Genomic DNA, 55,771 nt, shown 5'->3' with positions numbered 1-55,771 from the left:
GTCCCCGGCAGTCGCGGCCGCGCACCGCCCGGGCCGTGGCCCGCAGCATGGCGGCACCGAGGCTGTCGGCGCAGACCACCCGGGTGGCGGCGGGCGCACCCGCGTCCTTGAAGTCCGTCACGGCAGCACGCCTACCCGGGGCCGATCGGCGCCAACCCTGCCGGATTCGCCACCCGTCGGGACTTCGGGAGCCACGGATTCCCTCCCCCGGAGCTTGACAACCGGTCCCAGAAGGACGCCACCGTGCGGGCTGCCGCCGCCGTTGCCCCTCCGGCCGGCGGGCGAACCGGAGCCGTCCCGCATCGCCGCGGCGCGGCCCGCCGGCTACCGTCGCCGGGCCGCGCCGCTCCGGGTCACGCGCGCTCCCCGGTGATGTAGCCGCTGAGCGCCGTCGTCTGCACCTCCAGCTCGGTGATCCGCTTCTTCACCACGTCGCCGATGCTGACGATGCCGGCCAGCCGCCCGTCCGCCACCACCGGCACGTGCCGGAAGCGGTGCTCGGTCATCAGCCGCTCCACCTCGGCCACGTCGGCCTCGGGCCCGACGGTGCGCACCTCGGCCGTGTGGATGGCGGAGACGGCCTCGGCGAGCACGGCGGCTCCGCGCGCGGCCAGGCTGCGGACGATGTCGCGCTCGCTGACGATGCCCTCGACCGTCGCGCCGTCGGCGGACACGACCGCGGCGCCGATCCGGTGCCGGGCGAGGGTGGCGAGCAGTTCCTGGACGGTGTGGTCGGGGGTCACGGTCACGACTCGGTCGCCCTTGTCGCGCAGTACGTCGCTGATACGCATGTGTTCTCCCGGGTCCAGCGGAAGTTCCGGATGCACCACCCTAGAACGGGAGAACGCTCTCGTCCGAGCCTTTGACCCCACCGGGTTCGCAGAGATCAACATTCATCTGTACGGTCGCAGGCGGTGACGGGGCCGCCCGGCGGCGCTAAGTTGCTTCGATGAGCGACTCCCCGAGGAGGCCGGATGAGCCGGGGCGACGGATCAACGGACGGGTCCAGAACGGTCACGACACGGTTCGTGTGGGTGCCGCACGGCCCCGCCGCGGGCTGGTTGCTGCTGCACCGCACGGTCGCCGACCACGGCGCGGGTGACACCACCGACGAGTTCTGGCGCTCGGAGGAGATCTCGCCGGAGGCGGCCACCGCGGGCGCGTTCCAGGACGCCGACGCCGAGTGGCGCCGCATCGTCACCGGCGAACCCGTGCCGTTCCTGCTGTGGCCGTTCTTCCTGGCCGCCGTCACCGACCGCGAGCTGCCCGCGGTCCGCGAACAGATCCTCCGCTCCCTGATCCGCCCGCTCGCCGACATCAGCGCCGAGCTGGTGGCGGGGCCCGGCGGCCCCGCGGTGATCACGCCCCGCGTCACCCTCGCGGGTGACCCGTTCGGCCCGGCCGCCGCCGACCTCGACCTCGGCGACGACTGGGAGACGTCGTCGCTCGATCCGGAAGGCCGCCGGGCGGACCTGCTCACGGCCGTGGACCGCAGGATCAGGGTCGCCGGCGTACGGGCACCGGCCACGCCGGACACCGTCACGATCAACCGCTTCGTGGCCCGCCCCGGCATGTCGCGCACCGGCCTCGACGAGGTCCTGGCCCGGCAGGACCTCCGCCAGGCGCTGGCCGACCTGCTGGCGGCCCCCGCCGACCAGGCCCTGCGCGAGGCCCTGACCGCGGACCTGCGCAGCCACGGCTTCCCGTTCGCCGCCGAGCCCCTGCACCTCACGGGCCTGCCCCGCGCGGGCCTCCTCGGCCGCCTCGTGCTCCTGTGCCACGCCGACGCCCCGGTCAACCGCATCGCCACCCTCCCGGCCTGCGACGACGCCCTCCGCCGCACAGCCGGCCTGACCGCGGCCCTCGCGGCGTACGTGACCCCCCTCGACCCGGCCACCCGCACCGACGAACCGGCCCGCGAGGCCCTGCGCGCGGCGCTGTCGGAGCTCCCGGACGAGTGGGACCCCCCGTACGAGCAGGGCGCGGGCCTCGCCCCACCGGCCTGGGACGAGATCACCGTCCTGACCGCCCCCGACGGCGTCCCGGCGGGCGGCGTCCCGGCCCCGCGGCGAGCGGTGGAGATCAGCCACGTGGAACTCGTGGACAGCACGGGCGTCCAGAGCTGGCGGATCGACCTGTCCGCGCCGTCCGGCTACCGCACCGACACCGACTGACCCCCGTCCCGGGCCCCACCGTCCCGGGCCCCACCGTCCCGGGCCCCACCGTCCCAGCCCCGCCGTCCCGGGCCCCGCCGCCCAGCCCCACCGGCCCGGCCCCACCGGCCCGGCCCAGCTCCGATCCGCGGGGACCGACCGCCGGGACCGGTCCCCCTGACCGGCCTCCCGCCCCGCCCCCGACAATCGCCCCGCCACGGCCGGGCCACCCGGCTCAGCCCACGACAACCGCCCACCGGGCCACCCCGCTCCGCCCACGACAACCGCCCCACCGCGGTCGAGCCGTCCCGCTCCGCCCACGACAACCGCCACCGCCAGCCAGCCATGACCAGCTTCGGCGCGCCGGGGGTCAGTTCGCGGGGTCGAGTTCCCTGCGGGCCATCCGGCTGCGGCGGCGGCCGTACCCGGCATAGATCGCGAGCCCGGCCGCCATCCAGGCGAGGAAACGCAACCAGGTCTCCACCGACAGGTTGGTCATGAGGTAGAGGCAGGCCAGCGCCGACAACGCCGGCACCACCGGCGAGAACGGCACCCGGAACGGCCGTTCCATCCCGGGCCGCGTGCGCCGCAGAATCGGTACGGCGACCGACACGATCACGAACGCGAACAACGTGCCGATGCTGACCAGGTTGGCGAGCGAGGACAGCGGCACGAACCCGGCAAGCAGCGCGACCCCGAGGGTCACGGCGAGCGTGGTCCGGTACGGCGTACCCCAGCGGGGGTGCACGGCGCCCGCCTTCGCCGGCAGCAGGCCGTCGCGCGACATGGCGAACCCGATCCGCCCGATGGCGACGATGTCGACCAGGATCACGCTGGTGAGGCCGGCGACCGCGGCGATCGAGACGAGCGAGGAGGCCCACCCGGCCCCGACGGCCGAGAACGCCGACGCGATCGGCGCCCCCGGATCGATCTCCCGGTAGTCGACCATGCCGACGACCACGAACGAGACGAGCACGTAGAGCAGGGCGGACACCGCCAGCGTCCCGAAGAGGCCCAACGGCAGATCCCGTCGTGGCCGCCGCGTCTCCTCCCCCAGGTTGGCGACGGCCTCGAACCCGGTGTACGCGAAGAACACGACCGCGGCGGCGGTCAGCACCCCCGCCACGCCGAACGCCGACGGCTCGAGCCCGAAGAGCACCTGCGACAGCGGCCGGGTCAGCCCGGCCTCCCCGCCCTCGACGGGCTGCGCGGGCGGCACGAACGGCGTCAGGTTCGCCGCCTTGAGGAAGAACGCCCCGGCCACCACGACGAACAGACAGATGGCGATCTTGACGACGACGAGCACATTGGTGACCCGCGACGACTGCCGGATCCCTGCGGTGGCCACGCCCCCGAGCACCAACGTGATCACGGTGGCGCCGACGTTGACGGTGCTGCCCTCGCCGAAGACCGCCCCCGGCAGGTCGAACAACTCGGCGAGATACCCGGACCACCCCCGCGCCACCACGGCAGCCCCGAGCGCGAACTCGAGCACCAGATCCCACCCGATGATCCAGGCGATGATCTCACCCATGGTCGCGTACGCGTACGTGTAGGCACTGCCGGCGGTGGGCACGCTGGAGGCCAGCTCCGCGTAGCAGAGGGCGGCCAGCAGGCTGGCGACCCCGGCGAGCGCGAACGAGACGATGACGGCGGGCCCGGCATGATCGCGAGCCTCGATGCCGGTCAGCGTGAAGATCCCCGTACCGATGACGATCCCGATCCCGAAACCCATGAGGTCGAGCGGACCCAGCCGGCGCCGCAGCCCCCGGCCGCCATCATCGTCATCCCCTTGAGCAATGACATCCTCAAGGGGCTTGGTCCGCATGACCGACACGCCGGCACTCCTCACCACGACACTGATGCGTGCCCGGTGTACCCGGACGAGCCCCGCCGTAACTCACCCGGCCCCTCAGCGATCACGGCCCGAGCGTCAGCGCCCGAAAGCGAACCGGCGGCGCTTCTTCTGCCGCCCGAACTGCCCCTGCAGCGTGTCGGCCCCCTTGCGCAGCATCCGCGTGCCACGACTCGGACCGCGCTTGGCCTCGACCACATCGCTCAGCTTCCGGGCGCCGGCGGCGGCCAGCGGAACGGCGATAGCCATCAGAACGTACCGGCGAACAAGTGCGAACAGCATTGTCTGATCTCCCTGTGAGCTGGCTTGTGCCCTTGCCCATACCCCGCTGACGGCACCCTCATCCCCACCCGGCCCCGCTCCTTGTGGACCGGCCGACCACCGCGGCCCCGGAGCCGACGAGGTCGACACCTCGCTCAGGCGACTCGCCGGGGCCGCCGCCGAGGTACGCCGGCACTGAGCGCCGGATGAGCAAGGCCCCCCTTACCGCACGCCCGCACATCCCGTGTTGCAGAATACTGGCAATAGCAAAAGAGCGGCGACTGGAAGGATGGTCATGGCCATCTACACGCTTCCCGACATGCCCTACGACTACGGCGCGCTCGAGCCCGCCATGAGTGGGCAGATCCTCGAGCTGCACCATTCCAAGCACCACGCCGCGTACGTCAAGGGCAGCAACGACACCCTCGACCAGCTCGCCGAGGCTCGCGAGAAGGGCGACTACCACGCCCTGGTCGGCCTGGAGAAGACCCTGGCGTTCAACCTGTCCGGGCACGTGCTGCACTCGATCTTCTGGAACAACCTGCGCCCCGGTACCGGCGCCGACCGCCCCGAGGGCGACCTCGACGCCGCGATCGTCGAGCACTTCGGCTCCTTCGAGGCGTTCTCCGCCCAGCTGTCCACCGCGACCAAGGGGGTGCAGGGCTCCGGCTGGGGTGTGCTCGCCTGGGAACCGCTGTCACAGCGCCTGATCGTCGAGCAGGTCTACGACCACCACGGCAACGTCGGGCAGGGGTCCACGCCGATCCTGGTCTTCGACGCCTGGGAGCACGCCTACTACCTGCAGTACAAGAACGTGCGGCCGGACTACGTGGACCGGCTGTGGAACCTGGTCAACTGGGCCGACGTCACCAAGCGGTTCGACGCCGCCCGCGCCGCCGGCAACCCGATCATCGTCGCGCCCTGAACGATGAGCGATGCCGGTGCGCAGTCGGTCTTCCAGGCTGCGCAACGCGCCGCCGGGGTCATCGCGGCCAAACACCGCGGTGACCTCACGGGCGCGCAAGCCCTGCTGGAGGCGTTCCCCGACGAGGCCTGCCGCACCCGGGGCTTCCAGTTCCTCGCCGAGCTTGCTCTGACGATCCTGCGCTCCCAGACCGGCGAGAGCATGGAGGAACTGGTCCAGCAGCTGACCCTGCACATCGCTGCCGCAGCCGAGACCGGCCCGCCCACGTGACGCCATGGCCCACGCCGTGATGCGGGGAACACCACGATGTCGTTGCCGGCCCGCGCGCCCGGGCCGGCTCCGGGCCGGCCCGGGCGGCGGTGGACCGCCACGGTGCATCAAGGGTCGACGGCTGCCAGGTCGCCCAGATCGAGACAACGGTCGGCCCACCGGGTCATCAGCGCGGGGTCGTGGGTGACGATCAGGACGCCCGCGTTGTGCCGTTGCTGGTAATCGGTGATGACGGCGGCGATCAGGGCCTGGGTGGCGGCGTCGAGCATGGTGGTGGCCTCGTCGCACAGCAGATAGTCCGGGGTGTGGGCGAAGGCGCGGGCGAGGCAGGCGCGTTGCAGCTGCCCGTCGCTGACCGCGTGCGGGCGGCGGATCAGCAGGTCGGCGGTCAGCCCGACGACGTCGGCGAGTTCGGCGACGCGCCCGGTGACGGTCGCGCGCGGGAGCCGGGCGACGCGCAGGGGTTCGGCGATGAGGTCGGCCAGGGACAGTCGTGGGTCGGCGGCGGCGCGAGGGCTCTGGAAGAGCACGCCGATGCGGGTCCGGACGGCGGGCGGCACCGCGTACCGGATGCCGGTGATCGCCGTGCCGTCGATACTGACCGTGCCGGCCACCGGGCGGTGCAGCAGGGCCAGGACCCGCAGCAGGGTGGACTTGCCCGCGCCGGACGGGCCGCGCAACCCGACCGTCTCTCCCCGTGCGACGCTCAGCGACACCCCGTCGAGGACCCGGTGGCGGCCGTAGGCGACGGTGATGCCGTCGGCGGTGATCACGGGTGGCTTCCGATCGGGCGGTGACAGGCCACGCGCCCCGGCCCGTCGGGGGCGAGGCCGGGCCGGCTGCCACACTCGTCAGCCGCGCGGGGGCAGCGAGGCGCGAAGGCGCAGCCGGCCGGCAGTTCGGTCAGCATCGGTGGGTGGCCGGGGATCGGCGCAAAGGCACGGTCGGGAAGGGCCTCGAGCAGGGCGTGGGCGTACGGGTGCCGAGGTCCGGCGAAGAACCCGGCCGCGGGGCGGTGTTCCACGATGCGGCTCGCGTACATGACCGCGACCGTGTCGGCGACGCGTTGCGCGGCGGCGAGGTCGTGGGTGATCAGGATGACCGTGGCGCCGTTGTCGCAGCGCTGCCGGAGCAGGTCGAGGGTGGCATCGACCAGGAGCCGGTCGAGGCCGGAGGTGGGCTCGTCGGCCAGCAGGAGCGGCGGGTCCGGTGCCAGCGCCAGGGCGGTGGCGAGTCGCTGGGCCATGCCGCCGGACAGTTCGTGGGGGTAGAGGTCGAGGTCGGCCGGGGCGAGCCCGGCATCGGCGGCCACCGCTTCGGCGTCGCCGCGGGCCCGGCCGTGCACGCGCAGGGTTTCGGCCAGCAGGTGGCGGCCGGTGCGGACCGGGGTCAACGCCGTCGCCGGGCTCTGCGGGACGAGACCGATGCGGCGTCCGCGTACCGTACGGGCCAGGATCTTCTCGCCGGCCCCGAGCAGGTCGACCGGGGCCTCACCGCCGTGCAGCACGGCCCGGCCCGTGACGGTGGCGTTGGCGGGCAGCAGGCCGAGCAGGGCATGGGCGAGGACGGACTTGCCGCAGCCGGACTCCCCCACCACCGCCAGCAGTTCGCCGGGGGCCACGGCGAGGCTGACGCCGGTGACGGCGTCCACGGTCGCGTCGGGCAGCTCGAACCGTACGGTCAGGTCACTGATCCCCAGCAGCGCCGAGGTACGCACGGTGGTGGTCACAGCTGCAGCTCCGCCCGGACGCGGGGATCGAGGCGGTCGCGCCAGCGGGCCACGATCGCGGCCAGGGCCAGGGTGACGATCACGATGACCAGGCCGGGCATCAGGCTGGCCCACCATGCGCCGGTCAGCAGGGACCCCTGCCCGTCGTTGATCATGTTGCCGAGCGACGCCAGGTGCGGTGGCAGGCCGAGGCCGAGGAACGACAGGGCGGTCTCGTGCCAGACCGCGTGCGGGACCATCAGGGTGGTGGCCAGGGCCAGCTTCGGCAGCACGTGGGGCAGCAGGTGGCGGGTCAGCACCCGCAGCCGGCCGGCGCCCCCGGAGATCGCGGCGTCGATGAACGGCCGGGTGCACAGGCTGAGCAGCTCGGAGCGCACGATCCGGGCGGTGGACAGCCAGTGGGTCAGCCCGACGGAGAGAATGACCGCGCCGAGGCCGGGCCGCAGCATCGCGACGATGAAGATTCCCAGGAGCAGGTGCGGCAGCGCGGCGACGGTGTCGACGATCCGCATGAGGATCCGGTCGACCGGTCCGCCGAGGGTGCCGGCGATCCCGCCGACGATCCCGCCGATCATGGTGGCGACCAGGGCGGCGACGGCGCCGACCAGCAGCGAGACCCGCAGGCCGTAGAGGGTGCGGTGGGCGACGTCGCGGCCGAGGTCGTCGGTGCCGGCCGGGTGGGCCCAGGACGGTGCCAGCCGGATCCGGGCGAGGTCGACGGCGCTCTGGTCCAGCGGCCACAGCACGGGTGCGAGCAGGCAGGCGAGCACTGCCGATGCCAGCACGGCGGTGGCTGTGGTGACGCCGAGGCGGCCCGGCAGCGGGCGGGGAAGCCGGACGCGGCGCAGGGTCTCAGCCATCGAGGCGCACCCGGGGATCGGCGGCGGTGTAGGCCAGGTCGGTGAGCAGGTTCGCGGACAGCACCACGGCGGTGGTGACCAGGGTGATCGCGGCGAGCAGCGGGAAGTCCGTGCCCAGCGCGGCCTGCACGGTGACCGCGCCCAGGCCGGGCAGCGAGAACACCGTCTCCACCAGCACCGCGCCGCCGACCAGCTCGGGCAGGTGCGTGCCGATGAGGGTGAGGAACGGCAGCAGCGCGGTCCGCAGCGCGTGCCCGAACAGAACCGTGCCGCCCGGCAGGCCCCGTGCCCTGGCGGCCAGGACGTGGTCGTCGCGCAGGCTCTCGGCGACCGAGTCCCGCACGAACAGCAGGAACCAGGGCGCCTGGGAGATCGCCAGGACCCCGACCGGCAGGATCAGATGCCATGCCACGTCCGCGGCCGAGGTCGTGGTCGCGGTGACCTCCGTCAGGCCGCCGGCGGGCAGCCAGCCCAGGGTCAGGGCGAACAGCGCGATCCCGGCCAGGCCGAGCCAGAACACCGGCATCGCCTCGACCGCGTAGGCGGCGGCCCGCAGGCCCCGATCCAGCAGACCACCCCTTCGGTACGCGGCGAGCGTGCCGAGCACGAGGCTGGACAACAGGACCACGACCAGCGCGGTGCTCACCAGCAGCAGGGTCCAGCCGGCCCGGGCGCCGAGGACCGCGGTCACCGGTTCGTGCCTGCTCGTGGACCATCCCAGATCGCCGCGCAGCAGGTTGCCGACCCAGCGCGCGTACTGCACGGGCAGGGGGTCGTCGACTCCCCAGTTCGCCCGGATCTGGTCCAGGTTCTCCTCGGTGGCGGTGAACGCGGCCGCGCCGGCGTACTGCTTGGCCGGGTCGATCGGAGAGGCCGCGCCGAGCAGGAACATGCCGATGCTGGTGGCGATCAGGACCGGCACCGCGACCAGCAGCCGGCGGCGGATCACCGGGCCGGCACCGGCGAGCACCCGGCGGCGTACGGATGCCCTCCGGCTCACGCGCGGGTCCAGGTGTTGATGTTCCACCACAGGCTGTTGGCCACGCCGTGTTCGTGCGCCTCGACCCGCGGGGTGACGCCGGTGATGCCGGCCCTCACCACGTAGGTGTGCTTGAGGTAGGTGAGGAACACCCAGGGTGCGTCGGCGGCGAGCTGCCGCTGGAACGTGGCGTAGGCGGCTCTGCGTCTGGCCGGATCGGCCTGGTCCCGGCCGTCCTGCAAAGCCCTGTCGGCGACCGGGGACCGGTAGCTTCCGGGGTTGAAGTAGCCCTGAGCGGCGAACTTCGACCCGAACAGCTTGTAGGAGACGAAATCCGGATCGTACGGGGTGCCGAACCCCATCAGCAGGGCGTCCCTGGTGATCCTGGCGTCGATGGCGTCCCACGTCAGGCCCTCCGGGCTGACCTTGATGCCGATCCTCTTCGCGTCCGCCGACACGGCCAGGGCGAGTTCCTTGCGCAGGCTGTCGCCGGCCGGGTACATCAGGGTGAACGCCGCCTGCCGTCCGCCCTTCGCCCGGATGCCGTCCGCGCCGGGCGTCCAGCCTGCCGCGTCGAGCAGCGCGGCCGCCGCGGCGGTGTCCGCTGATGTCTTTGCCGCGGCGGTGGGGTCGGCGAATTCGGAGGTGGGCGGTACGGGCCCGAAGGCAGGCTCTCCGGCGCCGGCGAGCACCCCCCGCACCATCGCGGCGCGGTCGACGCCCACCGACAGAGCCCGGCGGACGGCGAGGTCGCCGGTGACCGGACTGCCGAAGGGCAGCATCACCCCGCGGTAATCGGCGGTCGGCACCCGCTGCACCGTGTAGCCGGTGGCGTTGTCGAAGCCGGCGGCGAGCTTGGGCGCCAGCTCGGCGGCGTCGAACTCCCCCGCGCGCATCCGCTGGGCCCGGACGTTGTCGTCGGCGACGAACGCCACGATCAGCTTCCGGTTGGCCGGCCTGCCACCCCAGTAGGTGTCGTTGGCGGTGAGCACGAGGCGGTCCCCGGCGGTCCAGGACTCCACCCTGTACGGGCCGGTGCCGATCGGCTGCCGGTTGAAGGCGGCCTTGTTGATGTCCTGCCCGCTGAGCGACTTCGCCGGCACGATGCCCAAGGTCAGCCGCTGCAGGAACGGCGCGTAGGCGTGTCTGAGAGTGAACACGACCGTGGCCGGGTCCGGGGCGGTGACCGTGGCGAGCATGTCCAGGTCGGAACGCAGGATCGAGTCGACCTTCGGGTCCAGCACCGCCCGGTACGTGAACACGACGTCCGCGGCCGTCAGCTGGCCGCCGTCGTGGAAGGTCACCCCTTTCCGCAGTTTCGCCGTGACGGTCCGGCCGTCCGCGGAGACGGTGGGCAGTCCGGCCGCCAGGGCCGGCGCCAGAACGTTCTGCGCATCCCGCGCGACCAGGCCGTCGAAGATCAGTGACGCGCCGTCGACTCCGAAGTTCAGCACCGGGTTCAGCGTGTCCGGCTCCCCCGCGATGGCGACCACGAAGGTGGAGCTCGCTGCCGGCGATCCGGGACCGGCCGCGGTCGACGAGCAGGCGGTCAGCAGCAGAAGACCGGCGACCGCGGCGATCAGGCGGCGTGCCGGACGATGCGATCGAACCATCACAGGGGTGACTCCCAGGTCTGGGCAGGCCGGGGTGACCGGCCTGCGAAGGCTTCTGGTCACGATCGGAGGACTACTGACGCCAGCTTGCCGCAGTTGCACATCTATGGCAACAACTCACCGCAGCCGAACCCGGCGGCATCCCCATGGCATTGATCACCGTGGCCGGCAGACGCCTCAACGGCTATGGTGCGCTGCCATGCCACGCCCTCGAAACGGTCGCCCGCCGGAACGACGCCGCCGGCCACGGGGAGCTCAGCCGTGCACGGTCGCGGCGTCCGAGGTGACCACCGGCGCGGCCGGGGCCGAGGCATGAGCAACCTCCGACGGTAGTCGTCGGCTGCCGAGCAGGGGTGCTCCCTTCATCGCGGGGCCTGGACAGGTGAGGACTGCTGCGGTGGCTACCGCCACTGTGGCCGGGCGAGGAGTCGAACCTCGCATGTAGGCGCGGGGATGGTCCCTCGGTCCGCCCCACCCTGCTCGGGTAGTTACCGCATGTCTACCGGCCGTGACTCCGGGCGTGTCCCCGCCCTTCACCTCCATGGTGCGTCCGGGCCGCGCGACGCCGGCACGGCCACCGGACCCGGGCGCGGGTGACTCATGGCCGGACAGCACGGAATCCGGCGCCCGGAGGTCCACGGGGGACCGATCCCTGCTGCGGTGAGCCGGGCGACAGCGGCAACAGGATTGCGGTCATCGCTGCCCTCCCCTCGGAAGCGTGTGCCGGGGCGGGAGGTTCAGGTGCGCGACGGTGGCGCGCCGGACGAGGCAGTGGTGTCGCGGGTGGTGCGCAGGCTCCACCCGATCGATACCGCGATCGTCACCACGATGACGCCGAGAGTGACCGGGATGGGTAGTTTGCCGACCGGGGTCTCGGACAGGATCAGCTTGACGCCGGCGAAGGCGAGCAGGGCAGCGAGGCCGTAGTGCAGGTGCACGAAGCGGCGCAACAACCCGGCCAGGCAGAAGTACAGCCTGCGCAGGCCGAGGATGGCGAAGGCGTTCGCGGTCCAGACGATGAAGGTGCTGGTGGTGATGGCAAGGATCGCCGCGACGCTGTCGATGGCGAAGATCAGGTCGGTGGCCTCGACCGCGATCAGGACCACGAAGAGCAGGGTGGCGACGCGCCTGCCGGCGACGCGGGTGAAGAACTTGTCGCCGTGGTAGGCCGGGTCGGTCGGGACGACCTTGCGCAGGAGGCGGACGACCGGATTGCGGTCCGGCGGGGTCTGCTCGCCGTGGCGGAAGGCCATCCTGAACCCCGTATAGATCAGGAACGCCCCGAACACGTACGCCGTCCAGAAGAACGTCTCCAGCAGCTCGGCACCGACGAAGATGAACCCCAGCCGGAAGGCCAGTGCACCGATGACACCCCAGAACAGCACCTTGTGCTGAAACGCCGCCGGGACCGCGAAGTACGTGAAGATCAGCGCGAAGACGAACACGTTGTCGATCGACAGTGCCTTCTCGATCAGGTAGCCGGCGTAGTAGGTGCCGGCCACGTCGCCGCCCTGCCACACCCACAGGATCACACCGAACAGCAGCCCGGCGGCGATCCAGACGCCGGACCAGATCGCGGCCTCGCGGAAGCCGATGACGTGGTTGTCGCGGTGCAGGAACAGGTCGACGGCCAGCATCGCGGCCACCGCGAGCATGAGCGCTGCCCAGACCCACCAGGAGACAGTCAACGAAAGACACCCTTCGACCAGGCGAACCCGCGACAGCGGGCCGCGCGTGCTGGTCGAAGGTCTCTCCGGGCCACCACAGCCGGTGGCTGCGCCGCCGGAACCCGGATGGGCCGGGTCCGTACTGACGACGACGCGTCGAGCGCTCGGGTACTCCCCCTCGAACTACGACCAATGATTCACGAACCACGGATCGTATGACAACGGCTCGCCGCTGAAAATACGCTGAGGATTTCGCGTCTTCGCGTGCGTATATTGGGGCCCGCCGTATCACCGCACAGAGGGAGGCCATGCGTCCATGACCACTGAGGCCGGACCGGTGCGCCCCGGGAGGGAGTGGACGTTCCTGACCAATCACGCCCACGTCCTGCTGAGCATCGCCCGGGATCCCAGCATCCGGCTGCGCGAGGTCGCCGACGTCGTCGGCATCACCGAACGCGCCGCCCAGAGCATCGTCGCCGACCTCGAAGCCGCCGGTTACCTGCGGCATGAACGGATAGGACGTCGCAACCGCTACACGGTCAATCCCGCCGGCCGGTTCCGTCACCCCGCCGAGGCCGACCACCACATCGGCGACCTGCTCGCGCTGTTCACCTCTCCCACCGCGACGTAGGCGCGGCGACCGTCAGCATCACCACCGGCGCCTCCCGGCCGTCCGCCCGCGCGACCGCCGGCACCTCCCGGCCGTCCGCATCGGGCAAGCCGACATCGAGCACCACCAGCACGACACCCGACACACCGCCGGCGTGACTCCGGGGCCGGCCCCTCAGCCAGGGCCGAGCGACTCGAAGTCACGGATCGGCGGCGTGCAGACCAGCGACGCCCCGGCGGCGGAGAATCCGCCCCCGCTGCCCTGGTAGGTGCTCGACCCGGTCCGTGACGACGCCTTCGAGGCCGCCCGCACCGACCTTGCCGGGCGCATCGACCGCCCCAATTCCTCGGAACGGGGCCGGTGGCGGCTGTCAGGCCCGCCCGTACGGCAGGTCGCTGCCGGCCTCGATCTCGATCAGCCGGTTGTACTTGGCGACCCGCTCACCGCGGGCCGGCGCACCGGTCTTGAGCTGCCCGCAGCCCGTGCCCACCGCGAGGTCGGCGATGAAGGTGTCCTCCGTCTCGCCCGAGCGGTGCGAGACCATCTGGGCCCAGCCGGCCTCGCGGCACAGGCGCATGGTCTCCAGGGTCTCGGTCACGGTGCCGATCTGGTTGACCTTGATGAGGGCCGCGGTGGCCGCCTTGCGGTCGATCCCCTCCGCGACGATGGCCGGGTTGGTGACCAGCAGGTCGTCGCCGACGAGCTGCGCCCGGCCGCCGAGGCGCGCGGTGAGCTCGACCCAGCCGTCCCAGTCGCCCTCGGCCAGGCCGTCCTCGATGCTCCACACCGGGAACCGGTTCACGATCGCCTCGTAACGGGCGATCATGTCGCCGGTGCTGAGGCTCTCCCCCGCGACGTGGTAGCTGCCGTCGCGGTAGAACTCGCTCGCGGCCGGGTCGAGCGCGATGGCCACGCCGTGGTGGCCCGGGGTGTAGCCGGCGTCGGTGATCGCGTCGACGAGCGTGGTGAGCACGTCCTCCGGGGCGTCGATCTCCGGCGCGAAGCCCCCCTCGTCGCCCAGTCCGGTGGCGAAGCCCTTGTCCGCGAGGCGCCGGCGCAGCGCGGCGTACACCTCGGCACCGGCACGCACCGCCTCGGCCAGATCGGGCGCTCCCAGCGGGGCGATCATGAACTCCTGGAAGTCGAGCCGGTTCGGTGCGTGGGCGCCGCCGTTGACGACGTTGAAGTGCGGCACCGGCAGCCGCGGCGTGACCCCGGCCGGGGCCAGATACCGCCACAGGGGCCGGTCGGCGAGCAACGCGAAAGCCCGCGCGGCGGCCATGGACACCCCGACGATGGCATTGGCGCCCAGCCGCGCCTTGGTGTCCGTGCCGTCCGCCTCGATCAGCGCCCGGTCCACGCTCGCCAGGTCCGGGAACTCCCGGCCGCGCAGCAGATCCGCGATCTCGGCGTTGACGTTGCCCACGGCGTTCACCACGCCCTTGCCCGCATAGCGGCGAGGATCGCCGTCGCGCAGCTCGACGGCCTCGCGGCTGCCGGTGGACGCACCGGACGGCACGCCGGCGCGTACGCTGCGGCCGTCGGGCAGTCGCAGCGTCACCGCCAGGGTGGGGCGGCCCCGGGAGTCGAGCACCTCGGTGGCCGTCAATCCGGCGATCGTCAGGGTCATGGCAGGTTTCTCCTTCGCAACGGGCTCCCTCCGACTGTGGCACCGGGCGATCTTTCGCCGGAGGGCCGAAGGTCCCGCACGGCCGGGCGAGCGACCCCGGTCTATCCGTGGCGAGGATCGGCCCAAGGGCTCGTCATGCCGGCGCGCCAGGTGCGGTAGCCGCCGTCGAGGTTGGCGGCTCGGCGACCCCGGCCGGTCAGCAGCGCGGTGGCGGTGTGGCCGCGTTGGCCGACCTCGCAGTAGACGATCACCTCGCCGTCGGGCACCTCGGGCAGGCGGTCGCCGAGTTCGTCGACAGGCAGGTTGATCGACCCCGGAATGTGCCCGGCGGCGTGCTCGGCCGCGGTGCGTACGTCGATCAGGGTGGCGCCGGCGCCGACGGCCGCATCGAGCTCGTGCCACTGGACCGTGCGCTGCCGGTCGGTGAGGAGGTTGTCGGCGATGTAGCCGAGCATGTTGACCGGGTCCTTGGCGGAGCCGAAGGCGGGCGCGTAGGCGAGTTCCAGGTCGGCGAGCTGGTCGGCGGTCAGGCCGGCGCGCATGGCGGTCGCGATGACGTCGATGCGTTTGTCGACGCCGTCGCCCCCGACGGCCTGGGCGCCCAGCATGCGGCCGTCGTGGGGGTCGAACAGCAGTTTCAGGGCCATGGTCCGGGCGCCGGGGTAGTAGCCGGCGTGCGAGGCGGGGTGGGTGTGAATCGCCTGGTAGGGGCGGCCCGCGGCGCGGAGTCGCTTCTCGCTCCAGCCGGTGACGGCCACGGTCAGGTCGAAGATCTGCACGATGGCGGTGCCGAGGCGTCCGTCCAGGCGTGCGGGCCGGCCGGCGATCGCGTCGGCGGCCAGCCGGCCCTGCCTGTTGGCGGTGTTGGCGAGCGGAATCAGGGCAGCTTCGCCGCTGAGGTGGTCGCTCTTCTCGACGGCGTCGCCGACGGCGTAGATGTGCGGGTCGCTGGTACGCATGGTCTCGTCGACGGCGATGCCGCCGCGCGGGCCGATGGTCAGTCCGGCGGCGCGGGCCAGGCCGGTCTCCGGGCGTACGCCGATCGCGAGCACCACCAGGTCGGCGTCGAGCAGGCGCCCGCCGTCGAGCTGCACGGCGTCGGGCAGCACCTTGGTCAAGGCTGTCCCCAGGTGCAGGGCCACGTCGTGGCGGCGCAGTTCGGCGTGCACGGCGGTGACCATTTCCGCGTCCAGCGGGGCGAGTACCTGCCGATCGAGTTCGACCAGGCTGACCCGCAGTCCTCGGCGGCGGAGGTTCTCGGCGGTCTCCAGACCGATGAAGCCGCCGCCGACGACCACGGCGGTGCGCGGCCGCCGGTCGGCGAGCAGGGCGGTGAACCGGTCGGCGTCGCTGACCGACCGCAGGGTCAACGCCCGCTCGACGCCGGGCAGGTCCGGCACGAACGGTGCCGCACCCGGGCTGAGAACGAGCCGGTCATAGCTCTCCTCGTACTCCCGGCCGCCGGCCTCCCGAAGCCGCACCAGCCGGCGGGCACGGTCGATCGCGGTCACCTCGGTACGCGTCCGCACGTCAAGGTCGAAGCGGGCGCGCAGGCTGTCCGGCGTCTGCAGCAGCAGCGCCTGACGGTCGGCGATCACCCCGCCGATGTGGTACGGCAGCCCGCAGTTGGCGTACGAGACGTGCTCGCCGCGTTCGCACACCACGATCTCGGCAGCCGGATCGAGGCGGCGCAGCCGCGTCGCCGCCGACATCCCGCCGGCCACGGCACCCACGATGACGGTCTTCATCCGGCCCTCACCTCCCGGCCGCCCCCGCGGCGGCCCCCGCTACAGGATACCCACGGGGGTATGCCCGAGAAGGGGCCACATGCCCTCCCTAGTGCAGGACTTTCGCGAAACCGTCGGTGGAGCGCCATTCGCGCAGCAGGTCGAAGAAGGCGATCGGTCCCCGCCCGTACTGCACGGCCGCCAGGGAGGATCTGACCGGGTGGCCCTCGTTGTTGTAGAAGCTCGGCGTGCAGTCGAGCTGGAAATCGTAGTTGTCGACGGCTGTCTCGGCGATGGTGGCCACCCAGGCGTCGGCGGCGTCGGCGGCCGGCTCCACGTAGCGGGCGGCGCGGGAGCGGGCCTCGGCCACGATGGCGCCGATGTGGCGCGCCTGCTCGTCGAGGACGTGCACGAAGTTGGACGCGGTCACGGCGTGCAGGAAGCTCATCAGGAACAGGTTGGGGAAGCCGGGGATCGTCATGCCGTGCAGGGTGCGCGGTCCGGCGGCCTTCCACGAGTCGAGCAGGGTGACGCCGTCGCGGCCGTGGATCAGCATCCGTCCGGACATGACGTCGGTGACGCCGGCCTCGTACCCGGTGGCGAAGATGATGCAGTCGATCTCATAACCGGCGACGGTGTGCGTACCGATCTCGGGCATGCCGCCGGAGTCGGCGGTGTCGACCAGGGTCACCGTGGGCCGGTTGAAGGCCTGTAGGTAGAGGTCGCTGAAGCAGGGCCGCTTGCAGATGTAGCGGTACCAGGGCTTGAGCTTCTCCGCGGTGGCGGGATCGGCGACGACGGTGTCGACCCGGGCGCGGATCCGGTTCATCTTGTGGGCGTCGACGAGCTCCTCCTGCTCGTCGCTCAGCACGGTGACGCCCGGCAGCACCCTGCGGTGCAGGGCCGAGTTGGCGGTCCAGCCGTCGCCGACCAGATCCTGCTCGACCGGGACCCCGGTGACGGACTTGAGGAAGTTCTCCATGCGGTCGCGCTGCCAGCCGGGGCGCAGCGAGGCGGCCCACGCCTCGTCGGTGGGGCGGTTGTCGCGGACGTCCACGGTGGAGGGTGTGCGCTGGAAGACGTACAGGTGACCGGCGGCCTCCGCGAGCGGCGGTACGACCTGGACGCCGGTGGCGCCGGTGCCGAACACGGCGACCCGCTTGCCGGCGAGCTTCTCGAGGTCGTCGCCGGTGTAGCCGTAGTCCCAGCGGCTGGTGTGGAAGGTGTGCCCGCGGAAGTTCTCGATGCCCGGGATGCCGGGCAGCTTCGGCTTGCTCAACGCGCCCAGCGTGACGACCACGTACTCGGCGCGCATCTCGTCGCCGCGGTCGGTACGCACGATCCACTCGGTGGCGTCCTCGTCCCAGCGCATCTCGGTGACCCGGGTCTGGAAGCAGGCGTCGCGGTAGAGGTCGAACGTCCGGCCGATCGCCATGGCGTGCTGCCGGATCTCCTCGCCGGGGGCGTAGCGCCACTTCGGGACGTAGCCGACCTCCTCCAGCAGCGGCAGGTACACATAGGACTCGATGTCGCAGTGCAGGCCGGGGTAGCGGTTCCAGTACCAGGTGCCGCCGAAGTCGCCGGCCTCCTCGATGGTGCGGATCCGGTCGATGCCGGCCCGGCGCAGGCGGGCCCCGGCCAGCAGCCCGCCGAAGCCGCCGCCGATGACGATCGCGTCGACCCGGTCGTGCAGGGTCTCCCGCTCGATGCGCGGGGTCCACGGGTCGTCGGCGTAGAAGCCGAACTCGCCGGCGGCGGCCCGGTACTGCGCGCTGCCGTCGGGCCGGATGCGCCGGTCCCGCTCGGTGCGGTACTTCGCGCGCAACAACTCCAGATCGATGCCGTCTGACATGACCTCTCCTTCTTGGACGTTGAGATCGATCGCCCGGTCGAGGCCGGGAGGCGCGTCCGGAGGGACGACGCCGGCGCCGACGGCCTCGCAGACGCGATCCGGGAGAGTGCCGGCTCGTCGGTGGCTCGACAGTAGACACACTTCAAGGATGAAATCAAGCTTGGGATGAGAGGCACAGAACATAGGGCGCGACGGCCGGGCGGCAACGATGATCGATGCATGAAAGCCGTCGTGTACCGCGAAAAAGGCGACCCGGTCGTCCTGAAGCTCGTCGACCGGGACGTGCCCGAGCCGGGGCCCGGGGAGGTCCGGGTCCGCATCCGCGCCTCCGGCATCAACCCGGCCGACCTGGTGATGCGTTCCAACCCCAGATGGCCGTTGCCGTTTCCGGAGCTGACCCCGCACTACGACGGTGCCGGCGAAATCGACGCGGTCGGTCCGGGGGTCGGCACGTTCGCGCGCGGCGACCGGGCGTGGTTGTTCGGGGCGGTGACGCCGAGGGCCGCCGGCACCGCTCAGGAGTTCACAGTCGTTCCGGCGTCCTCGGCGCGGCCGCTGCCGGACGACGCCTCGTTCGAGCTGGGCGCGTCACTGGGCATCCCCGCACTGTCCGCGCACCGGGCCCTCACGGTCGCCGAGGACGGTCCACGGCGCCTGGCTCCCGGGGCGCTGGAGGGCTGGACGGTGCTGGTGGCCGGTGGGGCGGGAGCGGTCGGGCACGCCGCGGTCCAGCTCGCCCGCTGGGCCGGCGCCACCGTGATCGCCACGGTCAGCGGGCCGGAGAAGGCGGCGCTGGCCACCGCGGCCGGCGCCCATCACGTGGTCAACTACCGGGAGGGCGACCCGGCGACCGAGATCCGTACGGCGGCCGGCGGCGGCGTGGACCTCATCGTCGAGGTCTCCGTGAGCGAGAACATCGAGCTCGACCTGGCGGTGCTCGAGATCGGCGGCACGATCGCCGTCTACGCGGGCACCGGCCGCGAGCTGCACCTGGACGTCACCCGCAACATCGCGCTCGACGTCCGGTACCAGTTCTTCTACCTCTTCCGGGACGCCGAGCGGCTGGCCGCCGCGGCCGACGACGTCACCGCGGCGGTACGCGACGGCGCGATGGGCGTGGGCGAGGAGCACGGGTTGCCGCTGCTGCGCTTCCCGCTGGCCGAGACCGCGGCGGCGCACCTCGCCGCGGAGAACGGCGTGGTCGGCAAAGTGCTCCTCGACCTGACATGACCTCCCGTGGCGGGCGCGGCGGCCCGCGCTCGCCACGGGTCAGGGCCGGGGCGCCGGGGCGCGCGTGCCGAAGTGGCAGACGGAGAGGATCGGCCAGGTGAGCTCGGCCATCTCCGACGGGGTGTGCGCGCAGCCGCGCTGCAGCCAGTCGGTGGCCACCCCGACGAGCGCGCCCGCGATGAACGCGGCGGGCACGTGGAGCGGGTCGCCGGGCGCGGCCGTGCCGCCACCGGTCGCCCTCGTCAACGCGGCGGCCGACATGCGGCGCCGGATGTGGTCGATGACGCGGGCACTTCCCTGCGGTCCCAGCAGACTGCGGTACAGGCTCGCATGCTCGGCGAGGGCGGCGAAGAACGTCCGCAGCGACCCGATCGGGTCTCCCGTCCCGTGGTCGCCGCCGAGGGCGGTCATCACGTCGACCAACTCGTCGATCATCCCCGTGCAGGCGGCCTCGGCCAGCTCGTGCACGTCCCGGTAGTGGTCGTAGAAGGTCGACCGGCTCACGCCCGCCTGGCCGGCGACGTCGGCGACGCTGATCTGCGACAGCTCGCGATCCTCGGCCAGCCGGATCAGCGCACCTTGGAGGGCCGCGTGGGTACGCCGCACCCGGCGATCACCCACGGCAGGGCCGCCTTCCGTTCTCGACACGTGAGCCAGCCTACATTGCCTACACTTGTCGGTTAACCTACAGTCGTAGGGAAACGTCGACTGGAGGAACCATGACCACCCTCGGATTCATCGGCGCCGGCATGATCGGCACCACCGTGGCCCGCCTGGCCGTCACCGCCGGCCTGGACGTCGTCCTGAGCAACTCCCGCGGCCCGGACTCCCTCGCCGACCTGGTCGCCGAACTCGGCGACCACGCGCGCGCCGCCACCCCCGCCGACGCCGCGCGGGCCGGCGACCTGGTGGTGGCCACCATCCCGCTCCACGCCTACCGCCGGCTCCCCGCGGCGGAGCTGGCCGGAAAGACGGTGATCGACACGATGAACTACTACCCGCAGCGCGACGGCCGCATGGCCGAACTGGACTCGAACCGGTTCACCTCGAGCCAGCTGGTGCAGCAGCACCTCGCCGGCTCCCGCGTCGTCAAGGCGTTTAACAACATCACCTCCATCAGCCTCGCCAACCGCGCACGTCCCGCCGGCGACCCGGACCGCAGCGGCCTGCCCGTCGCCGGCGACGACCCCGCCGCCAAGGCACAGGTGACGGCGCTGCTCGACACCCTGGGCTACGACGCCGTGGACATCGGCACCCTCGCCGACAGCTGGCGCAGCGAACCCGCCACCCCGGTCTACGTCCAGCCCTACTTCGCCGGAAAGGCACCCGACGGCCTCTCCCGGGAGGAGGGCTACCACTGGCACGTCACCAACCCCGGCGCACCGGTTCCGGCCGACCGGATCAGGACACTCGTCGACGCCGCCGTACGCGGCACCGCCGGCGGATACATGCCCGGGCTGGGCTCCGAGTGAGCGGCGGGGAACTGCCCGGGAAAACGGGGTGCCGTGGTGCGTGACTTCACCGGCCGGACCGTCATCGTCACCGGCGCGGGGTCGGGCATCGGCCGCGCCACCGCCGTTCTCCTGGCCACCGAGGGGGCGGAGCTGACCCTGGTCGACGTCGACGAGCAGGGCCTGGCCGGCACCGGCGACGAGCTCGAGAAGGCCTCCCCCGGATCCCGCGCCCTGCTCGTCACGGCCGACGTCTCCCGGGAGGAGGAGGTCGCCGGCTACGTCCGGGCGACGATGGAGACGTTCGGGCGCATCGACGGGGTCGTCAACAACGCCGGCATCGAGGGCAAGCACGGCCTCACCGAGGACTACGGCACCGAGGAGCTCGACCGCGTGATCGGCGTCAACCTCGTCGGGGTCCACCTGGGAATGCGGCACACGCTCAAGATCATGCGCGAGCAGCGTCGGGGCGCGATCGTCAACATGGCATCCCTCGCCGGCATCCGGGGAGTGGCGCAGCGCGCGGGCTACGTGGCGGCCAAGCACGGCGTCATCGGGCTCACCCGCAGCGCCGCACTCGAGTACGGCCGGTTCGGCATCCGGGTCAACGCGATCGCACCCGGCGGCGTCCTCACCCCCCTGGTCGAGCGGGCGATGCGCGAGGCCGGCGGGGACAACTGGCGCGAGCTCGCCGACGCCGCCGGCACGCCCATGGGACGGCTCGGTGCCCCGGAGGACATCGCCGCACCCGTCGCCTTCCTGCTCTCCCCCGAGGCGGCCTTCATCAACGGCACGGTCCTGACCATCGACGGTGGGCAGTCCACCGCGGCGTTCTGACCGGCGACGGTGGGCGGACATCCGGCGTCACACGGCAAATCGGTGGTGGACGCGGGGCAGCACCGTTAGCGTCCGCGCACATGGAGATACGCGCGGAACGACCCGGAGACCATGCGGCCGTGCTGGAGCTTCACCGGACGGCGTTCGGGGACGAGGGTGCGGTGGTGGCCGCCCTGGTCGACGGTCTGCGCCGGGACGATCCGGACGCCCTGTCGCTAGTGGCGGTGATCGACGGCGCGGTGGCGGGCAACGTCATGTTCACCCGCAGCCTCCTCGACGCGCCGTCGCGGCTGGTCGAGGTGAAGGTGCTGAGTCCGCTCGCGGTGCTTCCGGCGTACCGGAGAAAGGGTGTGGGGGGTGCATTGATCGCCGCGGGGCTGGAGGTGCTGGACGGGCGCGGGGTCCCCCTCGTCTTCCTCGAGGGGGACCCGGCGTACTACTCGCGCCTCGGATTCACGCCGGGCGGCGAGCGCGGGTTCCGTAAGCCGTCGCTGCGGATCCCCGACGCTGCCTTCCAGGTGATGCCGCTGCGTGGCTACGAGCCGTGGATGAGCGGGACCCTGGTGTATTCCGCCACCTTCTGGGAGTACGACTGCGTCGGTCTGAGGGACGGCGCGGCGCCCGGAACCGGCATGCCGGACAATCGACCGGCATGAGGGATCATGACATCGTCGTCTACGGCGCCACCGGCTTCGTCGGAGTTCTCGTCGCCGAATACCTGGCCGCCCACGCCCCGGCCGGCACCCGGATCGCCCTTGCCGGGCGGTCCGCCGACCGGCTCGCCGCCGTGCGGGACCGCCTCGGGGTCGACTGGCCGGTCATCGTGGCCGACGCGCACGACACCGACCGGCTGGCGGCGATGGCCGCCTCCACCCGGGTCGTGGCGACCACCGCCGGACCGTACGCGAAGTACGGCCGTACCCTCGCTCATGCCTGCGCGGCCGCGGGCACCGACTACGCCGACCTGACCGGTGAAGTGCTCTTCGCCAGGCGCAGCATCGACGAGAACGACGAGCTCGCGCGGTCGACCGGCGCCCGGATCGTGCACTCCTGCGGCTTCGACTCCATCCCGTCCGATCTCGGCGTGCACGTTCTGCACCGGCGGGTGGCCGCGGACGGGGCCGGTGAGCTGACCGACACGACGCTGGTCGTGACCAGGCTGCGCGGCGGGTTCAGCGGCGGCACGATCGACTCCCTGCGGCACCAGCTCGACGCCGTCCGCAAGGACCGGGACCTGCGGCGGATCGCGGCGAGCCCGTACTCGCTGAGCCCCGACCGGAGCGCCGAGCCGGACCTCGGACGGCAGGAGGACCTGGTCACGCTGCGCGGTCCCGAGGTCGATCCCGCGCTGCGGGGCAACCTCGCGCCGTTCGTCATGGCCCCCTACAACACGCGGGTCGTGCGGCGCAGCAACGCGTTGCGGCAGTTCGCGTACGGGCGGAGCTTCCGGTACCGCGAGGCCACGAGCGTCGGCACCTCGCCGCTCTCCCCCGTGATCGCGGCCGGCACCAAGACCGGTCTGGTGGCGCTGGCCGCCGGCCTGTCGATGCCGCCCACCCGATTCGTGCTCGACCGGCTGCTGCCCAAGCCCGGCGAGGGCCCGGACGAAGAGACCCGGCGCACCGGCCACTTCACGATGGACATCTTCACCAGAACCACGACGGGCGCACGCTACACGGCGCGCTTCCGGGCCAAGGGCGATCCCGGGTACGCCGCCACCGCGCTGATGTTCGGCGAGGCGGCCCTGGCGCTCGCCGTCGACCGCGACTCGCTGCCGCCGTCCGGCGGTGGAGTGCTGACACCCGCCACCGCGCTCGGCGACGTCCTGGTCGACCGGCTCCGCGCCGCCGGCGTCGAGATCACCTCCCGGATTCTGTCGGACCCCTCCGGTAAGAAGTAGGCATCACGAGGGAGAGGTGCCACATGTCCACGATGCACGAGGTCGCGCCGGTCGTCGACGCGGCGCACGCCGAGCCGTACGCCGGCCGCGAGGAATACGCGGACGCCATCCGGCAGATCCGCTCCGCCGCTGAGGCGTACTACGCCGGCGCCGGCCTCGTGATGGACGACGCCACCTACGACGCGTTGCTGGCCCGGGTCGCGGCCACCGAGCACGACCAGCCGGCGTGGGCCGCGGACGATTCGCCCACCACCACCGTCGCGGCCGGCATCGCGGGCGGGGACGTCCCGCACAGCACGCCCATGCTCAGCCTCGACAACGTGTTCGACGCCGACGAGCTGACGGCGTGGGCGGGCCGGCTGGAGCGGCTGCTCGGACGGCCGGCCAACGGCTACACGGTCGAGCCGAAGATCGACGGGATGGCCGTCGCCGCGCGCTACACCGACGGGCGGCTCACCCAGGTGGCGACCCGCGGCGACGGGCGGGCCGGTGAGGACGTCACGGTGAACGCGCGGCTGGTCGCCGGGCTGCCCGCCGAGCTGCACCGGCCGGTCACCGTGGAGGTCCGGGGCGAGGTGTTCATGACCGACGCCGACTTCGCCCGCGCCAACGAGTTGCGGACCGGGCACGGCGGCACGGCGTTCGCCAATCCCCGCAGCGCCGCCGCCGGCACGCTCCGGGCCCAGGACCGGGCGTACGACGCGCCGCTGTCCTTCTTCGCCTACGCGGTGCACGATCTGCCCGGCGGCGAGGGACTCTTCCACTCCGCCGCCATGGACGCGATCGCCGGCCTCGGGGTCGCCACCACCGCCGGATCACCGGCCGGGATGCCCCGGTGCGCGACGATCGGCGAGGTGGTGGCCGCGATCGACGCGCTGGGCTCCGCGCGCGGGACGCTCGGGTTCGACATCGACGGTGCCGTGGTCAAGGCCGACGACCCCGCCGACCGGGACCGGGCGGGCTTCTCCAGCCGCGCGCCGCGGTGGGCCATCGCCCACAAGTTCCCCGCCGACACCCGCACCAGCACCCTGATCGGCATCGAGGTGCAGGTCGGGCGCACCGGGTTGATCACCCCGGTGGCGGTGCTGGAGCCGGTCCAAGTCGGCGGCGTCGTCGTCACCTCCGCCACCCTGCACAACTTCGACGACCTGGTGCGCCGGGACGTCCGGGTGGGCGACACGGTGTTCGTGCGGCGGGCCGGTGACGTCATTCCCGAGATCACCGGCGCCCTGCTCGACGCGCGTCCGGCCGGCGCCGTGCCCTTCTCACCCCCGGAGGCGTGCCCGCGCTGCGGCGGCGAGATCGACCGCTCGCAGAAGCGGTGGCGCTGCGTGCGGGGACGGGCCTGCGGCGCGGAGGAGTCGCTGTCCTACTTCGCCGCGCGGGACTCGATGGACATCGAGGGCCTCGGCGACAAGGTCATCGCGGGCCTGGTCCGGTCCGGGATGGTCACCGACCCCGCCGACCTGTACGACCTCGACGCCGAGGCGCTCGCCCGGCTCGAACGGCTCGGTCGCACCTCGGCCACCAAGCTCGTCGCCACCATCCAGGCGTCGAGGTCGCAGCCGCTGTCGCGGGTCCTGACCGGCCTCGGCGTACGAATGACGGGACGGTCGATGTCGCGCCGCCTGGCCCGTCACTTCGGCACCATGTCCGCGCTGCGGGCGGCCGGCGTGGAAGACCTCCAGCAGGTCGACGGCGTGGGGCCGGAACGCGCCGCCACGATCGCCGCGGAGCTGGCCGACCTCGCCCCGGTCATCGACAAGCTCATCGCCCGCGGCCTCGCCATGTCCGAGCCCGAGCTCACCCCCCGGCCCGCACCCGGCCCGGCCGCCGGCGCCCCGCGTCTGCCGTTGCAGCGCGAGGACGGCAGCCCCATGACCGTGGTGGTCACCGGCTCGGTTCCCGGCCTGACCCGCAACGAGGGCAACGAGGCCGTCGAACGCCTCGGCGGCAGATCATCGGGCTCGGTCTCCACCCGCACCGACCTGGTGGTGGTCGGCGACGGGGCCGGCAGCAAGGCCGCGAAGGCGGAAGAGCTCGGCGTACGCATCATGCCCGCCGACGAGTTCGCCCGGCTCCTCGCCGGCACCTCCCCTGCCGCAGACGTCAATGGGTGAGCGCGACCATGCCGGCCAGCCCATGATCCGGATCGTCATGGGGGCGTTGGTTCGCGAGGGCCGGGTCCTGCTCGTGCACCGGAGTCCGCACCGCCACGTCTATCCGGACATGTGGGGCCTGGGCGGCGGGCACATGGAGCCGGGTGAGACCGAACTGGACGCCCTCGCCCGGGAGCTGGACGAGGAGATCGGCGTGCAGATCGAGCCAGGATCGGCGATCCACCTGTGCCGGCTGCAGAAGGGCCTCGGCGAGGAGGCCGTGCACTTCAGCGCCTGGATCGTCGAGCAGTGGGAGGGAACACCGACGAACGCCGCCCCCGAGGAGCACGACGAGATCCGCTGGTTCCGGCCCGACGACCTGCCTCCGCTCACCCACGAACCCGTACGGACAGCGGTGATAGCAGCGATGCGGGGGTAGCCCGGCCGCTCGAAGGGATCGATCCTCGCGCTCGGAGCCACTGCGCCGGCGACGCCGTTAGGCTCGGGTGATGTCTCGGATTCTGTCGCAGCGCGATCTCGAGTTCCTTCTGTACGAGTGGCTCGACGTGGAGGCGCTCACGAAGCGGCCCCGGTTCGGCGAGCACTCGCGCGAGACCTTCGACGCGTTCCTGGAGGTGTCGGCGCGGATCGCCGAGCGTGAGTTCGCCACCCACAACCGGGCGGGTGACCTGCGGGAGCCGACGTTCGACGGCGGCAGGGCGACCGTCATCCCCGAGGTGAAGGCGGCCCTGAAGGCGTTCAGTGACACCGGGCTGCTGGCCGGCGCGTTCGACGAGGAGGCGGGCGGGCTCCAGCTGCCGCACGTCGTGCTCCGGGCGTGCTTCGCGTGGTTCCAGGCCGCGAACATCGCCACCTCCGCGTACCCCATGCTCACCATGGCCAACGCCGGCCTGCTGCTGACGTACGCGAAGGAGGAGCACGTCAGGGCGTTCGTCCGGCCCATGCTCGAGGGGCGGTTCATGGGCACCATGTGCCTGTCCGAGCCGCAGGCCGGGTCGTCGCTCGCCGACGTGACCACCCGCGCGGTCCCGGCCGGCGACGGCGTGTACCGGCTGCACGGCAGCAAGATGTGGATCTCCGCCGGCGATCACGAGCTGAGCGAGACCATCGTGCACCTGGTGCTCGCGCGGGTCGCCGGGGCGCCGGCCGGGGTCAAGGGGCTGTCCCTGTTCATCGTGCCCAAGCACCTGCTCGACGCCGGTGGTGTGCTGGCGGAACGCAACGACGTCGTGCTGGCGGGGCTCAATCACAAGATGGGCTTCCGGGGCACCACCAACGCGGTGCTGGCGTTCGGCGACGGGACGTACACGCCGCTGGGGGCGCCGGGCGCGGTCGGCTATCTGGTGGGCGAGGAGGGGCGCGGCCTCGCCTACATGTTCCAGATGATGAACGAGGCGCGGATCGGGGTCGGCGCGGGCGCCGTGGCGCTGGGGTACACCGGCTACCTGCACGCGCTCGCGTACGCGAGGGAACGCCGGCAGGGCCGCCCGGCGGAGGCGAAGGACCCGTCGGCGCCGCCGGTGCCGATCATCCGGCACCCCGACGTGCGCCGCATGCTCCTGGCGTCCAAGACCTACGTCGAGGGAGGTCTCGCCCTCATCCTGTACGCCGCCAAGCTCCTCGACGACGACTCCCCGGACGCCCCCGTGCTGCTCGACGTGCTGACGCCCATCGTCAAGGCGTGGCCGTCGCAGTGGTGCCTGCGGGCCAACGACCACGCCATCCAGGTCCACGGCGGGTACGGCTACACCCGCGAGTACCCGGTCGAGCAGTTCTACCGCGACAACCGCCTCAACCCGATCCACGAGGGCACCGACGGCATCCAGGCGCTGGACCTGCTCGGCCGCAAGGTCACGATGAACGGCGGCGCGGGCCTCGCCCTCCTGCTCCGCACGATCGGCGCGACCATCGCCAGGACGCCGCCGCCGCTGGCCGCCATGGCGCGGACGCTGGAGGCGGCCTGCGCGCGCCTCGCCGACGTGACCCGCACCCTGTGGGCGTCCGGCGACCCGAGGACGGCCCTGGCCAACGCGACAGCCTACCTCCACACCGCCGGCCACATCGTCATCGCCTGGCTGTGGCTCGAGCAGGCGATCACGGCCGGGACGAAGGAGGGCGCCTTCTACGACGGCAAGCGGCTGGCGGCGAGGTACTTCTTCGAGCACGAGCTCCCCCGCACGGGACGGTGGCTCGACCTGCTCGCGAGCGGCGACACGTTGCTCGCGGACCTGAACGACGAGGTGCTCTAGGTACGCGGCCGGCCGGGATTCAGAGCAGGGCTTCCAGGGCGGTGAGGTAGTCGCGCACCGGGCCGAGCGACAGGACGCCGCCGGCCGCTCCGGCCAGTTCGGCCGCCGCGGGGAGCAGGTCCGCGTGGAGCCGGGCCGCGATGTCGCGGTCGCCGAGTTCGGCCGCGGCGGCCGCGGCGAGGCAGAGGCGGGCCTCCCGCAGCAGGTCGTGCGGGGAGTCGGGGAGGTTCGCGAGGGCCTCCGCCGCCTCGTCGCGGCGGCCACGGGCCAGCAACAGGCCGGGACGGGCCCACGGCTCGTACGGGCCGAGGCCTTCAGCCGGGCCGGGAGAATCGAGGGAGAGCAGGGCCAATCCCAGCAGGCCGTCGCTCACACCCGGCATGCCGGCCGCGGAGAGGCGGTCGCAGGCCGTCCGGTACGTCGCCTCCGCCGTCCCGCGGGCGGATTCCTCGTCGCGTGCCGGACCCGCCGCCAGCCGGAAGGCGGCGTACAGCTGGGTGAAGATGCCCACCACCGGCAGGTCGTAGCGCTCCGCGAGCCGGTCGGCCGCCTCCGCGCACGTGTCGGCGGTCCGGAAGTCGCCCGTCGCGCACGCCGACTGGAGGAGGATCAGGTGGCCCAGGACCTCGTACGTCACCAGGTCGTTGCCGGCGGCCAGGGCCACGAGTTCGGCGCCGATCGCGGCTCGTTCCGCGGACATGCCGCAGCGGTGCACGGCGTGCATGTAGCGGGCGTTCAGGGCCAGGGCCAGCAGGGCCGGGTCCCGCGACCGGCGGGCTGTCCGTTCGGCCTCTTCCGCCGCGCGGCGGCCACGGTCGTCGGTGCTGCCCCGCGATTCCAGGGCGAGGGTCGTCAGCAGGCGGACCCGGAGGTCCGGCGGCGCGGCCGGCAACAGATCTTCGGCCAGCGCCACGATCCGGTCCGACAGGGCCTGGTCGTCGTTGCGGGGCCAGACCGCCGGTACGTCGAAGGCGGTCAGGACCGTCGCCGCCAGTTCCGGGTCGTCGAGCCCGGTGATCGCGGTGACCGCCTCGGCGCGCAGGGCCCGGGTCCCGGCCAGGTGGCCGGTCACGGCGAGGGCCCGGCCCAGGCCCATCATCGCCGTGAGGCGCCCGCGCAGGTCGCCGGCGCCCGTACGGTCGAGCGCCGCCCGCCACCAGCGGGCCGCCTCGTGCGGGTTGCTCCGCCGTTCCGCCTGCTCCGCGGCCCGGGCGGCATAGTGGGCGGCCCGGGCCGCCGTGCCCGGGCCCGACGCCAGCGCATAGTGGTGGGCCAGGGCGACCGGGTCCGCCGGGCGCAGGCGTTCGATCGTCTCCGCCGCCGTGGCGTGCCAGCGGGATCGCCGTACGGTGGACAGGTCGTCGTAGAGGGTGTCGCGCACGAGCACGTGGGTGAACCGCAGGTCCCGGCCGGTCTCGGTCAGGAAGCCGGCCCGCAGGGCGGCGTCCAGCGCGTCGATCGCCCGGTCACCGACGATGGCGAGAAGGACCTCCGGGTCGATGTCGCGGCCCAGGACGGCGGCCCGGCGCAGGACCGTGCGCGCGGACTCGGGGAGCCGGTCGAGGCGGTGGCGGATGACGTCGCGGACGCCCGCGGGGATGTCGTCGAGGTCGGCTCCGGCCGCGGCGAGCCGGGCGAGTTCGCGGACGAAGAACGGGTTGCCGCCGCTGCGCCGGTGCAGGGCGCGGACGGCCCCGGGGTCGGCCGGGTGGCCGGTCACGGACGCGATCAGCTCGGCGGTGGACGCTTCGGCGAGGCCGCCGAGGTGGACGCGTACGGGCTCGGCGCGGGCGACACGGGCGAGCGCCGCGGTCAGCCGGGGACCGAGTTCGCCGGTCCGGTAGGTGCCCACCACGAGGACGGCACCGCGCGGCGGGCCGGCGCCGGCGGCCAGATGGGTCAGCAGGTCCAGGGCGTCGGCGTCGAAGCGGTGCAGGTCGTCGGCGACCAGGACGACGGGCGCCCAGGCGGCGAACCGGGCGGCGAGGTCACGGTGCCGCAGAAAGCGCGCGACCGCCGGGTCGGCGGCTTCCGGCGTCGTGGGCAGGTTCCACAGGGCGGGGGCATCCTCGTAGTCGGGGGCGCGTACCGCATCGGTGTTCCAGCCCCGGGCGGCCAGCCGGCCGGTCAGGGCCTCGGCGAGGGCGGACTTGCCGGCGCCGGCCTCCCCCGCGATCAGGGCGAGCACCGGCCGCTCCCGCTCCTGCGCGGCACGCGCGGCGCCGAGAAGTCTCGACAGTTCCTCGTCGCGGCCGAACAAGGAGACCTCAGGGCCGGGGACGGGGACGGGGGCGGGCGGGACGCCGGCGGTGAGGTGCGGGGCCTGGGCGAGAATGTCCTGCTCGAGGCGGCGCAGCCGCGGTCCGGGGTCGACGCCCAACTCCCCCGCCAGCAGCTCCCGGGCCCGCCGGAGGGCCGCGAGCGCCTCGCCCTGGCGGCCCGTGCGGTAGAGGGCCGTGGCGAGCAGGTGCCAGGCGTCCTCGCGGAACGGCGCCTCGCCGGTGTGCGCCTGAAGGCCCGGCACCGCCTCCTCCGCTCGCCCGAGGGCCAGCAGCGCCGCGGCCCGGCGTTCGACGGCGAGGAGGCGGAGTTCGTCGAGCCGGTCGATCTCGGCGCGGGCCCACGGTGCCGTGGCGCAGTCCGAGTACGCCGGGCCGTGCCACAGCGCCAGGGCCTCGTCGAGCAGGGGCACGGTCTGCGCGGAAGCGGCGCCGGAGGCCACGGCCGCCTCGAAGCGCCACGCGTCCACCGCGCCGGGAGCCGGGCGCAGCGCGTATCCCTGGCCGGCGGTCACCAGCAGGGACGCCGGCGCGCGGGGTGGCCGGTCGGGTTCGAGGGCGCGGCGCAGGTCCGCGACGAACGTGCGCAGGGCGGCCACCGCACCGTCCGGCGGCCGCTCCCAGAGATCGTCCACGAGCCGGGTGACCGGCACGACCCGCCCGCGCGCGATGAGCAGCCGGGCCAGCACCGAGCGCTGCCGGGCTCCCCTGAGCGCGACCGGGCCCCGGCCGGTGCTGGCACCGACGGGCCCGAGCACCTGGAAGGCCGTGCGGGTCATGGTCACCCATCGTAGGTCGGGCCGGCCGCCGGCGGGCGCCGGCACCGGGCACCCGGGCCGCTCATCCGGCGCTCATCGGACGCTGATCGGGGCGGGGCAGGCTCCGGGGCATGAGCCATGTCATTCCCGGATTCGCATACCAGGACGTTCCCGTCGCCGAGGGGGTCTCCCTGCGCACGGCGGTCGGCGGCAGCGGCGATCCCGTCGTGCTCCTGCACGGGTTCCCGCAGACCCACCTGATGTGGCGGCACGTCGCCGCCGATCTCGCCGCCGACCACACCGTCATCTGTCCCGATCTGCGGGGCTACGGCGACAGCGGCAAACCCGAGGACCGCGACGGTACGGCGTACGCGAAACGCACGATGGCCGCCGACGTGGTGGAGCTGGCCCGCGTGCTGGGCCACGACCGGTTCGTCCTCGCCGGGCACGACCGCGGCGCCCTGGTGGCCTTCCGCGCCGGGCTCGACCATCCGGGGGCGGTCACCCGGCTGGCCCTGCTGGACATCGTGCCGACCCTCGACATGTGGGAGGTGCTGCACGGGGTCGACGCCGCGGTGGCCTTCCACCTCTATCTGATGGCGCAGCCGCCGGGGCTGCCCGAGGCGATGATCGGGGCCGCCGCCGACCCGTTCTTCGGGCACTTCATCGACGCGTGGGTGCGGGAGCCGTCGGCCATCCCGCCCGCGGTGCGCGACGAGTACCTCCGGGCGTCCCGGGGCGCGGTGCCGTCGATCGTCGCCGACTACCGCGCCTCGGCCCGCATCGACCTCGAGCACGACACCGCCGACCGGGCGGCCGGCCGTACGCTCGCCATGCCGGTGTCCGTCCTCCAGCAGGACTGGGGTGCGACGCTCGGCTACGACGCGGCGGCGGTCTGGCGCGCGTGGGCGCCGGACCTGCACCACGCCACCGTCACGTGCGGCCACTTCATGGCGGAGGAGGCGCCCACCGAGGTGGTCAAGGCGCTCCGGGCGCTGATGGCTCGCTGACCGCGGCGGCGCCCCGCAGGATCGCGTCGACGAGCGCCTCGGCGTACCCCTCGATCGGGACCCTGGGGTTCCAGTGGAGCATGTTCTGCGCCACCGTCGGCCCGCTGATCATCAGCAGGGTGAGCTCGATGTCGAGGTCGGCGCGGAGCTCGCCGGTCTCGATGCCGCGGCGCAGGACCTGGCGCATGACCTCGCGCCGGGGTTCGATGGCCGCCTGGTAGACCGCGTGCATCTCGGGGCTGCGCACCATCTCCGGCATCAGGCACGCCGTGACCTTGCCGTAGCGCTCCATGCGGCGGTTGCGGCCGTGGCTGACCAGCATGATCAGGTCGTCGCGGACGGACTCGCCGGCCGGGACGGGCAGCGGCCCCTTCATGCGGGCCACCGCGTCGATGAGCAGCGCTTCCTTGTTGGCCCAGCGGCGGTAGATCGTCGCCTTGCCGACGCCCGCCTTCGCGGCCACCGCCTCGATGGAGAGGGAGTCCGCGCTCTGCCCCTCGCCGAGCAGCGTCGTCACCGCGTCCAGGATGGCCTCCGCGGCCCGGGCATCGCGGGGCCGGCCAGGAGCCTTGCGGCCCTGGTCGGCCCCGGAGTCAACGCTGACGGTCGTCATGCGTTCCATTGTTACCGAGCCTTCACTTTCCGGCCACGGCGGGCATCACGCCTCGACCAGTTCCACGCCCTGTTCCTCGGCGAGGCCCTCCGCGGAGGTCGGTGCCGGTGCCTGCTCGGGCCGCTTGCCGGGCAGCCAGATGACGGCCACGACGGCGCCGAGCAGCGCGAACACCGTGGTGCCGATGGAGGCGTAGTGCATGGCGGTGAGGTAGGCGTCGTTCGCGCTCTGGATCAGCGCCGGTCCCGCGGGCCCCGCCTGGGCCGCCACCCCGTACGCACCGGAGATGGACTCGCTCGCCGCGTCGCGCGCGGCGGCCGGCAGCGCGGACGTGGCGCCGGCCATGTCGTCGCGGTACGCGGAGGAGAGCACGGCGCCGAGGGCGGCCACGCCGAGCGCCCCGCCGATCTGGCGGATGGTGTTGCTGACGGCCGACCCGACACCGGCCTTCTCCCGGGGCAGCGCGGCCATGATCGACTCGGTGGCCGGCGGCATGACGTTGGCCATGCCCACGCCCATGATCCCGAAGAGGGCGCCGACGACCCAGATGGGCGTGGTGGCGCCGACGGCGATCCACCCGGCCAGGCCGGCCGCGACCAGCAGCAGGCCGGCGGTGCTGACCGCTTTCGGGCCGAAGCGCTTGACCATCGCGGCGCTGCGGGGCGCGAACACCATCTGGCCGACGGCGAACGGGACGAACAGCGCGCCGGATTCGAGCGGGCCGTAGCCGCGGACCAGTTGCAGGTAGAAGGCGCTGAAGAACATCGAGCCCATCGCCGCGAAGAAGACCAGGCCGATCATGCCGGTCGAGGCGGAGAACTGGCGGTTGGCGAAGAGGCGTACGTCCAGCGACGGGAACGGGATGCGGCGCTCGTACGCGATGAAGAGGGCGAGCACGACGACCGCCCCGGCCAGCGCGCCCCACGCCTCCGGACGCCCGAAGCCGTTCTCGCCGCCCTCGATGACGCCGTACGTCAGCAGGGTGAGGCCGACGATGGAGAGCAGCACGCCGAGCACGTCGATGCGACCCGGACGCGGGTCGCGCGACTCCGGCACCAGGACGGTGACCAGGACGACGCCCACGATGACGACGGGCACGTTGATGAGGAAGACCGAGCCCCACCAGAAGTGCTCGAGCAGCAGCCCGCCGACGATCGGGCCGATGGCGACGGCGAGGCCGACGGCGCCCGCCCAGATGCCGATCGCCCGGCCGCGCTCGTGCGGTTCGAAGACGTTGGCGATGATCGACAGGGTCGCGGGCATGACCGCCGCGGCGCCCAGGCCCATGAGGGCGCGGGCCCAGATGAGCTGGTCGGCCGAGCCCGCGTACGCGGACAGCAGCGAGGCCAGGCCGAAGAGCGCGAGCCCGACGGTGAGGGTGATCCGCCGGCCGAGCCGGTCGGCGAGGATGCCGGCGGTGAAGAGCAGGCCGGCGAAGACCAGGGTGTACGAGTTGATGGCCCATTCGAGCTGGCCCTGGCTGGCGCCCAGGCCGGCCTCCGGGTCGGCGATGGTGCGCAGCGCGACGTTCAGGACGGTGTTGTCCAGCACGACGACGAGCAGGCTGATGACGAGCACGCTGAGAATGGCCCAGCGCCGGGGGTGTCCCGTGTGCGGTACGTCCATGAGTGGCGCTCTCCCGTGAGGTGACCATTACGATACGGAACGGTCCCGTATCCCTGGCCGACAGTAGGCCGGTCCGCCGCGATACGGAACGGTCTCGTATCGTATTGTGTCCCTCGTCACGCCCGGCGGATCTTCGAGTTCTCCCATCCGGCCGCGTCACGCTGGCCGCATGAACGACACGACGCGGCTCGCCGGGCCGGCGAGCCGCAGAGACGAGGCAACGCGGCCCGCCGGTCCGGCCCGCCGCCGGAACGGGAGAACGCGGCTCGCCGGGCCCGCGGCCGTGCTGAGCGTGGTGGCCGTCGTGGCGCTGTGGCTGGCGAACGGCGGGATCGGCCCCGGCGAGCCGCTGACCTCCGCGGGCCGGGTGACCGGACTGGTCGCGTCCGACCTGCTGCTCTTGCAGGTGCTGCTGATGGCCCGGATCCCGTGGGTCGAGCGCGCCTACGGGCAGGACCTGCTCGCCCGGCGGCACCGGGTCATCGGGTTCCTGTCGTTCTGGCTGATGCTCGCGCACGTCGTGCTGATCACGGCCGGTTACGCGCGGACGGCACCGGCGAGCGTGCCCGGAGAGGCCTGGAGCCTCGTGGTCACGTACCCGGGAATGCTCCTCGCGGCGGCGGGCACGCTGCTGCTGATCCTGGTGGTGGTGCTCTCGGTCCGCGCCGCGCGGCGGCGGCAGCGCTACGAGACCTGGCATCTGCTGCATCTGTACGCGTACCTCGGCGTCGGCCTCGCCCTGCCGCACCAGCTGTGGACCGGCGCGGACTTCACCGCCTCGCCCCTCGCCCGCCTCTACTGGTGGGGGCTGTACGGCGCGACCCTGGCGGCGGTGCTCGCCTTCCGGGTGGCACTGCCGCTGGGGCGCTCGGCGTACCACCGGCTGCGGGTCGACGCCGTGGTGCCCGAGGCGCCCGGCGTGGTCTCGGTCTACCTGCGGGGACACCGGCTCGACCGGCTGCCCGTCCGCGCGGGGCAGTTCTTCCTGTGGCGGTTCCTCGACGGGCCGGGGTGGTCGCGGGCACACCCGTACACGCTGTCCGCCGCGCCCCGCGACAACCTGCTGCGGATCACCGTCAAGGACCTCGGCGACGGCAGCCACCGGGTCGGCCGGCTGCTGCCGGGCACCCGCGTGCTGGTCGAGGGGCCGTACGGCACGCTCACCGCCGAGCGGTCGAGCGGCCGGCCGCCGCTGCTGATCGCCGCGGGCGTGGGCATCACCACGATGCGCGCGCTGCTCGACGACCTCGGCCCGGCCGGGACCGGCGCCACGCTGCTCTACCGGGTGCGTACGCGGGCCGAGGGCGTCTTCCGCCTCGAGCTCGACGACCTGGCCCGCCGCCACGGTGTCCGGATCGTCCACCTCGAGGGCAGCCGGCCCCGCCACGGGAGCTGGCTGCCGGCCGGGTGGAGCGCCGGCGACGACGCGGCGGCGCTGCGCCGGCTCGTCCCCGACGTCGCCGGGCGGGAGGCGTACCTGTGCGGGCCGCCGCCGTGGATGGCCGCCGTCCGCGCCTGCCTGCGCGACGCGGGCGTACCCGATGATCTGATCCACTCCGAGGAGTTCGCATGGTGAGGCCCGCATGCGCCGGTTGACGCTCTGGATCGTCTCCACGATCGCCGCCGTCGTGCTGCTGTTCAGCTACCGCACGAGCCTGGGCGCCCCGGCGCCCACGGCGGTGCCGTCCGCCGCCGCTCCGGGCATCGTCCCGCCGTCGCCGGCCCCGCCGGGTGCCGCGCGGCCGTCCGGGCCGGCCCGGACCACGGTCAACGGCACCGTCGCCCGGACCCGCTGGGGCCCGGTCCAGGTCCAGGTCGTCCTCGCCGGGAGCAGGATCATCGACGTACGCACGCTGCGGCACCCGACCGGCAACGACCGGGACGACGAGATCAACGGGTACGCCCTGCCGCGGCTGCGCGCCGAGGTGCTGCGGGCGCAGAACGCGCACATCGACGCGGTCAGCGGCGCGACGGTGACCAGCGGCGGCTACGTCGAGTCGCTGCAGGCCGCCCTCGACGCGGCCCACGTCGGCTGAGGCTCAGGAGGCCAGCCGCCGGGCCACACCCTCCGGCTCCTTGATCTGCGACCACACCTCGTCCAGCGACAGGCCGAGGACCTCGGCGAGCGCCGCGATGGTCGGGAAGGCGGGGGTAGCGATGCGGCCGGTCTCGATCTTGCGCAGGGTCTCCGGGGAGACGCCCGCGTCCAGCGCGGTGGTGAGCATGGATCTCCCGCCCCGGGCTCGCCGGAGGAGCGCGCCGAGGCGCTGCCCGCGTGCGACCTCTTCGGGACTGAGCGGCAACCTGACCATGGGCCGATTCTAGTACCGGGATAATATGGCCGGGATACTTATTGGTTCGAGGAGAGGTGCCGCATGATCGAGATCCTGAGCCCGGACGGCCTGGCGCGGGCGCGGGAGTCGGGCGCCCTGGTCGCCGGCATGCTGCGGACGCTGAGGGCCCGGAGCACGGCCGGCACGAACCTGCTGGACATCGACCGGTGGGCGCAGGCCATGATCGCCGAGGCCGGGGCGCAGTCCTGCTACGTCGACTACGAGCCGAGCTTCGGGCGCGGGCCGTTCGGCCACTACATCTGCACCTCGGTCAACGACGCCGTGCTGCACGGGCGCCCGCACGACTGCACCCTCGCCGACGGCGACCTGCTCTCCCTCGACCTCGCCGTCTCCCTCGGCGGCGTCGTCACCGACTCGGCCGTCAGCTTCCTCGTCGGCGGCACCCGGCCGCCGGAGAGCGTCGCCCTGATCGAGGCGACCGAGCGCGCCCTGAGCGCGGGGATAGCCGCGGCCGGCCCGGGGGCCCGCATCGGCGACCTCTCGCACGCCATCGGCACGGTGCTCGGCGCGGCGGGCTACCGGGTCAACACCGAGTTCGGCGGGCACGGCGTCGGCTCGACCATGCACCAGGACCCGCACATCGCGAACACCGGCCGGCCGGGACGCGGCTACCGGCTGCGCCCCGGGCTGCTGCTGGCCCTCGAACCGTGGGTCATGGCGGACACCGACCGGCTGGTCACCGACGCCGACGGCTGGACCCTGCGCAGCGCGACCGGCTGCCGGACCGCGCACAGCGAGCACACGATCGCCATCACCGAGGACGGCGCCGAGATCCTCACCGCGGGGTGAGGCTCAGCCCCGTTCCGCCCACGGGTCGGCCATGGGAATGCTGGTCGTGTGCGGCGGGGACGACGACGGCGGGAACGGCGGCGGGGGCCCGGGATGCACCGGCGGCTGCGGGCCGGTCGGGTGGTAGACCGGGACCGTCACGTAGCCGACCGGCCGCCGCCCCTGGAAGAAGCGCGTCGAGGGCGGCAACGCCAGCAGCACGAGGCTCACCAGCAGGGCCAGCACGAGCGACAGGTCGAGGACCCCGACGACGAGGCCGTAGCCGGCGGGCGCCACGCGGGCGAACCCGTCGCCGCCCACCCGGCCGGCCGGCCCCTGGAAGACGTCCGGCAGGTCGCCCCACCCGCCGCAGCTCAGGAAGAGCCCGCCGAGCACGAAGGTGGTGACGCGGGACCTGTCGCTGCCGTGCAGGTTCAGGATGGCCATGATGGACACCGCCGCGCCGCCGACGAGGCTCAGCGTCGCGTAGACCAGGCTCCCGAACGCCGAGCCGGTCGTCCCGGTGTACGCATCCTTGTAGACGCTGAGATCGGTGTTGACGAAGGCCAGGTCGACGACCGCCCGCAGCAGCAGGACCGCCGCGACGCCGAACAGCAGACCGGACGAATACCGCATGACGGGCGGTGGTGCCGGCGGGATCGGCGTGGCTGGATGCATGGCGACCAAGCATGCTGGATCGGCCCGGTCGAGGCCAGCACCGCGCGGCGAGTCTGCCCGCGGGGTCGCGGCACCGGCCCCTGAGGGTGCCGCCCTCCCGGCCCGCTCCGGCGTACCCTCAACGCCCTGCTGGAGTGACCACTGTCCCGTCCGGGCGCAGGTGGACGACCTCGCCCCCCTCGCGGGCCCGTTCGGCGGCCCACACCACCCGGTGCGTGGCCAGGCTCTGCGCCGCGCCGGAGGTGATCAGCGCGGGGTCGCCCGCGGCCACCGCGTCCAGGAAGGCCCCGGTCAGCGCCTCGTCGCCGCCGCCGTGGCCGTCGGCCGCGGACGGACCACCCGCGACGGCGGAGTCGTGGCGACGGTCCTCCCCGGTGACGAAGTCGACGTGGCGGACGGTGCGGCCGTCGCCCTCGAGGTAGCCGTGCGTGCCCATCAGCCGGGTGCGGCGCTGCTCCATCGGGGTGAAGGCGCTCATCGTGAAGGAGCCGGTCGCGCCGCCGGGGAACTCCATCGCGACCACCTGGTGGTCGACGACGTCGTTGTCGCAGGCGTAGACGCAGCGACCGTACGGGCCGGTGCGCAGCGCCTCGGTCAGCGCCTCGGCCGTGTACTCGGACGTGATCGCGCCGAGCGGCCAGAAGTGCTCGTCCGGGTCGGCGAGGGCGGCGAAGTAGCGGCGCTTCGCGGAATACGGGCAGGCCGGCTCGACCGCGCAGTCGAGGCAGCGGCCGGCGGCACCCTCGGGCCGCTCGGACGCGCGGAAGTGGGTGAGGCTGCCGAACGAGCTGATCCGCGACGGCAGCTGCCCGGTCACGTACACCAGCCAGTCGAGGTCGTGGCAGCTCTTGGTGAGCAGCATGGGCCCGGACGTGCCGGCGTGCCGCCAGTTGCCCCGCACGAACGAGTGCGCCTGATGCCACCAGCCGACGGGTTCGAGGTGGTCGAAGCTGACCAGCCGGCCGATCCGCCCGTCGTCGAGCAGACCCTTCACCATCCTCGTGTACGCGGTATAGCGCAGCACGTGACACACGGCCAGGATCACCCCGTTGCGGGTGGCCGCCGCGGCGATCGCGGACGCCTCCTCCTCGGTGGGCGCCATCGGCTTCTCGAGCAGCAGGTGGTAGCCGAGGTCCGCGAGCCGTACGGCCGGGTCGCGGTGCATCCGGTCCTGGGTGGCGACGACGGCGGCGTCGGCGAGCCGTCCCGCGGCGGCGAGTTCCGCCCAGCCCGGGTAGGCGTGGACGGGTGCGACCCCGAACTCGGCGGCGGCGCTCTCGCGGCGGTGCGGGTCGGGTTCGGCGATCGCGACCACCCGCGCCCGGCCGGTGGCGACGGCGTGCCGCGCGTACGTGAGACCGCGCAGCCCGGCACCGGCCAGCGCGAGCGTCACGGGCACGGGACCGGCTCCCCCAGCACGCGCAGCGCCGCCGCGACGGTCGTCGTCATGGCCTCGCGGGCCGACGCCAGGTAGCGCCGGGGGTCCACGAGCGCCGCGTTGCCGTCCAGGTCGGCGCGGACCGCGGCGGTGAAGGCGCTGTTCAGGGCCGTACCGATATTGATCTTGATCATGCCGCCGCGGACCGCCGCCGCGAGCTCGTCGTCCGGCACGCCCGAGGAGCCGTGCAGGACCAGCGGCACCGGCACGGCCGTGCGCAGCCGGGCGATGAGGTCGTGGTCGAGGCGCGCCGTACGGGTCCGCATGGCGTGCGACGACCCGACCGCCACGGCGAGCGCGTCCACCGCGGTCGCCGCCACGTACGCGGCCGCCTCCCCCGGGTCCGTACGCACACCCGGCGCGTGCGCACCGTCCTTGCCGCCGACCTCGCCCAGTTCGCTCTCCACCCACAGCCCCCGGGCGTGACCCCGGCGGACGGCCGCCGCGGTCCGCGCCACGTTCTCGTCGTACGCGGACTTCGAGGCGTCGTACATGGCGGATCCGAAGCCGTGCGCGGCGGCCAGGTCGAACAGTTCGTCGCTCTCCACGTGGTCGAGGTGCAGCCCGACGGCCACCGTGGACGTCTCGGCGATGCAGCGCGCGGCGGCGGCGATCGGGGCGAGCCGGCCGTGGTGGAAGCGCACCGCGTTCTCGCTGATCTGCAGGATGACCGGCAACCCGGCCTGTTCGGCGCCGGCCACGATGGCCTCGGCGTGCTCGACGGTGATGACGTTGAAGGCGCCCACCCCGCCGCCGGCGGCGCGGGCCGCGGCGACGATCTCGCCGGTCGGTGTGAACACGGTTGCCCCTCTCAGGCGGCGGTGCGCAGGTCGGTGACGGTGACGCCGGGCAGCATCCGGCGGTAGAGGCCGGGGTCGACGGTCCCGGCGACCGGCGCGGCCACGGCCGCCGCGGAGAGGGCGACCGCGTCGGCGACCAGCTCCGGCCACGGCGTACGGTCGCGCAGCCCGCGGGCGAGCGCGGCCACGCACGCGTCGCCCGCCCCGGTCGGGTTGCCGGTGAGCGGCGCGGCCGGGATGCCCTGCCAGGCGCCCTCGGGGCTCTGCGCGTGCAGCCCCTCGGGCCCGCGGGAGACCACGACGGCCCGGGCGCCATGCGCCAGCACGTCCGCCGGCCGCCCGCCCGGCACGAGCGCGGCCAGTTCGTGGGCGTTCGGCTTGGCGAGGTCCGGCCCGGCGGCCAGGCCGCGGCGCAGGGCCTCCCCGCCGGTGTCCAGCACGGTCGGGACCCCGGCCCGGGCGGCCAGGCGGATGAGGACGGCGTACCCGTCCTCCGGGACGCCGGGCGGGAGCGAGCCGCTGAGCGTGACCACGTCCGCGCCGGCGAGCAGCCCGCGGAAGCGGGCGGCGAACGCCGCCCACTCCCCGGTGCCGATCCGCGGGCCGGGCTCCCAGAAGCCGGTCGCGTCCTGCCGGTCGGTGACCGCCACGGTGCGCCGGGTCTCCCCGGCGATCGGCTCGAACGCGGCCGGCACGCCCTGCTCGGCGAGCAGCGTGGCGACCCGGTCACCGGTCGCCCCGCCGAGCAGCCCGGTCGCGAGGACCGGCTCACCGAGCGCGTGCAGCACGCCCGCCACGTTCAGGCCCTTGCCGCCGGGGCGCTCGGCCACCGCCGCCACCCGGTGGGTGCCGTGCGGCACCAGGGCGTCCACGGTGTAGGTCAGGTCGAGCGCCGGGTTCAGCGTCACCGTGACGATCATCGGGGGCCTAGCAGGCGTTGTACTTGTAGGTGCCGCTGCCCGGGGCGGTGACGTTCACGTCACGCCGGACGACCGACACGCTCGCGCCGATCGCCGTGCACGCCTTCTTGAACGAGCTGTCCTTGTACTCGATGTCGATGACGTTGTTGCCGTAGACGTCGGTGTAGTCGCCGCACTCGTCGTAGCTGCCGCACTCCTCGGCGACCGCGAAGTCGAGCCCGGCGGCCTTGCCGCGGGTGCCCAGGGCGGTGGTGTTCTTCTGGCCGATGGCCAGCCCGGCGCCGTGGGCGTGCGGCGCGAGCAGCTTCAGGTACGCGATCGCGTGGTCGATCGTCAGCAGACCCTGGGAGCGGTCGTACGAGTCGATGTTGTCCGGCTCGACGGCCTTGAAGCCGGACCGGGCGCACCCGTCGATCCAGCCGTTGACGACCGCGGCGACCCCGGTGCGCTTGGCCGGCGTGGAGATGTCGAGCAGGATCTCGTTCCAGTCACCGTCGACGACGTACCGGCCGTTGCGGTCCTTCAGCAGCAGGTCGTCGTGGTTGGCCTTCCACCAGTCGACCTCGCCGGGCTGGACCTGGAACGCGTTGACGTAGCAGATGTTGTAGAGGCCGGCGGCCACCGGCGCCTCGCGGTCGCGGCTGACCACCTGCACCCCGGAGGGCGGCGGGTACGCGGCGCCGATCTGGTAGTCGAACTTGGCGTTGACCGGCGGCAGCGTGACCGCGGCGGCGCGGGGGGCCGCCGCCGGGATCGGGGCCGCGTCGGCGTGCAGCGCGAAGACGGTGGTGAGGGCCGCGGCGGCGAGAGCGGTGCCGGCGGCGAGGACGGTGCGGACGGTACGGGTGACCACGGCTGGACTCCAAGGCTCGTGGATCTGCCCCGCCTCGGGCGCCGCGAAGGCGACCTGGCGACCTGGATGCCGGGCTGGGGATTACCGGCTGGGCTCGATCGTTGCCGCCGATTCAACTGATCGAACGAACAGGTGTCAATAGCTGTTTGTGAGCGTATGGTGCTCCCGGCACCCCCTCCCGGGGGATAAAGAGGCAAATGGACAACCTGGATTGTCCATGTGGACAGGAGCAGCGATGGACGTGCTGGTCGTCGGGGACGCCAACCCGGATCTCGTGCTGCGCGGCGACGTGCGGCCCCGCTTCGGCCAGGCCGAGCAGTTGCTCTCCGGCGCGGACCTCGTCCTGGGCGGCTCGGCCGCCATCACCGCGGCCGGCTGCGCCCGCCTGGGCCTGCGCACCGCGCTGCTCACCGCCGTCGGCGCCGACGTGTTCGGGGCGTTCACCCGGCAGCGCCTCGAGGAACGCGGCGTCGAGCTGCTGCTCGCCGGCGCCGGCGCGGACGTGCCGACCGGGCTGAGCGTGATCCTCTCCGCCGAGGACGACCGGGCGATCCTCACGCTGCCGGGCACGATCCCCGCGCTGCGTCCCGAGGACGTCACCGACGCCCACCTGGCCGCTACCCGGCACCTGCACGTCGCGTCGCTCTACCTCCAGCCGCGCCTGGCGGCCGGGCTGGCCGGGATCTTCGCCCGGGCCCGGGCGGCCGGGGTGGGCACCTCGCTGGACACCAACTGGGACCCCGCCGAGCGCTGGGAGTCCGTCACCGAGATCCTCGAGCACACCGACGTGTTCCTGCCCAACGCCAACGAGCTGCGCGCGGTGACCGGCGAGGACGACCTGGACGCCGCCGCCGCGCGGCTCACCCGGCTCGGCACCACCGTGGTGATGAAGAACGGCGCGGCCGGGGCGCGGGCCTGGGCTCCCGAGGGCGAATGGGCGGCCCCCGGCCGTACCGTCGAGGTCGCCGACACCACCGGCGCGGGCGACAGCTTCAACGCCGGCTTCCTGGCCGGCCGGCTGGCCGGGCTGCCCACCGCCGAGGCGATCGGCTGGGCCGCCGCCGCGGGGTCGCTGAGCACCCGCGCGGCCGGCGGGACCGCCGCCCAGGCCACGCGGGAGGAGCTCAGCCCTTCAGGCCGGTGAAGGTCATCGTCGCGATGAACCGCCGCTGGGCCACCAGGAAGGCGATGATCAGCGGCATCGTGGCGATGACGTTGCCGGCCATGAGCTGCGACCATTCCGTACGCCGGGTGCCCTGGAAGCTGGCCAGCCCGATCTGCAGGGTGAACCTGTTGTCGTCGGAGATCGCGATCAGCGGCCACAGCAGGTCGTTCCAGCTCGACAGCAGGGTGAAGACCGCCAGGGTGGCCAGCGCCGGCCGGGCCAGCGGCAGCACGACGCTGACGAAGGTCCGCAGCGTGCTGCACCCGTCCAGGGTCGCCGCCTCCTCCAGCTCCACCGGCAGGCCGAGGAAGAACTGGCGCATGAGGAAGATGCCGAAGGCCGAGGCGAGCCACGGCACGAACGCCGCGGCCAGGGTGTCGACGATGCCGGCCCGCGCGAACATCAGGTACGTCGGGATCATCAGCAGCTGGATCGGGATCATCACGGTCGCCACGACGGCCAGGAAGGCGAGGCCCCGGCCGGCGAACCGCAGGCGGGCGAAGCCGTACCCGGCCAGCGAGCAGAGCACCAGGTGCGCCACCACGGCGATGGTCGAGACCAGCACGGTGTTGGCGAACCAGCGCACGATGTGGGTCTCGGCCAGCAGCGCGCGGTAGCCCTCCACGTGCAGGCTCGACGGGATGAACTTCGGCGGGAACTGGTTGATCTCCTGCGCGGTCATGAACGAGGTCAGGACCATCTGCACGAGCGGCAGGACGAAGATCAGCGCGAGCGGCATGAGCAGCAGGTGCCAGGGGCTGAAGGGCAGGCGCCACCTCATCAGAAGGCCTCCGATCCGGACCGCCGGCTGTATCCCACGACCGCCAGCGTCAGCAGCATGGTGACGGCGAAGAGCAGGTACGCGACCGCGGCGCCGTACCCGAGCCGCTGCGTCTCGAAGGCCAGCTCGTAGATGTAGTAGACGACGGTCTGGGTGCTGTTCATCGGACCGCCGCGGGTGGTGGTGTAGATGAGGTCGAACAGCTGCATCGCCGTGATGGTCTGCCAGATCGCGGTGAACACGGTCACCGGCCGCAGCTCCGGCAGGGTGATGTGCAGGAAGACGCGCCACCGGCTCGCCCCGTCCACCACCGCCGCCTCGACCAGCTCCTTCGGGATGTCCTGCAACGCGGCGAGGTACACCACCGCGCAGAAGCCGACCTCGCCCCACAGCGCGATGAGGCAGACGACCAGCAACGCCTGCGACGGGCTCTCCAGGAACTGCTGGGCGGGCAGGCCGAGCCGGCGCAGCGTCTCGTTGGCGGCGCCGAACTGCGGGTTGAACACGAAGCCGGCCAGGATGCCGGTGGCCGCCGCCGACGCCACGTACGGCACGAAGATGCACGTGCGGTAGAAGCCGATGAGCCGGATCCGCTGGTTGAGCGCGACCGCGATGAGGATGCCGAGCAGGATCGACGCGGGCACGAACAGCACGGTCAGCACCAGCGTGTGCTGGGCCGCGGCGGCGGCGTCCGGGTCCTGGGCGATCCGTTCGTAGTTGCGCCACCCGACGTCGGTGGCCGGGGCGATGCCGTTCCACTTGGTGCGGGAGATGAAGAACGCCCAGACCGCGGGGAACAGCGACAGCCCGACGACGATCAGGGTCGCGGGACCGGCGAAGCCCCAGCCGGTCAGGTTGCGGCGCAGGGCCCGCCCCCGCCGCCCGGCCGGACGGGGTGTGACGTCCGGCCGGTGCGCACGCGGGGTCGCCGCGAACGTGAGGGCCATCAGTCCTCCAGGGCCCCGGCGGACTTGCGCGCCGCCTCGTCGAGCGCTTCCTTCGGGCTCGCCGCGCCCTGCAGCACGCGGGCGATGGCGTCGCCGACGTTGCGGCTCATCACCTCGTAGCCGGGAATGGTGGGCCGGGCCTGCTTGGCGTTCGTGAGGTTGTCGAAGAACTTGCGGCCGCCGGGGTACTCCTTCACGTACGCGGCGAACTCCGGCGTGTCCTTCTCGGTGGACCGCAGCGGCAGGTTGCCCACCGCCAGGTTCCATTTCGCGTCGGTCTGCGCGCTGGTCAGCCACTTGATGAAGTCCCGCGCGGCGCCGGCCCGGTTGGCGTCCTCGTGGTCGAACAGCACCCACAGGTCGGGGCCGGACACGGTCTGGTGGTCGCCGTTCACGCCGGGCAGGAACGCCACCCCGTAGTCCAGCTTCGCGTCCTTGATCTCCAGCAGCGACCACGGCCCGGAGAGCATCATCGCCACGTGGCCGCTGTTGAACAGGGGGCCGTACTTCTGGTCGGTCTGGTCGAGGTACATCGACTTGTCGTCCACGGCCATCACGCGCAGCTTCTCCAGCGCCTGCACCCCGGCGTCGGAGTTGAAGGCGGGCTTCGTCCCGTCGAGGATCTTGCCGCCGTGCTGCCAGAGCAGCGGCCACAGGTGCCAGGTGGTGTCCTCGCTGCCCGCCACCGAGTACGCCGTCCCGTACGTGTTCGTCGCCGGGTCGGTCAGCTTCTTCGCCGCCTCCCGGAAGTCCTCCCACGACCACTCGTCGGTCGGGTACGCCACCCCCTTGGCGTCGAACAGCTTCTTGTTGTAGATCAGCGCCAGGTTGTCGACCAGCGCCGGGATGCCGATCACCTTGCCGTCCGCGGTGGCGACCGTCCGCGCCGCCTCCGGCATCTCGGTCCAGCCGAACGACGGGTCGTTGACGTACGAGGTGAGGTCCTGGGTGCGCCCGCTCGCGGCGAGGTCGCCGGCCCAGTTCCCGTACGCGTACGAGATGTCGGGGTAGTTGCCGCCGGTGAAGCCCGCGGACAGCTTGGTGAGCAGTTCGTCGGTGGTCGAGGCGCCGGCCGAGGTCTTGATGGTCACGTTCGGGTGCGCGGTCTGGTATTCGGCGGCGAGCTTCTCGGCGACCTGTTCGGCCTCCGACGTCTGCCCGGTCCACCACGTGATGGTGACGGGGGCGGCCGGGTCGTAGCCCTTCGCCGCGTCGCTCTTGTCGCCCTTGTCGCCGGTGCCGCCGGTGCAGGCGGCCAGCAGCAGGGCCGTACCCGTGACGGCGAGCAGCCGGGTCAGCCGGCCGCGCCTGGAAGTGATCATCGCTGGGCCTCTCGATCGGGGGAAAGGTCAGGCCGCGTCGGTGAGGACGACCGAGCGGGTGAGCAGTCGGGGACGGTCGGGGTCGAGACCGCGGTGGGCGGCCAGGGCGAGCGCGAAACGCTGGGCGAGGACCAGCTGCGCGAGCGGGTCCCGGTCGTCGCGGTAGGTGGTGGCGCCGGCCGCGCGGCCGGCGTCGTCGAGCCCGGCGGGCACGCCGCCGAACGAGAAGAGCAGGCTGCGCGGTCCGGCGACGGCGACCGGGCCGTGCCGGAAGTCCATCGCCGGGTACGACTCCGAGTACGCCTGGGCGGACTCGCGGACCTTGAGCGCCGCCTCGTGGGCGAGCCCGACGGTCCAGCCGGTGCCGAGGAACACGAGGTGCTCGATCGCGGCCGGGTCGGCCGGCAGCGGCGCCTCGAGCGCGGCGCGCCCGTGCGCCGCCAGGTGGCTCAGGTCCTCGCCGAACGCCGCGCGGGCGACGGCGAGGACGGTGGTCGGGAAGCGGGTCTGCACCACGCTGCGCTCGTCGGCGAAGTCGAGCAGCAGGCGGTCCTCGGCGAGGCCGTCGACGGGCATGCCGCCGACCGCGGTCACGGCGACCCGGCGGGTGCCGGCGGGCACCTGCCGCAACGCGTCGAGCACCTCGGTCGACGTGCCCGAACGGGTGATCGCCACGACCCGGTCGTAGCGGCGCCGCGGCCGGTACTCCGAGGCGCACACCGCGTCGGATTCGCCGAGACCGGCGCTCTCCCGCAGTTCCGCGATGCTCTGGGCGACGAACCAGGAGGTTCCGCAGCCCAGCAGGAGCATCCGCTCGCCGGGGGCGGCGAGCAGCTCGCGGGCCTCGGCGGTGCGCCGCAGGCCCTCCTGCCAGACGGTGGGCTGGCTGGCGATTTCCTCGGACGTGTCGTTCATGGTCGAGGATTATGCTCGTTTGTTTTCGCTTCACAAGGTCTCGTCAACAAACGAGCACTCCACGATGCACGTTATCCCCGCAGCGCCTCGGGCAGCAGGTCACCGTGCGCGGCAGTCAGCTCGTCGCACAGCTCCCAGATCCGGTCCACGGTCAGCGTGGCGGCGGTGTTCGGGTCGACCATCGCCGCCTGCCGCACCATGCGCGGGTCGCCGGTCACCGCGGCCTGCACGGTCAGCTGCCCCACGCTCGCGAAGGCCCGGTTGAGCGCCGCGCACTGCAGCGGCAGCGCGCCGACCCGCTCCGGGCGTACGCCGAGCCGGTCCACCACGCACGGCACCTCGACGGCGTAGTCCTCGGGCAGATTGCTGATCAGCCCCCGGTTGGCGACGTTGGCGTGCACGCGGCGCACCGTCCCGGTGACGATGCTGTGGATGACCTGCGGGGCGTACTCGGTGGCGTCGCGGCTGACGTCCAGCGGCTCCCCGGCCAGCACGGACCGGCGGGTCTCGTGGTACTCGGCCACGTTGTCCGCGCTGATCCGCAGGTAGTCGCCGACCGGGATGCGCAGGCGGGCGATCTCCTCGTCGTGGTGCAGGTACCACGGCACGTACTCGCTGGAGTGCTCGCTGGTCTCGGTCGGGAAGTAGCCGAGGCGGCCGTACATGTCCATGCGGACCCGCCGGCGCAGCTCCGGATCGGCCGCCAGGCGCTCGTCCAGCAGGGGGTAGAGGCTCTCGCCCCGGTGCTCCCACCGCAGCAGCCAGGCCTGGTGGTTCACCCCGGCCGCCCGGTAGTCCACCTCGTCGAGCGGCACGCCGAGCAGCGCGCAGAGGTCGTGCACGGTCCAGAACACCGAGTGGCAGAGCCCGACCGCCTTGAGCTGCGGCGCCGTCGCCGCCAGGTAGCCGATGTTCATCGCCATCGGGTTGGTGTAGTTGAGCAGCCAGGCGTCCGGGCAGATCTCGCGCATGTCGGCCGCGATGCCGTCGAGGACCGGGAACGTCCGCAACGCCCGGAAGATGCCACCGACGCCGAGGGTGTCGCCGATGGTCTGGCGCAGGCCGTACTTCGCCGGGATCTCGAAGTCGCGCACGGTCGCGGCGTGCATGCCGACCTGGATCGCGTTGATCACGAAGTCCGCGCCGTCCAGGGCGGCCCGGCGGTCCAGCGAGGTGGTGATCCGGGGCGCCGCGCCCAGTTGCTCCGCCGTACGCCGGGCGATGGCCTCCGCGGTCTCGAGCCGTTCGGGGTCGATGTCGTGCAGCGCCAGGGTGACCCCGCGCAACTCGTCGAAGGAGAGGATGTCGGCGAGCAGCTCGCGGGTGAACACCACGCTGCCCGCGCCGAGGAAAGCGATCACGGTCATGGCGGGATTCTTCGGTCTCGTTGACCGACCGCGCAAGGAATTCTGGTGTTTCGCTTGGAAACGAACTACAGTGACTGCGCGTTTGATCAATGGGCTGGTAGAAGAGGGGCACGATGCCACCGAGTTCCCTGCGGCGCGCCGACCGGGTGTCGGCCATTCTGGACCGGGTGGCGAGCGACGGCTCCGTCGACGCCGGCCACCTGGCCGACGAGTTCCGCGTCTCCCCCGCCACGATCCGCCGGGACCTCCAGGTTCTCGAGGACCAGCGGCTGCTGTCGCGCACCCACGGCGGCGCGGTCGCGGTCGACGTCGCGTACGAGCTGCCCGTCCGCTACCGGGTCGGCCAGCACCGCGAGGAGAAGGCGCTGGTCGCGCAGCGGGTGGCGCAGCTGCTGCCGAAGGGCCCGCTGACGCTGGGGCTCACCGGCGGCACCACGACGCACCTGCTGGCCCGGCTGCTCGCCGAGCGGGTCGACCTGACCGTGGTCACCAACGCGCTCAACATCGCCGCCGAGCTGGCGCTGCGGCCCCGGCTCAAGCTCATCATGACCGGCGGCGTGTCCCGCACCCAGTCGTACGAGCTGGTCGGGCCGATCGCCGACCACGCGCTGTCCGGGCTCAACATGGAGGTCGCGGTCGTCGGCGTGGACGGCATCAGCGCCCGCGGCGGGCTCACCACCCACGACGAGATCGAGGCCAACACCAACGCCACGATGATCCGCCGGGCGGACCGGGTCATCGTGGTCGCCGACGGCTCCAAGGTCGGCCGGGTCTGCCTGGCCGGCATCTGCGCCATCACCGACGTCGCCACCCTGGTGACCGACAGCAGCGCCGACGCCACCGGGGTCGAGGCCATCCGCCGCACCGGCACCGAGGTCATCGTCGCCGGGGCGTGACCTCAGGACGGCTCGGTCACGTCCGCGTACGCCGCACCGAGCACGACGGTCGCCTCGTCCGCGGCGACCCGCAGGCCGACGCCCCGCTCCCCCGCGCCCAGGCTGATCTCCCGGCCGCGCAGGCGCTCGTCGGCGACCACCGGCCACGGCCGGGCCGACCCGAACGGCGTGATGGTCCCGCGCTCGTAGCCGGTGACCTCCCTGGCCGTGGCGGCGTCGGGCATCGACAGCCGGCTGACACCGAGCAGCGCCCGCAGCTTCGGCCACGAGATCTGCCGGTCGCCGGGCACCAGCACGAACAGGTAGTCGTCGTCGGCGCGGCGCACCACCAGCGTCTTCACCAGGTCGCACACCTCGACACCCTGCACGGCGGCGGCCTCGGCCACGCTGCTCACCGGCCCGTGCCGGACGACGGAATGCGCGAGGCCGGCAGCGGTCACGGCGGCGAGGGCGGACACCCGATCACGATAGCCCGCGGCCCGCGCCGGGGCGGCGGGCGCGGCTCACCCGCGTACGGGAAGGTCCAGGGTCTCCCCGCGGGGTGCCCGGCCGGTTGCCGGAAAGGCGCAGTCAGGTTGCGTCGGTTTCTGCGTCGTTTAGGATCGGTCGTGCCGGGTAGACAGCCGGGTCGGCGAAGGGAAACGACATGACCATCACGACCACGCGGGTGACCCGCACCGGCCTCGAGGCGCTGCGCGAGATGGCGGCGGCGCCCCCCGGGCCGCGCCGGGCGAGACTGCGGGACGAGGCCATTCGCGCCTGGCTGCCGCTGGCCCAGCACCTCGCACGGCGCTACAGCGGCCGCGGCGAGCCGGACGACGACCTGCTCCAGACCGCCACGGTGGGCCTGATCAAGGCGATCGACCGGTTCGATCCGGAGCGCGGCGTCGAGTTCGCCGGGTTCGCCATCCCGACCGTGCTGGGCGAGATCCGCCGCCACTTCCGCGACCGCACCTGGTCGGTCCGGGTGCCGCGGCGGCTCCAGGAGCTGCGGTTGTCGATCACCGAGGCCGGCAACGCCCTGACGCAGTCGCTCGGCCGGTCCCCCACGGTCGCCGACATCGCGGCCCACCTGAGCGTCACCGAGGAGGAGGTGCTGGAGGGGCTCGAGGGGGCCCGGGCCTACAGCGCCACGAGCCTGTCGACGCCGGTCACCGAGGACGGCGCCACCTCGCTGGGTGACCTGCTCGGCGCGGACGACCACGACCTGGAGCTGGCCGAGCTGCGGATCGCGCTCGGTCCGGCGATGGCGACCCTCGACGAGCGCGAGCGCACCATCCTGTCCCTGCGGTTCTTCGGCAACCTGACCCAGTCGGAGATCGCCGGGCGGATCGGCGTCTCGCAGATGCACATCTCCCGGCTGATCACCCGCGCGCTGGGCAAGCTCCGGGCCCAGCTCACGGCGGGCTGAGCCAGGCGGCCAGGCCGGCGATGGCCAGCACGCGGCGCACCACGCCGCGGGCGCCGCACACCCGCAGCCGCACGCCGGCCTCGGCGGCAAGCAGGTGCGACCGGGCCAGCGCCGCGATGCCGGAGGCGTCCAGGAACGTGACCGCCGACAGGTCGACCAGCACCTCGCGGGCGCCGGGGCGGGCCACCGCCCCGGCCACGGCCCGTTCGAGGTCCGGTGCGGTCGCCAGGTCGACCTCACCCCGGACGCCGAGACGGATCACCCCGCCCTCGGCGGGGTGATCGGAGATGGCCCACGGTGGCGTCCGCATCGCAGTGCACTGTAGAGGCAAATTGCTTGCCGTGCAGCAACGATTGCGCAACGCGCCGGTCAGGGCCGCGGCGACCCGGGATCGGAGAGGTCACGGGCCCGGGCGGCGATGTCACGCGCCGTCTCCGTCATCGAGTCCGCGAGGCGGTTTAGGCGCTCCGCGGCTTCGGGGTCGGCCCGGCCGTCGGCGCTGTCGTGCAGGCTCTGCTCGGTCTCCTCGAGCGCCATCGCGTTCAGGTGCATCAGATCCGCCGCGCGCGTGGTGCGCGCGTCAGGCCGCTTCTCACTCACCCGCGCACGGATACCCCGCACGGTCGGGGATCAATCGCCGGCCGGCTGCGGAACCAGCCGGAAGCGCGCGCCGGCGGCCTGGAGCAGCAGGAAGCGCGGGGTGGTGCGGGTGCCGTCGGGCCGGAAGCTCAGCTGCCCGGACATCCCGGTCACCGCGGTCTCCCCGATCGCCTTGCGCACCGCCTCCCGGTCGGTGCTGCCGGCCCGCTGGATCGCGTCCAGCGCCACGTTCACCGCGTCGTACGCCTCGACCGTGGACGGGCCCGGCGCCGAGCCGGTCGCCGCCCGGTAGCGCTGCGACCACTCCGCGAGCTCGGGCATCAGATCCGGGAAGAGCATCGCGGTGCCGTAGACCTCCCGGCTCTGGGCCGCGGACAGCTCGTCGAGCAGCGGGCCGTCGGTGGCGCCGTCGCCGACCAGGATCCGCCCGCCGAACCCGGCGTCGCGCAGGTCCGCGATGAGCCGGCCGGCCTCGGCGTAGTAGCCCGTGTAGTAGACGACGTCCGCGCCGGTGCCGATCACCGCGGCGGCCGTCCGCGCGTAACTCTCCGCGCCCTGGTTCAGTTCCAGCTCCCCGCTGACGGCGATGCCCGAGCGCTTGGCCGCGGCCACCGTCGACCGGGCCAGGGTGACCGGGAAACTCGTGCCGTCGTGCACCACGGTCAGCCGGTGCCCGCCGAGGCGCCGGATCCACGCCGCCGCGAAGTCCGCCTCGGCGGTGACCGTGCCGCAGATCAGGAAGATGCTGTCGTACTTCGGCGCCAGCAGATCGGTGGAGTTCGCCTGCGGGATGATCATCGGTACGCCGGCCCGCCGGAACACCTTCAGCGTGGGCACGGTCGCGCTCGAGCAGTAGCCGCCGACCGAGACGGTGACGTCCTGGGCCACCAGGCGCCGGGCGGCGGCGACGGCCGTGCCGGGGTCGCAGGCGTCGTCGCCGACGACCAGCTCGATCCGCCGGCCGAGGACGCCGCCGCGGGCGTTGGCCTCGTCGACCGCCATCCGGGCGGCGTTGACCATCGCCTCGCCGGACGGGGCGCTGCGCCCGCTCAGCGGCACCAGAGTGCCGAGGCGAACGGGCTCCGCCGGCGCCGCCGGGCCGCCGGTGGCCCTCGCGTCCGCGCAGCCGGCCGTCACTGCCACCAGGAGTGCCGCCAGGGCACCGGTCACCAGACGCATGGCAGCCTCATCGGTCCGGGGGCCGCACACCTGAGGACACCGTTCCCTTGAGCGCGGCCTCCGGATGCCGATCTGTGCAGCGTGCCCCGGCCACACCGAGAGACTCTGCGAACCCGCGTCGGCGGCTTCCTGCGCCGCGGCGCAGGCACCACCGCCGCGCTCGCCGCGGTGCTGCTGGCGCTCGCCGCGTACGTGGTCCAGGGCGCGCTGGCCACCACCCGCGCCACCGAGGAGCAGCAGCACGCCCTCGAGATCGACGCGCTGTTCTTCGAGGCCCGGATCGCGATCGCCACGCAGGAGGTGAACCTGCGGCACTACCAGGTCGAGCCGTCGGTGGCCGTACGGCAGCGCTTCGAGCAGGTCTCGGTGACCGCCGACCGCACCCTCGGCGAGGTGGCCGACATCGGCAGCGGGCAGGCGCGCGCCGACGCGCTGCGGCTCCGGGAGGAGCACGACGCGTACCGGGAGCTGGCGAACGAGCTGCTCGACGTCACGGCGGCCGGCGACGCCGGGCACGGCGAGCTCGACCGGCTCGAGGTGACGCCGGCCTACTACACGTTGCAGGACGACATAGACCACGTGTCCCGGGCATACCACGACGCGGCGCAGCAGCAGGTCACCGCGCTGCGGCAGACGCAGGTGCGGCTGCTGGCGGGCACCATGCTGGGCTTCGCGATCGGCCTGGCGCTGGTCGGGATGATCATGCGGCTGGTCGGCGGCTACCAGCGCCGGCTGGTCGAGCAGGCCGACGAGAGCCGGCACCGCGCCCTGCACGATCCGCTCACCGGCCTGCCGAACCGCACGCTGTTCGGTCAGCACCTGGCCGGGGCCCTCGCCGACGCCGACCCCGCCGACGGCCGTCAGGTGGCGCTGATGGTGGTCGACCTCAACGGCTTCAAGGCGGTCAACGACACCCTCGGGCACCAGGCCGGCGACCAGGTGCTCGTCGAGGCCGGCCGGCGGCTCACCGCCGCCGTCGGCGACGCCGGGCTGGTGGCGCGGCTCGGCGGCGACGAGTTCGCCGTCCTGCTGCCCCGGGTCCCCGGCCCGGGCACGGCCGTCGCCCTCGGCGAGAGCATGATCCAGGCGCTGCGGCGCAACTTCGTGCTGGCCGCGGGGCCCGCGGCGATCAGCGGCAGCCTCGGCATCGCGCTGCTCCCGCAGGGCTCCGGCGACGAGCTGTTCCGGCGCGCCGACGCGGCGATGTACCGGGCGAAGGCGGGCGGCGCCGGGCTCGCGGTCTACGACGCGAGCGCCGACACCGGCAGCCGCGACCGCATGCAGCTCCTGGCGGAGCTGCGCGCCCTGCTGGACGAGGGAGACCCGCTGGGCCGGCTCCAGCTGCACTACCAGCCCCAGGTACGCCTGAGCGACGGCACCGTCACCTCGGTGGAGGCCCTGGTGCGCTGGCAGCACCCGGAGCGCGGGATGCTGCCGCCGGCGGCGTTCCTGAGCATCGCCGAGACCAGCGGCCTCGAGGTGCGGCTGACCTGCCACCTGCTCTCCCTGGCGGTGCATCAGGCGGCGGCGTGGCGTATGTCGGGACATTCCTACAGCGTCGCGGTCAACGTGTCACCGGGCTGCCTCATCGACGCCGGTTTCGTCCCGGCCGTGCTCGACACCGTGGCGGCGGCGGGGCTGCCCCCGGAGCTGCTGCGCCTGGAGCTGACCGAGACCAGCATCATGGCCGACCCGGCGAGCACCGTACGGGCGCTGGTGGAGATCCGCGACCACGGCATCAGCGTCTCCGTCGACGACTTCGGCACCGGGTTCAGCTCGCTCGCCCAGCTGCGGCACGTGCCGGCGGACGAACTGAAGATCGACCGGATGTTCATCAAGGACCTGGGTGAGGACCCGGACCTGCGCACCCCCGACGCGGTGATGGCCCGCAGCGCCGTCGACCTGGGCCACAACCTCGGCCTGTCGGTGGTCGCCGAGGGCGTGGAGGACGTCCCCGCGCTGCTCCGGCTGCGCGACATGACCTGCGACTACGCGCAGGGCTACCTGCTGAGCCGCCCGGTGCCCGCCGCCGACCTGCCGGCCGCGTGCACCCGGGCGGAGGAGATCGCGCGCGCGGCCATCGGCACGGCCCGGGAGCCCGCCGATCAGGGCCGCCGGTAGATGCTGATCGAGTGGCCGACCTCGTCGATCGGCTCGCCGCTGGTGGCCAGCAGGGTGGCCAGCGCGCCGGTCGCCTTCGCGATCGAGCTGTCCGAGACGACGAGCAGGCCGTGCACCTTCTCCGGCGAGCGGCCCAGCGGGTTGCGGGCCCTGATCCCGTACGCCGACGGCACCCCCGCGCCCTTGTAGACCAGCCAGACCTCCTCGCCGGGGTACTTCTCCCGCAGCCGGTCGGCGAGCCGGCCCAGGTCCTGCCCCCAGTCGACGTTCGAGTCGTGCAGCCGCAGATGGGTCCGCGACGGCCCGCCGAACGCCTCGTTGGAGTACGGCAGGTAGTAGGGGAACGTCCGCACCGAGCTGACCGCCACGAACAGCGTCAGCAGCCCCGCGGTGACGTGCGCCCAGCGCCACCGCAGCAGCACCACCGCGGCGGCCACGACGGCCAGGAAGACCGGCATGAAGATCGCGTACCGGGTGCCGAAGTCGCGGGACCCGGTCATCGCCACGGCGAGCAGGAGCAGGGGCAGCGGCAGCAGGTACAGCGCCGCCGTCCGCAGCCGGGGCAGCGCGAGCATGGTGGCGGCCCCGGCGAGCCACAGCACCAGCATCCCGAGCGGGGTCTTCACCAGCAGCGCGGCGGGCAGGTAATACCAGAGCGAGCCCTGGTAGTGCCGCCCGAACAGGAACCCGCTGAACATGGTGTCCTCGAAGGCGAACTGCACGCGCATCCCGTCGCGGTACGACTCCGGCAGCGGCAGCAGGCCGGTGAGCAGCCCGCGCAGGCCGTGCGCCGCGGGCACGCCGGCGGGCTCCTGCCACCGCAGCCACGGGTCGACGGCCAGGTAGCACAGCCACACGACGAGCATCGCGAGCGCGGCGACGCCGAGCGCGGCGGCCACCCCGCGCAGCCGGGCGCGCGCCGGCACCCGCCGGCGCCACGCCGGCGTGGCGAGCAGCGCCAGCAGCATCACCACCGGCACCGCGGGCAGCGCGCTCATCCGGGTGGCGAGGGCCGCGCCGAGGGCCACGCCGGCCAGCGGCAGGTAGAGCGC

Annotated in this window: 53 protein-coding genes (2 of these 53 running past the window's edge); 20 read left to right on the top strand and 33 right to left on the bottom strand. The window is 73.2% G+C overall.

Features of this window, described 5'->3' with window-relative positions:
- Both CLV70_RS07015 and CLV70_RS07010 read right to left on the bottom strand, forming a co-directional pair.
- Positions 1-121, bottom strand: the beginning of a protein-coding gene (locus CLV70_RS07015; RefSeq protein ID WP_106125513.1) for a hypothetical protein. It extends 1,262 nt beyond the left edge of the window; only the first 121 of its 1,383 coding nucleotides appear in the window; its start codon is at positions 119-121; its stop codon lies off the left edge, out of view.
- Between the two features lie 232 nt (positions 122-353).
- The gene (locus tag CLV70_RS07010; RefSeq protein ID WP_106125512.1) at positions 354-791 is read right to left on the bottom strand and encodes a CBS domain-containing protein; all 438 of its coding nucleotides are present in this window, start codon (positions 789-791) and stop codon (positions 354-356) included.
- Between the two features lie 183 nt (positions 792-974).
- On the opposite strand from CLV70_RS07010, the gene CLV70_RS07005 reads away from it, so the two are divergent.
- The gene (locus CLV70_RS07005) at positions 975-2,174 is read left to right on the top strand and encodes a hypothetical protein (RefSeq protein ID WP_146163987.1); all 1,200 of its coding nucleotides are present in this window, start codon (positions 975-977) and stop codon (positions 2,172-2,174) included.
- Between the two features lie 349 nt (positions 2,175-2,523).
- On the opposite strand, the gene CLV70_RS07000 is transcribed toward CLV70_RS07005, so the two are convergent.
- Complete coding sequence (locus tag CLV70_RS07000) at positions 2,524-3,981, bottom strand: amino acid permease (RefSeq protein ID WP_281260432.1); 1,458 nt, start codon at positions 3,979-3,981, stop codon at positions 2,524-2,526.
- Between the two features lie 105 nt (positions 3,982-4,086).
- On the bottom strand, positions 4,087-4,290 hold the full coding sequence (locus CLV70_RS06995) for a hypothetical protein (RefSeq protein ID WP_106125509.1): 204 nt from the start codon (positions 4,288-4,290) through the stop codon (positions 4,087-4,089).
- A gap of 274 nt (positions 4,291-4,564) precedes the next feature.
- On the opposite strand from CLV70_RS06995, the gene CLV70_RS06990 reads away from it, so the two are divergent.
- Both CLV70_RS06990 and CLV70_RS06985 read left to right on the top strand, forming a co-directional pair.
- Positions 4,565-5,194, top strand: a complete 630-nt coding sequence (locus CLV70_RS06990; RefSeq protein WP_106125643.1) for a superoxide dismutase — start codon at positions 4,565-4,567, stop codon at positions 5,192-5,194.
- 3 nt (positions 5,195-5,197) lie between these two features.
- Complete coding sequence (locus tag CLV70_RS06985; protein ID WP_106125508.1) at positions 5,198-5,464, top strand: superoxide dismutase; 267 nt, start codon at positions 5,198-5,200, stop codon at positions 5,462-5,464.
- Positions 5,465-5,571: 107 nt separating this feature from the next.
- Here the strand turns inward: CLV70_RS06985 and CLV70_RS06980 are convergent, their stop codons facing one another.
- The 6 genes from CLV70_RS06980 to CLV70_RS06955 form a co-directional block, all read right to left on the bottom strand.
- Entirely contained in the window at positions 5,572-6,237 is a 666-nt protein-coding gene (locus CLV70_RS06980; RefSeq protein WP_106125507.1) for an ABC transporter ATP-binding protein, read from the bottom strand.
- The gene (locus CLV70_RS06975) at positions 6,234-7,193 is read right to left on the bottom strand and encodes an ABC transporter ATP-binding protein (RefSeq protein ID WP_211303677.1); all 960 of its coding nucleotides are present in this window, start codon (positions 7,191-7,193) and stop codon (positions 6,234-6,236) included. Before CLV70_RS06975 ends, CLV70_RS06980 begins: the two co-directional genes overlap by 4 nt.
- Positions 7,190-8,053: an ABC transporter permease gene (locus tag CLV70_RS06970; RefSeq protein WP_106125506.1), complete on the bottom strand. Its 864-nt coding sequence runs from the start codon at positions 8,051-8,053 to the stop codon at positions 7,190-7,192. The genes CLV70_RS06975 and CLV70_RS06970 overlap by 4 nt, the downstream gene beginning before the upstream one ends.
- Positions 8,046-9,053 carry an ABC transporter permease gene (locus tag CLV70_RS06965; RefSeq protein WP_106125505.1) on the bottom strand — a complete coding sequence of 336 codons (1,008 nt, stop codon included), beginning with the start codon at positions 9,051-9,053 and terminating at the stop codon, positions 8,046-8,048. Before CLV70_RS06965 ends, CLV70_RS06970 begins: the two co-directional genes overlap by 8 nt.
- Entirely contained in the window at positions 9,050-10,645 is a 1,596-nt protein-coding gene (locus CLV70_RS06960) for an ABC transporter substrate-binding protein (RefSeq protein WP_106125642.1), read from the bottom strand. The genes CLV70_RS06965 and CLV70_RS06960 overlap by 4 nt, the downstream gene beginning before the upstream one ends.
- Positions 10,646-11,382: 737 nt before the next feature.
- Complete coding sequence (locus CLV70_RS06955) at positions 11,383-12,333, bottom strand: TerC family protein (RefSeq protein WP_106125504.1); 951 nt, start codon at positions 12,331-12,333, stop codon at positions 11,383-11,385.
- A gap of 295 nt (positions 12,334-12,628) precedes the next feature.
- On the opposite strand from CLV70_RS06955, the gene CLV70_RS06950 reads away from it, so the two are divergent.
- The gene (locus CLV70_RS06950) at positions 12,629-12,943 is read left to right on the top strand and encodes a helix-turn-helix transcriptional regulator (protein ID WP_106125503.1); all 315 of its coding nucleotides are present in this window, start codon (positions 12,629-12,631) and stop codon (positions 12,941-12,943) included.
- A 349-nt stretch (positions 12,944-13,292) separates the two neighbouring features.
- Here the strand turns inward: CLV70_RS06950 and eno are convergent, their stop codons facing one another.
- The 3 genes from eno to CLV70_RS06935 form a co-directional block, all read right to left on the bottom strand.
- Positions 13,293-14,552: a phosphopyruvate hydratase gene (gene eno / locus CLV70_RS06945; protein WP_106125502.1), complete on the bottom strand. Its 1,260-nt coding sequence runs from the start codon at positions 14,550-14,552 to the stop codon at positions 13,293-13,295.
- Positions 14,553-14,653: 101 nt separating this feature from the next.
- Positions 14,654-16,300, bottom strand: a complete 1,647-nt coding sequence (locus CLV70_RS06940) for an FAD-dependent oxidoreductase (RefSeq protein WP_106125501.1) — start codon at positions 16,298-16,300, stop codon at positions 14,654-14,656.
- Between the two features lie 88 nt (positions 16,301-16,388).
- Positions 16,389-18,131 carry a flavin-containing monooxygenase gene (locus CLV70_RS06935; RefSeq protein ID WP_106125500.1) on the bottom strand — a complete coding sequence of 581 codons (1,743 nt, stop codon included), beginning with the start codon at positions 18,129-18,131 and terminating at the stop codon, positions 16,389-16,391.
- A gap of 219 nt (positions 18,132-18,350) precedes the next feature.
- Between CLV70_RS06935 and CLV70_RS06930 the strand changes: the two genes are divergently transcribed.
- The gene (locus CLV70_RS06930; protein WP_106125499.1) at positions 18,351-19,361 is read left to right on the top strand and encodes an NADPH:quinone reductase; all 1,011 of its coding nucleotides are present in this window, start codon (positions 18,351-18,353) and stop codon (positions 19,359-19,361) included.
- Between the two features lie 39 nt (positions 19,362-19,400).
- Here the strand turns inward: CLV70_RS06930 and CLV70_RS06925 are convergent, their stop codons facing one another.
- Positions 19,401-20,009: a TetR/AcrR family transcriptional regulator gene (locus CLV70_RS06925; RefSeq protein WP_106125498.1), complete on the bottom strand. Its 609-nt coding sequence runs from the start codon at positions 20,007-20,009 to the stop codon at positions 19,401-19,403.
- A 71-nt stretch (positions 20,010-20,080) separates the two neighbouring features.
- Between CLV70_RS06925 and CLV70_RS06920 the strand changes: the two genes are divergently transcribed.
- From CLV70_RS06920 to CLV70_RS06890, 7 genes are all read left to right on the top strand, one after another.
- The gene (locus CLV70_RS06920; protein WP_106125497.1) at positions 20,081-20,833 is read left to right on the top strand and encodes an NADPH-dependent F420 reductase; all 753 of its coding nucleotides are present in this window, start codon (positions 20,081-20,083) and stop codon (positions 20,831-20,833) included.
- Between the two features lie 36 nt (positions 20,834-20,869).
- Positions 20,870-21,649 (top strand): glucose 1-dehydrogenase, encoded by a 780-nt coding sequence (locus CLV70_RS06915; RefSeq protein ID WP_106125640.1) that lies wholly within the window; start codon positions 20,870-20,872, stop codon positions 21,647-21,649.
- Positions 21,650-21,729: 80 nt separating this feature from the next.
- Positions 21,730-22,305, top strand: coding sequence for a GNAT family N-acetyltransferase (locus CLV70_RS06910; protein WP_106125496.1), 576 nt, complete (start codon positions 21,730-21,732; stop codon positions 22,303-22,305).
- On the top strand, positions 22,302-23,549 hold the full coding sequence (locus CLV70_RS06905) for a saccharopine dehydrogenase family protein (protein WP_106125495.1): 1,248 nt from the start codon (positions 22,302-22,304) through the stop codon (positions 23,547-23,549). The genes CLV70_RS06910 and CLV70_RS06905 overlap by 4 nt, the downstream gene beginning before the upstream one ends.
- Before the next feature lie 23 nt (positions 23,550-23,572).
- Positions 23,573-25,669, top strand: coding sequence for an NAD-dependent DNA ligase LigA (ligA, locus tag CLV70_RS06900; RefSeq protein ID WP_106125494.1), 2,097 nt, complete (start codon positions 23,573-23,575; stop codon positions 25,667-25,669).
- A 37-nt stretch (positions 25,670-25,706) separates the two neighbouring features.
- Positions 25,707-26,087, top strand: coding sequence for an NUDIX domain-containing protein (locus CLV70_RS06895; protein ID WP_106125639.1), 381 nt, complete (start codon positions 25,707-25,709; stop codon positions 26,085-26,087).
- A gap of 70 nt (positions 26,088-26,157) precedes the next feature.
- Positions 26,158-27,918, top strand: a complete 1,761-nt coding sequence (locus tag CLV70_RS06890; protein ID WP_211303658.1) for an acyl-CoA dehydrogenase — start codon at positions 26,158-26,160, stop codon at positions 27,916-27,918.
- Positions 27,919-27,937: 19 nt separating this feature from the next.
- Here the strand turns inward: CLV70_RS06890 and CLV70_RS06885 are convergent, their stop codons facing one another.
- Positions 27,938-30,976 (bottom strand): ATP-binding protein, encoded by a 3,039-nt coding sequence (locus CLV70_RS06885; protein WP_106125492.1) that lies wholly within the window; start codon positions 30,974-30,976, stop codon positions 27,938-27,940.
- Positions 30,977-31,086: 110 nt separating this feature from the next.
- On the opposite strand from CLV70_RS06885, the gene CLV70_RS06880 reads away from it, so the two are divergent.
- Positions 31,087-31,965 carry an alpha/beta fold hydrolase gene (locus tag CLV70_RS06880; protein ID WP_106125491.1) on the top strand — a complete coding sequence of 293 codons (879 nt, stop codon included), beginning with the start codon at positions 31,087-31,089 and terminating at the stop codon, positions 31,963-31,965.
- Here the strand turns inward: CLV70_RS06880 and CLV70_RS06875 are convergent.
- A complete protein-coding gene (locus CLV70_RS06875) occupies positions 31,934-32,578 on the bottom strand; it encodes a TetR/AcrR family transcriptional regulator (protein WP_245908071.1) in 645 nt (214 codons plus the stop codon). The two genes, CLV70_RS06880 and CLV70_RS06875, sit on opposite strands and share 32 nt — an antisense overlap.
- A gap of 45 nt (positions 32,579-32,623) precedes the next feature.
- Complete coding sequence (locus tag CLV70_RS06870; protein ID WP_106125489.1) at positions 32,624-34,204, bottom strand: MFS transporter; 1,581 nt, start codon at positions 34,202-34,204, stop codon at positions 32,624-32,626.
- Between the two features lie 169 nt (positions 34,205-34,373).
- On the opposite strand from CLV70_RS06870, the gene CLV70_RS06865 reads away from it, so the two are divergent.
- Together CLV70_RS06865 and CLV70_RS06860 are read left to right on the top strand one after the other, a co-directional pair.
- On the top strand, positions 34,374-35,780 hold the full coding sequence (locus tag CLV70_RS06865) for a ferredoxin reductase family protein (RefSeq protein WP_106125488.1): 1,407 nt from the start codon (positions 34,374-34,376) through the stop codon (positions 35,778-35,780).
- Between the two features lie 7 nt (positions 35,781-35,787).
- A complete protein-coding gene (locus tag CLV70_RS06860; protein WP_106125487.1) occupies positions 35,788-36,240 on the top strand; it encodes an FMN-binding protein in 453 nt (150 codons plus the stop codon).
- Between the two features lie 3 nt (positions 36,241-36,243).
- On the opposite strand, the gene CLV70_RS06855 is transcribed toward CLV70_RS06860, so the two are convergent.
- A complete protein-coding gene (locus tag CLV70_RS06855; protein ID WP_106125486.1) occupies positions 36,244-36,516 on the bottom strand; it encodes a helix-turn-helix domain-containing protein in 273 nt (90 codons plus the stop codon).
- Positions 36,517-36,579: 63 nt separating this feature from the next.
- Here CLV70_RS06855 and map point away from each other — a divergent pair, with 63 nt between their 5' ends.
- Positions 36,580-37,347, top strand: a complete 768-nt coding sequence (gene map / locus CLV70_RS06850; RefSeq protein ID WP_106125485.1) for a type I methionyl aminopeptidase — start codon at positions 36,580-36,582, stop codon at positions 37,345-37,347.
- A 3-nt stretch (positions 37,348-37,350) separates the two neighbouring features.
- Here the strand turns inward: map and CLV70_RS06845 are convergent, their stop codons facing one another.
- From CLV70_RS06845 to CLV70_RS06825, 5 genes are all read right to left on the bottom strand, one after another.
- Positions 37,351-38,004, bottom strand: a complete 654-nt coding sequence (locus CLV70_RS06845; protein ID WP_146163986.1) for a hypothetical protein — start codon at positions 38,002-38,004, stop codon at positions 37,351-37,353.
- Between the two features lie 118 nt (positions 38,005-38,122).
- On the bottom strand, positions 38,123-39,403 hold the full coding sequence (locus CLV70_RS06840) for a Gfo/Idh/MocA family protein (RefSeq protein ID WP_245908070.1): 1,281 nt from the start codon (positions 39,401-39,403) through the stop codon (positions 38,123-38,125).
- On the bottom strand, positions 39,394-40,242 hold the full coding sequence (locus CLV70_RS06835; RefSeq protein ID WP_106125483.1) for a class II fructose-bisphosphate aldolase: 849 nt from the start codon (positions 40,240-40,242) through the stop codon (positions 39,394-39,396). The genes CLV70_RS06840 and CLV70_RS06835 overlap by 10 nt, the downstream gene beginning before the upstream one ends.
- 11 nt (positions 40,243-40,253) lie before the next feature.
- Positions 40,254-41,150: a 1-phosphofructokinase family hexose kinase gene (locus CLV70_RS06830; RefSeq protein WP_245908069.1), complete on the bottom strand. Its 897-nt coding sequence runs from the start codon at positions 41,148-41,150 to the stop codon at positions 40,254-40,256.
- A gap of 19 nt (positions 41,151-41,169) precedes the next feature.
- A complete protein-coding gene (locus tag CLV70_RS06825; protein ID WP_106125481.1) occupies positions 41,170-42,015 on the bottom strand; it encodes an endo alpha-1,4 polygalactosaminidase in 846 nt (281 codons plus the stop codon).
- A 235-nt stretch (positions 42,016-42,250) separates the two neighbouring features.
- Here CLV70_RS06825 and CLV70_RS06820 point away from each other — a divergent pair, with 235 nt between their 5' ends.
- Positions 42,251-43,159: a carbohydrate kinase family protein gene (locus tag CLV70_RS06820; protein WP_106125480.1), complete on the top strand. Its 909-nt coding sequence runs from the start codon at positions 42,251-42,253 to the stop codon at positions 43,157-43,159.
- Here the strand turns inward: CLV70_RS06820 and CLV70_RS06815 are convergent.
- From CLV70_RS06815 to melA, 5 genes are all read right to left on the bottom strand, one after another.
- Positions 43,140-43,961 carry a carbohydrate ABC transporter permease gene (locus CLV70_RS06815; protein WP_106125479.1) on the bottom strand — a complete coding sequence of 274 codons (822 nt, stop codon included), beginning with the start codon at positions 43,959-43,961 and terminating at the stop codon, positions 43,140-43,142. The two genes, CLV70_RS06820 and CLV70_RS06815, sit on opposite strands and share 20 nt — an antisense overlap.
- Positions 43,961-44,908 (bottom strand): carbohydrate ABC transporter permease, encoded by a 948-nt coding sequence (locus CLV70_RS06810; RefSeq protein ID WP_106125478.1) that lies wholly within the window; start codon positions 44,906-44,908, stop codon positions 43,961-43,963. Before CLV70_RS06810 ends, CLV70_RS06815 begins: the two co-directional genes overlap by 1 nt.
- Entirely contained in the window at positions 44,908-46,230 is a 1,323-nt protein-coding gene (locus CLV70_RS06805) for an ABC transporter substrate-binding protein (protein ID WP_170148575.1), read from the bottom strand. Before CLV70_RS06805 ends, CLV70_RS06810 begins: the two co-directional genes overlap by 1 nt.
- A 27-nt stretch (positions 46,231-46,257) precedes the next feature.
- The gene (locus CLV70_RS06800; RefSeq protein ID WP_106125477.1) at positions 46,258-47,145 is read right to left on the bottom strand and encodes an SIS domain-containing protein; all 888 of its coding nucleotides are present in this window, start codon (positions 47,143-47,145) and stop codon (positions 46,258-46,260) included.
- 71 nt (positions 47,146-47,216) lie between these two features.
- Positions 47,217-48,512: an alpha-glucosidase/alpha-galactosidase gene (melA, locus tag CLV70_RS06795; protein WP_106125476.1), complete on the bottom strand. Its 1,296-nt coding sequence runs from the start codon at positions 48,510-48,512 to the stop codon at positions 47,217-47,219.
- Positions 48,513-48,625: 113 nt separating this feature from the next.
- On the opposite strand from melA, the gene CLV70_RS06790 reads away from it, so the two are divergent.
- Complete coding sequence (locus CLV70_RS06790) at positions 48,626-49,408, top strand: DeoR/GlpR family DNA-binding transcription regulator (RefSeq protein WP_106125475.1); 783 nt, start codon at positions 48,626-48,628, stop codon at positions 49,406-49,408.
- A 2-nt stretch (positions 49,409-49,410) separates the two neighbouring features.
- Here CLV70_RS06790 and CLV70_RS06785 read toward each other — a convergent pair whose 3' ends face one another.
- Positions 49,411-49,866 (bottom strand): aminoacyl-tRNA deacylase, encoded by a 456-nt coding sequence (locus CLV70_RS06785; protein WP_106125474.1) that lies wholly within the window; start codon positions 49,864-49,866, stop codon positions 49,411-49,413.
- A 188-nt stretch (positions 49,867-50,054) separates the two neighbouring features.
- Between CLV70_RS06785 and CLV70_RS06780 the strand changes: the two genes are divergently transcribed.
- Positions 50,055-50,819 carry a SigB/SigF/SigG family RNA polymerase sigma factor gene (locus CLV70_RS06780; RefSeq protein WP_106125473.1) on the top strand — a complete coding sequence of 255 codons (765 nt, stop codon included), beginning with the start codon at positions 50,055-50,057 and terminating at the stop codon, positions 50,817-50,819.
- Here CLV70_RS06780 and CLV70_RS06775 read toward each other — a convergent pair.
- The 3 genes from CLV70_RS06775 to CLV70_RS06765 are packed head-to-tail and all read right to left on the bottom strand — an operon-like array spanning position 50,806 to position 52,598.
- Entirely contained in the window at positions 50,806-51,129 is a 324-nt protein-coding gene (locus tag CLV70_RS06775; protein WP_106125472.1) for an STAS domain-containing protein, read from the bottom strand. The two genes, CLV70_RS06780 and CLV70_RS06775, sit on opposite strands and share 14 nt — an antisense overlap.
- Before the next feature lie 59 nt (positions 51,130-51,188).
- Entirely contained in the window at positions 51,189-51,419 is a 231-nt protein-coding gene (locus CLV70_RS06770) for a hypothetical protein (RefSeq protein ID WP_106125471.1), read from the bottom strand.
- 30 nt (positions 51,420-51,449) lie between these two features.
- A complete protein-coding gene (locus tag CLV70_RS06765) occupies positions 51,450-52,598 on the bottom strand; it encodes a branched-chain amino acid ABC transporter substrate-binding protein (protein ID WP_106125470.1) in 1,149 nt (382 codons plus the stop codon).
- An 81-nt stretch (positions 52,599-52,679) separates the two neighbouring features.
- Between CLV70_RS06765 and CLV70_RS06760 the strand changes: the two genes are divergently transcribed.
- The gene (locus CLV70_RS06760; protein WP_106125469.1) at positions 52,680-54,719 is read left to right on the top strand and encodes a putative bifunctional diguanylate cyclase/phosphodiesterase; all 2,040 of its coding nucleotides are present in this window, start codon (positions 52,680-52,682) and stop codon (positions 54,717-54,719) included.
- Here CLV70_RS06760 and CLV70_RS06755 read toward each other — a convergent pair.
- On the bottom strand, positions 54,704-55,771 hold the 3' portion of the coding sequence (locus CLV70_RS06755; protein ID WP_106125636.1) for an ArnT family glycosyltransferase. 483 nt of this gene lie beyond the right edge of the window; 1,068 of the gene's 1,551 nt are visible here — the last part of the coding sequence; its start codon lies off the right edge, out of view — the gene reads right to left on this strand; its stop codon occupies positions 54,704-54,706. The two genes, CLV70_RS06760 and CLV70_RS06755, sit on opposite strands and share 16 nt — an antisense overlap.

Origin of the sequence: Pseudosporangium ferrugineum, from assembly GCF_003002065.1 — a bacterium.
Classification (GTDB): Bacteria; Actinomycetota; Actinomycetes; order Mycobacteriales; family Micromonosporaceae; genus Actinoplanes; species Actinoplanes ferrugineus_A.
Note: the sequence above shows the minus strand (reverse complement) of the source record. Positions and strands in the feature narration are given on the sequence as shown.

What these genes read in the sequence shown, in the direction of transcription:
- CLV70_RS07010 (WP_106125512.1), bottom strand. Translation starts at nt 791, where the DNA reads ATGCGTATCAGCGACGTACTGCGCGACAAGGGCGACCGAGTCGTGACC.
- CLV70_RS07005 (WP_146163987.1), top strand. Translation starts at nt 975, where the DNA reads ATGAGCCGGGGCGACGGATCAACGGACGGGTCCAGAACGGTCACGACA.
- CLV70_RS07000 (WP_281260432.1), bottom strand. Translation starts at nt 3,981, where the DNA reads ATGCGGACCAAGCCCCTTGAGGATGTCATTGCTCAAGGGGATGACGAT.
- CLV70_RS06995 (WP_106125509.1), bottom strand. Translation starts at nt 4,290, where the DNA reads ATGCTGTTCGCACTTGTTCGCCGGTACGTTCTGATGGCTATCGCCGTT.
- CLV70_RS06990 (WP_106125643.1), top strand. Translation starts at nt 4,565, where the DNA reads ATGGCCATCTACACGCTTCCCGACATGCCCTACGACTACGGCGCGCTC.
- CLV70_RS06985 (WP_106125508.1), top strand. Translation starts at nt 5,198, where the DNA reads ATGAGCGATGCCGGTGCGCAGTCGGTCTTCCAGGCTGCGCAACGCGCC.
- CLV70_RS06970 (WP_106125506.1), bottom strand. Translation starts at nt 8,053, where the DNA reads ATGGCTGAGACCCTGCGCCGCGTCCGGCTTCCCCGCCCGCTGCCGGGC.
- CLV70_RS06960 (WP_106125642.1), bottom strand. Translation starts at nt 10,645, where the DNA reads ATGGTTCGATCGCATCGTCCGGCACGCCGCCTGATCGCCGCGGTCGCC.
- CLV70_RS06950 (WP_106125503.1), top strand. Translation starts at nt 12,629, where the DNA reads ATGACCACTGAGGCCGGACCGGTGCGCCCCGGGAGGGAGTGGACGTTC.
- eno (WP_106125502.1), bottom strand. Translation starts at nt 14,552, where the DNA reads ATGACCCTGACGATCGCCGGATTGACGGCCACCGAGGTGCTCGACTCC.
- CLV70_RS06940 (WP_106125501.1), bottom strand. Translation starts at nt 16,300, where the DNA reads ATGAAGACCGTCATCGTGGGTGCCGTGGCCGGCGGGATGTCGGCGGCG.
- CLV70_RS06935 (WP_106125500.1), bottom strand. Translation starts at nt 18,131, where the DNA reads ATGTCAGACGGCATCGATCTGGAGTTGTTGCGCGCGAAGTACCGCACC.
- CLV70_RS06930 (WP_106125499.1), top strand. Translation starts at nt 18,351, where the DNA reads ATGAAAGCCGTCGTGTACCGCGAAAAAGGCGACCCGGTCGTCCTGAAG.
- CLV70_RS06920 (WP_106125497.1), top strand. Translation starts at nt 20,081, where the DNA reads ATGACCACCCTCGGATTCATCGGCGCCGGCATGATCGGCACCACCGTG.
- CLV70_RS06910 (WP_106125496.1), top strand. Translation starts at nt 21,730, where the DNA reads ATGGAGATACGCGCGGAACGACCCGGAGACCATGCGGCCGTGCTGGAG.
- CLV70_RS06905 (WP_106125495.1), top strand. Translation starts at nt 22,302, where the DNA reads ATGAGGGATCATGACATCGTCGTCTACGGCGCCACCGGCTTCGTCGGA.
- ligA (WP_106125494.1), top strand. Translation starts at nt 23,573, where the DNA reads ATGTCCACGATGCACGAGGTCGCGCCGGTCGTCGACGCGGCGCACGCC.
- CLV70_RS06895 (WP_106125639.1), top strand. Translation starts at nt 25,707, where the DNA reads ATGGGGGCGTTGGTTCGCGAGGGCCGGGTCCTGCTCGTGCACCGGAGT.
- CLV70_RS06890 (WP_211303658.1), top strand. Translation starts at nt 26,158, where the DNA reads ATGTCTCGGATTCTGTCGCAGCGCGATCTCGAGTTCCTTCTGTACGAG.
- CLV70_RS06885 (WP_106125492.1), bottom strand. Translation starts at nt 30,976, where the DNA reads ATGACCCGCACGGCCTTCCAGGTGCTCGGGCCCGTCGGTGCCAGCACC.
- CLV70_RS06880 (WP_106125491.1), top strand. Translation starts at nt 31,087, where the DNA reads ATGAGCCATGTCATTCCCGGATTCGCATACCAGGACGTTCCCGTCGCC.
- CLV70_RS06875 (WP_245908071.1), bottom strand. Translation starts at nt 32,578, where the DNA reads ATGACGACCGTCAGCGTTGACTCCGGGGCCGACCAGGGCCGCAAGGCT.
- CLV70_RS06870 (WP_106125489.1), bottom strand. Translation starts at nt 34,204, where the DNA reads ATGGACGTACCGCACACGGGACACCCCCGGCGCTGGGCCATTCTCAGC.
- CLV70_RS06865 (WP_106125488.1), top strand. Translation starts at nt 34,374, where the DNA reads ATGAACGACACGACGCGGCTCGCCGGGCCGGCGAGCCGCAGAGACGAG.
- CLV70_RS06860 (WP_106125487.1), top strand. Translation starts at nt 35,788, where the DNA reads ATGCGCCGGTTGACGCTCTGGATCGTCTCCACGATCGCCGCCGTCGTG.
- CLV70_RS06855 (WP_106125486.1), bottom strand. Translation starts at nt 36,516, where the DNA reads ATGGTCAGGTTGCCGCTCAGTCCCGAAGAGGTCGCACGCGGGCAGCGC.
- map (WP_106125485.1), top strand. Translation starts at nt 36,580, where the DNA reads ATGATCGAGATCCTGAGCCCGGACGGCCTGGCGCGGGCGCGGGAGTCG.
- CLV70_RS06845 (WP_146163986.1), bottom strand. Translation starts at nt 38,004, where the DNA reads ATGCATCCAGCCACGCCGATCCCGCCGGCACCACCGCCCGTCATGCGG.
- CLV70_RS06820 (WP_106125480.1), top strand. Translation starts at nt 42,251, where the DNA reads ATGGACGTGCTGGTCGTCGGGGACGCCAACCCGGATCTCGTGCTGCGC.
- CLV70_RS06815 (WP_106125479.1), bottom strand. Translation starts at nt 43,961, where the DNA reads ATGAGGTGGCGCCTGCCCTTCAGCCCCTGGCACCTGCTGCTCATGCCG.
- CLV70_RS06810 (WP_106125478.1), bottom strand. Translation starts at nt 44,908, where the DNA reads ATGGCCCTCACGTTCGCGGCGACCCCGCGTGCGCACCGGCCGGACGTC.
- CLV70_RS06805 (WP_170148575.1), bottom strand. Translation starts at nt 46,230, where the DNA reads ATGATCACTTCCAGGCGCGGCCGGCTGACCCGGCTGCTCGCCGTCACG.
- CLV70_RS06800 (WP_106125477.1), bottom strand. Translation starts at nt 47,145, where the DNA reads ATGAACGACACGTCCGAGGAAATCGCCAGCCAGCCCACCGTCTGGCAG.
- melA (WP_106125476.1), bottom strand. Translation starts at nt 48,512, where the DNA reads ATGACCGTGATCGCTTTCCTCGGCGCGGGCAGCGTGGTGTTCACCCGC.
- CLV70_RS06790 (WP_106125475.1), top strand. Translation starts at nt 48,626, where the DNA reads ATGCCACCGAGTTCCCTGCGGCGCGCCGACCGGGTGTCGGCCATTCTG.
- CLV70_RS06780 (WP_106125473.1), top strand. Translation starts at nt 50,055, where the DNA reads ATGACCATCACGACCACGCGGGTGACCCGCACCGGCCTCGAGGCGCTG.
- CLV70_RS06775 (WP_106125472.1), bottom strand. Translation starts at nt 51,129, where the DNA reads ATGCGGACGCCACCGTGGGCCATCTCCGATCACCCCGCCGAGGGCGGG.
- CLV70_RS06765 (WP_106125470.1), bottom strand. Translation starts at nt 52,598, where the DNA reads ATGCGTCTGGTGACCGGTGCCCTGGCGGCACTCCTGGTGGCAGTGACG.